The organism is Maritimibacter alexandrii (genome assembly GCF_005871115.1).
In the GTDB taxonomy this organism is placed as follows: domain Bacteria; phylum Pseudomonadota; class Alphaproteobacteria; order Rhodobacterales; family Rhodobacteraceae; genus Maritimibacter; species Maritimibacter alkaliphilus.
In genome coordinates, this window is sequence record NZ_SWKQ01000011.1 from 390,321 (window position 1) to 444,606 (window position 54,286).

At 64.9% G+C, this 54,286-nt stretch carries 62 protein-coding genes (2 of these 62 only partly in view); 40 read left to right on the plus strand and 22 right to left on the minus strand.

Going from position 1 to position 54,286, the window contains the following annotated elements:
• Both FCT00_RS09980 and FCT00_RS09985 read left to right on the plus strand, forming a co-directional pair.
• On the plus strand, positions 1-581 hold the 3' portion of the coding sequence (locus FCT00_RS09980) for a type III pantothenate kinase (RefSeq protein ID WP_138422877.1). The gene continues 199 nt to the left of window position 1, outside the view; 581 of the gene's 780 nt are visible here — the last part of the coding sequence; its start codon lies off the left edge, out of view; the stop codon is at positions 579-581.
• Entirely contained in the window at positions 578-2,242 is a 1,665-nt protein-coding gene (locus tag FCT00_RS09985; protein WP_138422879.1) for a ribonuclease J, read from the plus strand. The genes FCT00_RS09980 and FCT00_RS09985 overlap by 4 nt, the downstream gene beginning before the upstream one ends.
• 151 nt (positions 2,243-2,393) lie before the next feature.
• Here the strand turns inward: FCT00_RS09985 and FCT00_RS09990 are convergent, their stop codons facing one another.
• The 3 genes from FCT00_RS09990 to FCT00_RS10000 all read right to left on the minus strand — a co-directional run bounded on the left by FCT00_RS09990 (position 2,394) and on the right by FCT00_RS10000 (position 4,919).
• Positions 2,394-2,777 carry a hypothetical protein gene (locus tag FCT00_RS09990; protein WP_138422880.1) on the minus strand — a complete coding sequence of 128 codons (384 nt, stop codon included), beginning with the start codon at positions 2,775-2,777 and terminating at the stop codon, positions 2,394-2,396.
• Between the two features lie 73 nt (positions 2,778-2,850).
• Positions 2,851-3,411: an HD domain-containing protein gene (locus tag FCT00_RS09995; protein WP_138422881.1), complete on the minus strand. Its 561-nt coding sequence runs from the start codon at positions 3,409-3,411 to the stop codon at positions 2,851-2,853.
• A gap of 83 nt (positions 3,412-3,494) precedes the next feature.
• Positions 3,495-4,919 (minus strand): DEAD/DEAH box helicase, encoded by a 1,425-nt coding sequence (locus tag FCT00_RS10000; RefSeq protein ID WP_138422882.1) that lies wholly within the window; start codon positions 4,917-4,919, stop codon positions 3,495-3,497.
• Positions 4,920-5,116: 197 nt separating this feature from the next.
• Between FCT00_RS10000 and FCT00_RS10005 the strand changes: the two genes are divergently transcribed.
• Positions 5,117-5,536: an OsmC family protein gene (locus FCT00_RS10005; RefSeq protein WP_138422884.1), complete on the plus strand. Its 420-nt coding sequence runs from the start codon at positions 5,117-5,119 to the stop codon at positions 5,534-5,536.
• 9 nt (positions 5,537-5,545) lie between these two features.
• On the opposite strand, the gene FCT00_RS10010 is transcribed toward FCT00_RS10005, so the two are convergent.
• Positions 5,546-5,977: a hypothetical protein gene (locus FCT00_RS10010; RefSeq protein WP_138422885.1), complete on the minus strand. Its 432-nt coding sequence runs from the start codon at positions 5,975-5,977 to the stop codon at positions 5,546-5,548.
• Positions 5,978-6,068: 91 nt separating this feature from the next.
• Positions 6,069-6,560 (minus strand): DUF6869 domain-containing protein, encoded by a 492-nt coding sequence (locus tag FCT00_RS10015; RefSeq protein ID WP_138422886.1) that lies wholly within the window; start codon positions 6,558-6,560, stop codon positions 6,069-6,071.
• A gap of 94 nt (positions 6,561-6,654) precedes the next feature.
• Between FCT00_RS10015 and FCT00_RS10020 the strand changes: the two genes are divergently transcribed.
• Positions 6,655-7,089, plus strand: coding sequence for a GNAT family N-acetyltransferase (locus FCT00_RS10020; RefSeq protein WP_138422888.1), 435 nt, complete (start codon positions 6,655-6,657; stop codon positions 7,087-7,089).
• Here the strand turns inward: FCT00_RS10020 and FCT00_RS10025 are convergent.
• Both FCT00_RS10025 and FCT00_RS10030 read right to left on the minus strand, forming a co-directional pair.
• Positions 7,086-7,691, minus strand: a complete 606-nt coding sequence (locus FCT00_RS10025; RefSeq protein ID WP_138422890.1) for a hypothetical protein — start codon at positions 7,689-7,691, stop codon at positions 7,086-7,088. The genes FCT00_RS10020 and FCT00_RS10025 overlap by 4 nt on opposite strands.
• Before the next feature lie 48 nt (positions 7,692-7,739).
• Positions 7,740-9,353 (minus strand): peptide chain release factor 3, encoded by a 1,614-nt coding sequence (locus FCT00_RS10030; RefSeq protein WP_008327969.1) that lies wholly within the window; start codon positions 9,351-9,353, stop codon positions 7,740-7,742.
• 206 nt (positions 9,354-9,559) lie between these two features.
• Here FCT00_RS10030 and FCT00_RS10035 point away from each other — a divergent pair, with 206 nt between their 5' ends.
• From FCT00_RS10035 to FCT00_RS10045, 3 genes are all read left to right on the plus strand, one after another.
• Positions 9,560-10,192, plus strand: coding sequence for a hypothetical protein (locus FCT00_RS10035; RefSeq protein ID WP_138422892.1), 633 nt, complete (start codon positions 9,560-9,562; stop codon positions 10,190-10,192).
• A gap of 53 nt (positions 10,193-10,245) precedes the next feature.
• A complete protein-coding gene (locus FCT00_RS10040; RefSeq protein WP_138422893.1) occupies positions 10,246-10,509 on the plus strand; it encodes a DUF7218 family protein in 264 nt (87 codons plus the stop codon).
• Between the two features lie 146 nt (positions 10,510-10,655).
• Positions 10,656-11,273: a HupA family protein gene (locus FCT00_RS10045; RefSeq protein WP_138422895.1), complete on the plus strand. Its 618-nt coding sequence runs from the start codon at positions 10,656-10,658 to the stop codon at positions 11,271-11,273.
• Positions 11,274-11,330: 57 nt separating this feature from the next.
• Here FCT00_RS10045 and FCT00_RS10050 read toward each other — a convergent pair whose 3' ends face one another.
• Positions 11,331-12,350, minus strand: a complete 1,020-nt coding sequence (locus FCT00_RS10050) for a Hint domain-containing protein (RefSeq protein ID WP_138422896.1) — start codon at positions 12,348-12,350, stop codon at positions 11,331-11,333.
• A 254-nt stretch (positions 12,351-12,604) separates the two neighbouring features.
• On the opposite strand from FCT00_RS10050, the gene FCT00_RS10055 reads away from it, so the two are divergent.
• From FCT00_RS10055 to FCT00_RS10085, 7 genes are all read left to right on the plus strand, one after another.
• The gene (locus FCT00_RS10055) at positions 12,605-13,384 is read left to right on the plus strand and encodes an SDR family oxidoreductase (RefSeq protein ID WP_138422897.1); all 780 of its coding nucleotides are present in this window, start codon (positions 12,605-12,607) and stop codon (positions 13,382-13,384) included.
• 88 nt (positions 13,385-13,472) lie between these two features.
• Entirely contained in the window at positions 13,473-14,597 is a 1,125-nt protein-coding gene (locus FCT00_RS10060) for an ABC transporter ATP-binding protein (RefSeq protein WP_138422898.1), read from the plus strand.
• Positions 14,598-14,718: 121 nt separating this feature from the next.
• Positions 14,719-14,934 (plus strand): twin-arginine translocase TatA/TatE family subunit, encoded by a 216-nt coding sequence (locus FCT00_RS10065; RefSeq protein ID WP_008328002.1) that lies wholly within the window; start codon positions 14,719-14,721, stop codon positions 14,932-14,934.
• 35 nt (positions 14,935-14,969) lie between these two features.
• Positions 14,970-15,713, plus strand: a complete 744-nt coding sequence (gene tatB, locus FCT00_RS10070) for a Sec-independent protein translocase protein TatB (RefSeq protein WP_138422900.1) — start codon at positions 14,970-14,972, stop codon at positions 15,711-15,713.
• On the plus strand, positions 15,710-16,633 hold the full coding sequence (gene tatC / locus FCT00_RS10075; RefSeq protein WP_138422901.1) for a twin-arginine translocase subunit TatC: 924 nt from the start codon (positions 15,710-15,712) through the stop codon (positions 16,631-16,633). The genes tatB and tatC overlap by 4 nt, the downstream gene beginning before the upstream one ends.
• A complete protein-coding gene (locus FCT00_RS10080; RefSeq protein ID WP_138422903.1) occupies positions 16,633-17,475 on the plus strand; it encodes an ATP-binding protein in 843 nt (280 codons plus the stop codon). Before tatC ends, FCT00_RS10080 begins: the two co-directional genes overlap by 1 nt.
• Before the next feature lie 111 nt (positions 17,476-17,586).
• Positions 17,587-18,591: a fatty acid desaturase gene (locus FCT00_RS10085; protein WP_008328009.1), complete on the plus strand. Its 1,005-nt coding sequence runs from the start codon at positions 17,587-17,589 to the stop codon at positions 18,589-18,591.
• Between the two features lie 158 nt (positions 18,592-18,749).
• Here the strand turns inward: FCT00_RS10085 and serS are convergent, their stop codons facing one another.
• Entirely contained in the window at positions 18,750-20,042 is a 1,293-nt protein-coding gene (gene serS, locus FCT00_RS10090) for a serine--tRNA ligase (RefSeq protein ID WP_138422904.1), read from the minus strand.
• 317 nt (positions 20,043-20,359) lie between these two features.
• Here serS and FCT00_RS10095 point away from each other — a divergent pair, with 317 nt between their 5' ends.
• From FCT00_RS10095 to FCT00_RS10105, 3 genes are all read left to right on the plus strand, one after another.
• Entirely contained in the window at positions 20,360-21,481 is a 1,122-nt protein-coding gene (locus FCT00_RS10095) for a GNAT family N-acetyltransferase (RefSeq protein ID WP_138422906.1), read from the plus strand.
• Between the two features lie 90 nt (positions 21,482-21,571).
• Entirely contained in the window at positions 21,572-22,696 is a 1,125-nt protein-coding gene (locus tag FCT00_RS10100; RefSeq protein WP_138422908.1) for a cobalamin-independent methionine synthase II family protein, read from the plus strand.
• A 7-nt stretch (positions 22,697-22,703) separates the two neighbouring features.
• A complete protein-coding gene (locus tag FCT00_RS10105) occupies positions 22,704-23,621 on the plus strand; it encodes a PDDEXK-like family protein (RefSeq protein WP_171042957.1) in 918 nt (305 codons plus the stop codon).
• A gap of 21 nt (positions 23,622-23,642) precedes the next feature.
• Here the strand turns inward: FCT00_RS10105 and FCT00_RS10110 are convergent, their stop codons facing one another.
• Positions 23,643-24,434 carry a TIGR00266 family protein gene (locus tag FCT00_RS10110; RefSeq protein ID WP_008328018.1) on the minus strand — a complete coding sequence of 264 codons (792 nt, stop codon included), beginning with the start codon at positions 24,432-24,434 and terminating at the stop codon, positions 23,643-23,645.
• A 295-nt stretch (positions 24,435-24,729) separates the two neighbouring features.
• Here FCT00_RS10110 and yajC point away from each other — a divergent pair, with 295 nt between their 5' ends.
• The 11 genes from yajC to FCT00_RS10165 all read left to right on the plus strand — a co-directional run bounded on the left by yajC (position 24,730) and on the right by FCT00_RS10165 (position 32,704).
• Entirely contained in the window at positions 24,730-25,023 is a 294-nt protein-coding gene (gene yajC / locus FCT00_RS10115) for a preprotein translocase subunit YajC (RefSeq protein WP_040885374.1), read from the plus strand.
• Between the two features lie 45 nt (positions 25,024-25,068).
• Positions 25,069-26,736 carry a protein translocase subunit SecD gene (gene secD / locus FCT00_RS10120; RefSeq protein WP_138422910.1) on the plus strand — a complete coding sequence of 556 codons (1,668 nt, stop codon included), beginning with the start codon at positions 25,069-25,071 and terminating at the stop codon, positions 26,734-26,736.
• A gap of 1 nt (position 26,737) precedes the next feature.
• Complete coding sequence (gene secF / locus FCT00_RS10125; RefSeq protein ID WP_008328021.1) at positions 26,738-27,706, plus strand: protein translocase subunit SecF; 969 nt, start codon at positions 26,738-26,740, stop codon at positions 27,704-27,706.
• Between the two features lies 1 nt (position 27,707).
• Positions 27,708-28,451 (plus strand): TSUP family transporter, encoded by a 744-nt coding sequence (locus tag FCT00_RS10130; protein WP_138422911.1) that lies wholly within the window; start codon positions 27,708-27,710, stop codon positions 28,449-28,451.
• Between the two features lie 101 nt (positions 28,452-28,552).
• Complete coding sequence (locus FCT00_RS10135) at positions 28,553-28,906, plus strand: Mth938-like domain-containing protein (RefSeq protein ID WP_138422913.1); 354 nt, start codon at positions 28,553-28,555, stop codon at positions 28,904-28,906.
• The gene (gene ccmA / locus FCT00_RS10140; protein ID WP_138422915.1) at positions 28,906-29,529 is read left to right on the plus strand and encodes a heme ABC exporter ATP-binding protein CcmA; all 624 of its coding nucleotides are present in this window, start codon (positions 28,906-28,908) and stop codon (positions 29,527-29,529) included. Before FCT00_RS10135 ends, ccmA begins: the two co-directional genes overlap by 1 nt.
• The gene (gene ccmB / locus FCT00_RS10145) at positions 29,526-30,182 is read left to right on the plus strand and encodes a heme exporter protein CcmB (protein ID WP_138422916.1); all 657 of its coding nucleotides are present in this window, start codon (positions 29,526-29,528) and stop codon (positions 30,180-30,182) included. Before ccmA ends, ccmB begins: the two co-directional genes overlap by 4 nt.
• 52 nt (positions 30,183-30,234) lie before the next feature.
• Complete coding sequence (locus tag FCT00_RS10150) at positions 30,235-31,008, plus strand: heme ABC transporter permease (protein ID WP_138422917.1); 774 nt, start codon at positions 30,235-30,237, stop codon at positions 31,006-31,008.
• The gene (gene ccmD, locus FCT00_RS10155) at positions 31,001-31,153 is read left to right on the plus strand and encodes a heme exporter protein CcmD (protein ID WP_138422919.1); all 153 of its coding nucleotides are present in this window, start codon (positions 31,001-31,003) and stop codon (positions 31,151-31,153) included. Before FCT00_RS10150 ends, ccmD begins: the two co-directional genes overlap by 8 nt.
• 1 nt (position 31,154) lies before the next feature.
• Positions 31,155-31,676 carry a DsbE family thiol:disulfide interchange protein gene (locus tag FCT00_RS10160; protein WP_138422920.1) on the plus strand — a complete coding sequence of 174 codons (522 nt, stop codon included), beginning with the start codon at positions 31,155-31,157 and terminating at the stop codon, positions 31,674-31,676.
• A gap of 176 nt (positions 31,677-31,852) precedes the next feature.
• Positions 31,853-32,704, plus strand: coding sequence for an SMP-30/gluconolactonase/LRE family protein (locus FCT00_RS10165; protein WP_138422922.1), 852 nt, complete (start codon positions 31,853-31,855; stop codon positions 32,702-32,704).
• A gap of 105 nt (positions 32,705-32,809) precedes the next feature.
• On the opposite strand, the gene trpE is transcribed toward FCT00_RS10165, so the two are convergent.
• The 5 genes from trpE to FCT00_RS10190 form a co-directional block, all read right to left on the minus strand.
• Positions 32,810-34,318, minus strand: coding sequence for an anthranilate synthase component I (gene trpE, locus FCT00_RS10170; protein ID WP_138422923.1), 1,509 nt, complete (start codon positions 34,316-34,318; stop codon positions 32,810-32,812).
• A gap of 8 nt (positions 34,319-34,326) precedes the next feature.
• Positions 34,327-36,168 carry a peptidyl-prolyl cis-trans isomerase gene (locus tag FCT00_RS10175; protein ID WP_138422925.1) on the minus strand — a complete coding sequence of 614 codons (1,842 nt, stop codon included), beginning with the start codon at positions 36,166-36,168 and terminating at the stop codon, positions 34,327-34,329.
• A 226-nt stretch (positions 36,169-36,394) separates the two neighbouring features.
• The gene (locus FCT00_RS10180; protein WP_138422927.1) at positions 36,395-37,564 is read right to left on the minus strand and encodes an aminotransferase; all 1,170 of its coding nucleotides are present in this window, start codon (positions 37,562-37,564) and stop codon (positions 36,395-36,397) included.
• Positions 37,561-38,580, minus strand: a complete 1,020-nt coding sequence (trpD, locus tag FCT00_RS10185) for an anthranilate phosphoribosyltransferase (protein WP_138422928.1) — start codon at positions 38,578-38,580, stop codon at positions 37,561-37,563. Before trpD ends, FCT00_RS10180 begins: the two co-directional genes overlap by 4 nt.
• Positions 38,577-39,158 carry an anthranilate synthase component II gene (locus FCT00_RS10190; RefSeq protein WP_138422930.1) on the minus strand — a complete coding sequence of 194 codons (582 nt, stop codon included), beginning with the start codon at positions 39,156-39,158 and terminating at the stop codon, positions 38,577-38,579. The genes trpD and FCT00_RS10190 overlap by 4 nt, the downstream gene beginning before the upstream one ends.
• 143 nt (positions 39,159-39,301) lie before the next feature.
• On the opposite strand from FCT00_RS10190, the gene FCT00_RS10195 reads away from it, so the two are divergent.
• Positions 39,302-40,687, plus strand: a complete 1,386-nt coding sequence (locus tag FCT00_RS10195; RefSeq protein WP_171042958.1) for a divergent polysaccharide deacetylase family protein — start codon at positions 39,302-39,304, stop codon at positions 40,685-40,687.
• Between the two features lie 171 nt (positions 40,688-40,858).
• Here FCT00_RS10195 and FCT00_RS10200 read toward each other — a convergent pair whose 3' ends face one another.
• Positions 40,859-42,145: an O-acetylhomoserine aminocarboxypropyltransferase/cysteine synthase family protein gene (locus FCT00_RS10200; protein ID WP_138422933.1), complete on the minus strand. Its 1,287-nt coding sequence runs from the start codon at positions 42,143-42,145 to the stop codon at positions 40,859-40,861.
• 111 nt (positions 42,146-42,256) lie between these two features.
• Here FCT00_RS10200 and FCT00_RS10205 point away from each other — a divergent pair, with 111 nt between their 5' ends.
• A complete protein-coding gene (locus FCT00_RS10205; RefSeq protein WP_138422935.1) occupies positions 42,257-42,670 on the plus strand; it encodes a VOC family protein in 414 nt (137 codons plus the stop codon).
• Positions 42,671-42,678: 8 nt separating this feature from the next.
• Here the strand turns inward: FCT00_RS10205 and FCT00_RS10210 are convergent, their stop codons facing one another.
• Entirely contained in the window at positions 42,679-43,194 is a 516-nt protein-coding gene (locus FCT00_RS10210; RefSeq protein WP_138422937.1) for a DUF2239 family protein, read from the minus strand.
• A gap of 60 nt (positions 43,195-43,254) precedes the next feature.
• Here FCT00_RS10210 and FCT00_RS10215 point away from each other — a divergent pair, with 60 nt between their 5' ends.
• Positions 43,255-43,590 (plus strand): hypothetical protein, encoded by a 336-nt coding sequence (locus FCT00_RS10215; RefSeq protein ID WP_138422939.1) that lies wholly within the window; start codon positions 43,255-43,257, stop codon positions 43,588-43,590.
• Positions 43,591-43,593: 3 nt separating this feature from the next.
• Here the strand turns inward: FCT00_RS10215 and FCT00_RS10220 are convergent, their stop codons facing one another.
• Positions 43,594-44,607 (minus strand): hypothetical protein, encoded by a 1,014-nt coding sequence (locus FCT00_RS10220; protein WP_138422941.1) that lies wholly within the window; start codon positions 44,605-44,607, stop codon positions 43,594-43,596.
• Positions 44,608-44,732: 125 nt separating this feature from the next.
• Here FCT00_RS10220 and FCT00_RS10225 point away from each other — a divergent pair, with 125 nt between their 5' ends.
• Positions 44,733-45,137: a hypothetical protein gene (locus FCT00_RS10225; protein ID WP_008328067.1), complete on the plus strand. Its 405-nt coding sequence runs from the start codon at positions 44,733-44,735 to the stop codon at positions 45,135-45,137.
• Here the strand turns inward: FCT00_RS10225 and FCT00_RS10230 are convergent.
• From FCT00_RS10230 to FCT00_RS10245, 4 genes are all read right to left on the minus strand, one after another.
• Positions 45,134-45,631: a flavin reductase family protein gene (locus FCT00_RS10230; protein ID WP_008328069.1), complete on the minus strand. Its 498-nt coding sequence runs from the start codon at positions 45,629-45,631 to the stop codon at positions 45,134-45,136. The two genes, FCT00_RS10225 and FCT00_RS10230, sit on opposite strands and share 4 nt — an antisense overlap.
• A 62-nt stretch (positions 45,632-45,693) precedes the next feature.
• Positions 45,694-46,755, minus strand: a complete 1,062-nt coding sequence (locus FCT00_RS10235; protein ID WP_138422943.1) for a YeeE/YedE family protein — start codon at positions 46,753-46,755, stop codon at positions 45,694-45,696.
• Between the two features lie 122 nt (positions 46,756-46,877).
• Entirely contained in the window at positions 46,878-47,237 is a 360-nt protein-coding gene (locus FCT00_RS10240; protein WP_040884281.1) for an ArsR/SmtB family transcription factor, read from the minus strand.
• An 84-nt stretch (positions 47,238-47,321) separates the two neighbouring features.
• The gene (locus FCT00_RS10245) at positions 47,322-47,696 is read right to left on the minus strand and encodes a thioredoxin family protein (protein WP_138422945.1); all 375 of its coding nucleotides are present in this window, start codon (positions 47,694-47,696) and stop codon (positions 47,322-47,324) included.
• 89 nt (positions 47,697-47,785) lie between these two features.
• Between FCT00_RS10245 and FCT00_RS10250 the strand changes: the two genes are divergently transcribed.
• From FCT00_RS10250 to soxC, 8 genes are all read left to right on the plus strand, one after another.
• A complete protein-coding gene (locus FCT00_RS10250; RefSeq protein WP_008328077.1) occupies positions 47,786-48,526 on the plus strand; it encodes a cytochrome c biogenesis CcdA family protein in 741 nt (246 codons plus the stop codon).
• 14 nt (positions 48,527-48,540) lie between these two features.
• Complete coding sequence (locus tag FCT00_RS10255) at positions 48,541-49,128, plus strand: thioredoxin family protein (protein WP_138422946.1); 588 nt, start codon at positions 48,541-48,543, stop codon at positions 49,126-49,128.
• Between the two features lie 133 nt (positions 49,129-49,261).
• The gene (gene soxX, locus FCT00_RS10260) at positions 49,262-49,741 is read left to right on the plus strand and encodes a sulfur oxidation c-type cytochrome SoxX (RefSeq protein ID WP_040884283.1); all 480 of its coding nucleotides are present in this window, start codon (positions 49,262-49,264) and stop codon (positions 49,739-49,741) included.
• A 34-nt stretch (positions 49,742-49,775) separates the two neighbouring features.
• Positions 49,776-50,192, plus strand: a complete 417-nt coding sequence (gene soxY / locus FCT00_RS10265) for a thiosulfate oxidation carrier protein SoxY (RefSeq protein ID WP_138422948.1) — start codon at positions 49,776-49,778, stop codon at positions 50,190-50,192.
• Positions 50,193-50,216: 24 nt separating this feature from the next.
• A complete protein-coding gene (gene soxZ, locus FCT00_RS10270; protein ID WP_040884285.1) occupies positions 50,217-50,546 on the plus strand; it encodes a thiosulfate oxidation carrier complex protein SoxZ in 330 nt (109 codons plus the stop codon).
• Positions 50,547-50,571: 25 nt separating this feature from the next.
• Entirely contained in the window at positions 50,572-51,423 is an 852-nt protein-coding gene (gene soxA, locus FCT00_RS10275; protein WP_138422950.1) for a sulfur oxidation c-type cytochrome SoxA, read from the plus strand.
• A gap of 107 nt (positions 51,424-51,530) precedes the next feature.
• On the plus strand, positions 51,531-53,228 hold the full coding sequence (gene soxB / locus FCT00_RS10280; RefSeq protein ID WP_138422952.1) for a thiosulfohydrolase SoxB: 1,698 nt from the start codon (positions 51,531-51,533) through the stop codon (positions 53,226-53,228).
• Positions 53,229-53,247: 19 nt separating this feature from the next.
• On the plus strand, positions 53,248-54,286 hold the 5' portion of the coding sequence (gene soxC, locus FCT00_RS10285; protein WP_138422953.1) for a sulfite dehydrogenase. 239 nt of this gene lie beyond the right edge of the window; only the first 1,039 of its 1,278 coding nucleotides appear in the window; its start codon is at positions 53,248-53,250; its stop codon lies beyond the right edge, outside the window.

Here is a 54,286-nt window from a genome sequence, read left to right on the forward strand (position 1 = left end):
GCGTGGTGTTCAACCTGCGCGTCTTCACCGACCGCTTCTTCAATCTGCGCCCGCTTGTGGTGGGGCGGCCAGACTGCCTGCTGCCCATCGACGTGCGGGTGGATGCGGGCACGCAGGTCGGCCCCGACCGTCTGGTCAACACCGTGGCAGGTTACACCCAGTATGGCGGCGACCTCATCATCGTGGATTTCGGCACCGCGACGACCTTCGACGTGGCCGACAGCGACGGGGCCTATATCGGCGGCGTCATCGCGCCGGGCGTGAACCTGTCGCTCGAGGCGCTGCACATGGCCGCCGCCGCGCTGCCGCACGTGGACATCACGCACCCCGACAAGGTCATCGGCACCAACACGGTGGCCTGTATGCAATCGGGGATCTTCTGGGGCTATGTCGGCCTCATCAAGGAAATCTCCAGCAGGATCATGGAAGAACGCGACCGCGAGATGAAGGTGATCGGCACCGGGGGCCTCGCCCCTCTGTTCCAGTCCCACGCGCCCGTGTTCGACCGGTTCGAGGACAACCTGACCATGCATGGTCTCAAGGTGATCTACGAACACAACAGAGAGCAGGGTACCCTATGAGCAAGAACCGTTTGATCTACCTGCCCCTCGGCGGCGCGGGCGAGATCGGGATGAACGCCTATGTCTACGGCTACGGCGCGCCGGGCAAGGAGCGCCTGATCCTCGTGGACCTCGGCGTCACCTTCCCGGATATGGAGACGACGCCGGGCGTCGACCTCATCATGGCGGACGTGTCTTGGCTGGTCGAGAATCGCGACCGGCTGGAGGCGATCTTCATCACCCATGCGCATGAAGATCACGTGGGCGCCATCGGGCGGCTGTGGTCGGAACTGCGCGTGCCGGTCTATGCGCGCGCCTTCACCGCGCATCACGCACGGCGCAAGATGGAGGAGGCGGGGCAGGACCCGGACGAGGTCATCACCGCCGGGGCCTATCCCGAAAAGATCGAGGTCGGGCCGTTTAAGGTGGCCTTCGTGCCGATCAGCCATTCGATCCCCGAAAGCGCGGGGCTGGTGATCGACACGCCTGCGGGACGGATCGCGCATTCCGGCGACTTCAAGATCGACCTCGAACCGGGCGTCGGCGAAGCCTTCGACGAGGCGATCTGGCGCGAGGCGACGGGGGGCCGCGTGCGGGCCTTCATGTGCGACTCGACCAACGTGTTCTCGCCCAAACCCGGCCGGTCCGAGGCCGAGCTTGGCCCCGAAATCACCAAGCTGGTGGCGGATGCGCCGCATATGGTGGTGGCGACGACCTTTGCCTCCAACGTGGCGCGGGTGAAGACGCTCGCAGAGGCCGGGCAGGCCGCTGGCCGGTCGGTCTGTCTTCTGGGCCGTGCCATGCGGCGTATGATCGAAGCCTCGGTCGACACCGGCGTGCTTACGGATTTCCCCAAGACGGTCACGCCGGAAGACGCCCGCGACATCCCGCGCGAGAGCCTGATGCTGATCGTGACCGGGTCTCAGGGCGAGCGGCGGGCGGCCACCGCGCAGCTGTCGCGCGGCAAGTATCTGGGGCTGGAGATGAAAGAGGGCGACACGTTTCTGTTTTCCTCCAAGACCATTCCAGGGAACGAACGCGGCGTGATCCGCATTCTGAACGCCTTTTCCGAAATGGGCGTGGATATCGTGGCGGATGACGACCGCTATCACGTTTCGGGCCACGCCAACCGCCCCGATCTGGAGCGGATGCACCGGATCGTGGGGGCCGAGACCGTGGTGCCGATGCACGGCGAACACCGTCATCTGCGCGAACACGCGAAACTCGCCAAGGCGAACGGGTTCCAGTCGATCGTGGCGGTGAACGGCGCGATGGTCGATCTGACCGGGGCCGCGCCCCATGTGGTCGAACATATCGAGGCGGACCGGGTGTATCTGGACGGCAAGGTCATCATCGGTGCGCTGGACGGGATCGTGCGCGACCGCATCCGCATGGCGTTGAACGGTCACGTCATCGTCAACGCGATCATCGAGGACGACGCGGCCCTCGGCGATCCGTGGGTCGAGGTCATGGGTCTGCCCGAAGTCGGCGAGAGCCGTGCGCCGCTGGTCGATGTGCTGGAAGAGGATCTGGGTCAGTTCCTGGGTCGTGCGGGCCGCAAGACGCTGGCGGATGACGACAAGCTGGAAGAAGAGCTGCGCCGCATCGCGCGCAAGGTGACGCAGGACGAGATCGGCAAGAAGGCCGAGGTCACGGTCGTCATCTCGCGTCTGGAAGAGTAGGGTCGGCACGCGGTGCGGGGCCAGGGCCCCGCGCAGGTTTTGCGCCGCCCCGCCTGCGGCGGGCCGTCGCGGTAGGGGGCCAGCCCCCTTGGCCTCATTTGCAGGCAAATGAGGCCCACCCCCGAGGTTTCTTGAAACAGAGAACAGGGACTTAGCGCGCGGCGCAGACGGTGACGCGTTTGCCCGTCCAGCAGCCGCCCGCGCCCATGGTCAGGTCGTCGCCGAGGTAGCCTTGGGCATGGGTGGCGCCGGGGGTGCCGTTCCAGTGGGCCTGAGCGGTGCCGTCGCCCGCCGGGCTGACTTCGGCGAAGTAGTCGCCCAGATAGATGTCACGGTCAGTGTTGATCCAGAAGCGCCCGGTGCCGTCGTTCTCCATCCAGATCGGACAGGTGCCGTTTCGCATGTCGAGATAGGTCGTGCCGTCGACGACGAGCTTGCAGGAGCCCTTGATGACATAGGGATCAGCGGTGGCGGTGGTTGCGCAGAGGGTCGTCGCCACGGCGAGGATGGCGTGCAGGGGCAGGGGGCGCGGCATGGGTGTGGTCCGGGAAATGGGTTAACGATACCCGGACTATACGCGCGGCTATGACCTTGGCGAGCGGTTTCGCTCAGGCCGCCGCTTCGAGCGCCGCGACGGTCTCGGCCAGCCTGTCGGACAGCGGGCCGGGGCGGATCTCGGTCAACCGGTCGGCCAGTTGGCGGTAGTACCAAAGCGTGCCCGTGCGTTTCGCGGTGAACCGGTCGAATACGCCGGGGCCCTGTTCGCGAAGATCGGTCAAGATGGCGGTGGCGTTGTGCAGCTTGTCGCAACTGGTGACGAGCAGCGCGTCCTCGCCCTTGGTGGCGAGCGAGGCGATGTAGCGATCCTTGCGCCACTGCCAGTCCTCCTTGTCCTGCTGGACCGAGTCGGAACAGGCGAGCACGATGTCGGCCACGCGGGCGCCATAGGTGGCGCGGATCATGTCGGCGGTGTCCTGCCCGCCCTGATCCTCGACCGCGTCGTGCAGAAGGCCCGCGATCGCCTGATCCTCGTCCCCGCCGTATTCGATGACGAGGGCCGAGACAGCCATGAGGTGAGAGATATAGGGGATGCCCGAGCCTTTGCGGGTCTGCGTGCGGTGCAGACGCGCGGCGAGGCTCAGAGCGTTTTCAAAACGATCTGTCAGCATGGGTTTTCCAATGATGTTGGGAGATGAGCGTTGCGCTCACCTTCAACATGGGGCCGTGCCGGGCAGGGGTCAACCCCTGCGCGTCAGGACCGACGTTCTTCGAAGCTCTTGGCGATGAAGTCGGGCAGGTGGTCGCCCATGCCTGTCGGGGCCTCGTCGCGGCGACCGCCACGGCCCGAGGGCTTCCCGCGCGAACGGGTGTCGGACCGGGATTTGGATGCGTCTTCCGACTTGGCGGGTGCTTCGTCGCGGGCCGGTTTTTCGTCACGGGCCGGTTTGTCTTCGCGCGCGGGCTTGTCCGACGGCTTCGACCGCGCGGATTTCTTCTCAGGCTTCGGGGTCTCTTCCACCGGAGCGTCGCCCAGCGGGCTTTCGATGCGCGGGATTTCCTTTTCGATCAGGCGTTCCACTGCGTCGAGGTTCTTTTCGTCGCGCGGCTCGCAGATCATCACGGCCTTGCCCTTGCGCCCGGCGCGGCCCGTGCGGCCGATCCGGTGAACGTAGTCCTCGGCATGGCCCGGCACGTCGAAGTTGAACACGTGGCTGACGGCGGGCACGTCGAGGCCGCGGGCGGCCACGTCGGAGGCGACGAGGAAGCGCAGGGTGCCGTCGCGAAAGCCCTGCAAGGTCTCCATTCGCTTGGACTGGTCCAAATCGCCGTGGATCTGGGCCGCGTCATAGCCGTATTTCTTGAGGCTCTTGGCCACCACGTCCACGTCCATCTTGCGGTTGCAGAAGATGATGGCGTTGGTGCAGGCCTCGCCCTCGCGGTCGATCAGCGCGCGCAGAAGCCTACGCTTTTCGGTGGCCGCGCGGTCGCGGCGCGAGGCTTTGAACTTGCAGACTTCCTGCGCGATGTTCTCGCCGGTGGTCGCCTGACGCGCCACTTCGACGCGGGCCGGGTTGGACAGGAAGGTGTTGGTGATGCGCTCGATCTCGGAGGCCATGGTAGCGGAGAAAAACAGCGTCTGGCGGGTGAAGGGCACGAGGCCGAAGATGCGTTCGATGTCGGGGATGAACCCCATGTCGAGCATCCGGTCGGCTTCATCCACCACCATGACCTGCACTCCGGTCAAAAGCAGCTTGCCACGCTCGAAATGGTCGAGCAGGCGGCCGGGCGTGGCGATCAGCACGTCGACGCCGCGGTCGATCAGCTGGTCCTGTTCCTTGAAGCTCACGCCGCCGATCAGCAGCGCCTTGGTCAGCTTCACGTGCTTGGCGTAGGTGTCGAAGTTTTCGGCGACCTGCGCGGCGAGTTCCCGCGTCGGGCACAGCACCAGTGACCGGGGCATACGCGCACGGGCGCGGCCACGGGCCAGCATGGCAATCATCGGCAGGGTGAACGAGGCGGTCTTGCCCGTCCCGGTCTGGGCGATCCCCAGCACGTCGCGCCCTTCGAGCGCGGGCGGAATGGCGCCGGCCTGAATCGGGGTGGGGGTCTCATAACCCGCCTCTTCGACGGCTTTGAGAACTTTCGGGCTAAGGTTCAGATCGGAGAATTTTGTCAATGACGGGTCCTTCGCGTGAGTTGGCGGCTGTCTGGCCGCTTCACTCCGCGCGGCCCGCCCGACCGGATTGCCGGGCATCCTTTGGGCGGTTCTCTACGCGTCCGCGCATGAAAGGTCAAGAAAGGCTCGTGTCGGGAACAGCCGCGCGTGCGATCACGTTGGTTCAGGATGACAAAAGAGGAAAAAGGAAGACAGCCATGATCAAGAAACACGGATTCGCAGAGTGGAGCGGCGGGCTTCAGGACGGCACCGGCACGGTTTCGACGCAAAGCGGCGTGCTGAACGCGGTGCAATACGGCTTCAACAAACGCTTCGGGGATGAGCCGGGCACCAACCCCGAGGAACTGATCGGCGCGGCCCATGCCGCCTGTTTCTCGATGGCCCTGTCCAACATTCTGGGCGAGAGCGACATCGTGCCCGACAAGATCGAAACGACGTCGACCATTCACCTCGACATGAGCGATGGGCCGAAGGTCGTGAAGGCGCATCTGGATGTGAAGATCAAGGCGCCGGGCGACAAGGACAAGGTGATGGAGGCCGCGAAAAAGGCCGAGCAGGGCTGCCCGATCAGTCAGCTTCTGGATTGTGAAATCACGATGGATGCCGAGATCGAGTGATCTCGCGCCTCACAGGTCGGCGATCCGTGCCCCGCGCAGGATCGCCGCCTGCCACGTCTCGGGGTCTTCGACGAGTTCGAGCGCGCCGATGACGGAAATGCGCTGGCCTTCTTCGATCAGCACGTCCTCGTCCAACTGGATCTGGAGCGATGCGCCATGGTCGGGCTGGCCGCAGAACGGGCAGTCGCCCATATCCGACACCAACAGCAGATCGCGGCCGGCGACGCCCGGAAACATCGGCACGGCATAGCCGGTGATGTGGAATTCCTGCGCGCCGTTGCGGATGGCGTTCGGATAGGTCTTTTTGACAGTATAGCTCGTGTCCGAAATGATCTCGTCCACCTCGATGGCGGCCAGCAGCGCCCAAGGGTCGTCATTGGCCCAAAGCGGCGTGGTCGGAACGGCGAAGGGTGCGAGAGCGAGCAGGCTGGTGGAGCGCATGTGGGCCTCAGGAAAGGTCTGTTGCCAGCACCTTAGGGTGGCGCGGTCCTGGGGCAACGCCGAATTTCCGGGCGGGCGGCTTTCCGCCGGGTCAGGTGAGCCCGACCGCCGGGGGCAGGTCGTCGTTGTCGAGGGCTTCGGGCTCGGCTGCCACCGCGCGGATGCGGGCCTTCAGCATCGCGGGCCCGCCGCCTTCGGCCCAGAGTATCGACAGGGCCAGCCGGAACCGTGGCGCGCGGTTTGCGCGGTCGTCGATTTCGGTCAGGAGGTCGGTGCCATGACTGTCCATCAGTTCCTGCAATGGGCCTGCCGCCACGATCTCGAGATCCTCGGGGTCGTCGCAGGCCGCAAGCACCGCGCAGATCGCATCGAGCGCGAGGTCCGGTTTTCGCTGGATCAGGGCTTCGAGCAGAAGATCGGTCCAGTAGTCGGGGTGAGCGTCGAAAGCCTCGGTTTCATAGGTCGCGCGTAGGAAATCGAGGTAGCGCGCACCGAACCGGTCGAGCGGCAGGTCGCCGTCGGGAAGGCTGTCGTCGGTCACGCCGAGGGCGTCGGCGATGAAATGGCGGTCAATGGCTGTCATCTGTGCAGGCCTACGTGATTGAGGGCGACAAGGCGAGAGGTGGATTTGCGAACGCGCCTGTCCGAAGTAACGTCGGGCAAAGTACGGAGGTTGCATGGGCGACGATATAGACGTGCGCCGGCTGGGGCCGGTCGATATCGAGGCGATCCTTTCCAGCGACGCCTTCGATCATCCGGCCCGGCCGGATCAGACCCGCGCCTTTCTGGACGCGCCCGAAACCGCGATCATCGGCGCCCTCGACGGCGACCGGATGATCGGGTTCGCCAGCGCGACGGTGCTTTTGCACCCCGACAAGCCGCCGATGCTGTTCGTGAACGAGGTCGGGGTGAACGAAGGGTTCCGCAAAAGGGGCATCGCCACGCGGCTGGTCGAAGCATTGATCGACTGGGCGCGCGCCTATGGGTGCGAGGGCATCTGGCTCGCCACGGAAGAGGACAACGCCGCGGCGCGCGCGCTCTACCGCAAACTGGACGCGCGCGAGACGACGGGGGTCGTGGTGTTCGACTGGGACGGCGCGCTGGAGCGTTAGGGGGCCGACAGGCTTGGATGAAGCGCGGGGATGTATCCGCCCGCAAGCGCGGCGACCGTGGGGGCGGGGGTCAGCGCGGTGACCTCGCAGTGCGGGCGCGTGGCGCGGTCGCGGTAGCCGCCGGGGGTGAAGCGCCGGATGGAACCGCCCTGCACGATCCACGGCGCGCCCTCATGCCGGATGAAGGCCCCGTCGGGCAGGGTGCCTGCCTGCGCGACATGGGTGACCTGCGTGCGGTCACGCCGGACCCGCGCCTGGTGCAAAGCCCGGTCGATCTGCGGTGCACGGTCGATGCCCGACGCCCTGCGGAACGCGTCGAAGGCGTCGCGGCGGCAGTAGCCGCACGGCCGATGCCCGGCGGCGAGCGCCACCGCTTCGTCCAGAAAGAACAGGGGCGTCCAGGCGTTCTGCGGCTGCGGCCCGTGATAGCGTCCGCGCGGGTGCTCCAACGTGCAGATGATCCACGCGTGGTGCGACCAGCGCCGTGCGCCCAGCCTCCCGGTGTCGTCGAAGGTGAGGATACCCCGGTTCCCCGTGAAGCTGCCCCGCGCCGGGTCGGCGACGATCCTGCCGTCCGGCATCACACGGTTCTGAAGCGCCACGTTCCCTCCGGCCTTGGTGTCCAAGTCTCCCGGCACCGCGCGGGGAGGTCACTCCCCATGCAATTCCTTCGTCGCGGTCAGGGTCAACTCGGGATAGTCCCGTTCGACCCGGTCGATGTCCCATTGCAGGCGCGTCAGGAAGACCGGGTCGCCGTCGTTGTCATACCCGATGTGCTGCTTGTTCGCCTCGACCAGCTTGTCCTGTGCGGCCTTGGGGCCAGAGAACCAGCGGGCGGATTTGAACTGCGTCGCTTCGAAGCGGACGGGGATGCCGTATTCCAGCTCGATCCGGCTTGCGAGCACCTCGAACTGAAGCTGGCCGACGACGCCGACGATGAAGCCGGAGCCGATCATCGGTTTGAACACCTTGGCCGCGCCTTCTTCCGCGAACTGCATCAGCGCCTTTTCGAGGTGCTTGGCTTTCATCGGGTCGGTCGCCCGGACGCCTTGCAGCAATTCCGGCGCAAAGGACGGGATGCCGGTGACGCGCAGCGCCTCACCCTCGGTCAGGGTATCCCCGATGCGCAGCTGCCCGTGGTTCGGGATACCGATGATGTCGCCCGCCCAAGCCTCTTCCGCCAACTCGCGGTCGGAGGCCAAGAACATCACCGGGTTCGAAATCGCCATCGGTTTCTTGGACCGCACATGCATCAGCTTCATGCCGCGCTTGAAATGGCCCGAGGCCATGCGCACGAAGGCCACGCGGTCGCGGTGCTTGGCGTCCATGTTCGCCTGCACCTTGAAGACGAAGCCCGCGACCTTGTCCTCCTCGGGGGCGATCTGGCGCGGCTCGGCGGATTGCGGCTGCGGCTCGGGGCCATATTCCGCGATCCCGTCCATCAGTTCCTTGACCCCGAACGAGTTGATGGCGGAGCCGAACCAGATCGGCGTCATCTGACCCGCCATCACTTCGGCCGGGTCCATCGCGGGCAAGAGTTCGCGCGCCATCTCGACCTCTTCGCGCAACTTCTCGAGCAGATGAGCGGGGACGAGTTCGGCGAGTTTCGGATCGTCCAACCCGTCTATCTTGATCGACTCGGCCACCTTGTTGCGGTCGGCCCGGTCCATCAGCTCCAGCCGGTTGTGCAGCATGTCGTAACAGCCCAGAAAATCGCGGCCCACACCGATGGGCCACGAGGCGGGCGTCACGTGGATCGCCAGCATTTCCTGAATTTCGTCGATGATCTCGAACGTGTCGCGGCTTTCGCGGTCCATCTTGTTACAGAAGGTCAGGATCGGCAGGTCGCGCATCCGGCAGACCTCGAACAGCTTCTGGGTCTGGCTTTCCACGCCCTTGGCCCCGTCTATCACCATGACGGCAGCGTCAACGGCGGTCAGCGTGCGATAGGTGTCCTCGGAAAAGTCCGAGTGGCCGGGGGTGTCGACCAGATTGAAGCGGAACTTGCCGAAGTCGAACGACATCGCCGAGGCGGACACCGAAATGCCCCGGTCCTTTTCCATCTGCATGAAGTCCGAGCGCGTGCGCCGCGCCTCGCCCTTGGCGCGCACCTGTCCGGCCATCTGGATCGCGCCACCGTAAAGCAGGAACTTCTCGGTCAGCGTCGTCTTGCCCGCATCGGGGTGCGAGATAATGGCGAAGGTGCGCCGCCGAGCGATTTCGGCGGGCAGGTTCGGGCGGTTGGGTGTGGCGGCGTCCAGCATGGGGCGGGATATATCCTTGGCCCCTCGCGCAAACAATGGGCCTTTCAGCGCGTCATGCGCCGGGCGACGTCCGCGTTTTTTGTACCGATTGTTTCAAATGCCGCACCAATTCCGCATTTCAGCCAGATTCCCCCACTAGTTCGTACACAGCGAAACGAAAGAAACGAACAATTTCGTTCGACAAGAGCAGAACTAAAGAGGCAGTCATGGAACGCATCATTCGTGCAGGCGCGCTTGTGGTCCTGATCGCGGGGGCTTCGGGGTGCACCGCGACCAAACAGGCGCTCGAGCTTTACGACCGGGCGACCGAATTCAACCGGATCGAAGACCTGAACGACTCGCTCGGCGCCAGCGCGGCGGCCGACATCGCGGCACGCTCCGGCACGGCGATCTACACCGGGCAGACCGGCTTCGGCGGCATGGTCGACGACACGAACAACGTGGTCATCAGCGCCCCGATTTCCCTGACCGCCGATTTCGACCGGCTCACGGTCGAGGGCGAGATCACCGACATGATGGTCAGCGAATTGACCGACACCGAAATCGCGGACCTGAGGGCGGGGCGGGCCAAGATCAGCACGATCCTCAAATCGGGCAAGGCCGCGACCGGGACGATCGAACTGGCGGGCACCATCGGCGGGGCCGACATCGTCGTCGAAACCTCCGGCACGGCCCAGACCAGCAGCGATGCCTATGACGTGTCCGGCGACGTCGCCGGGACGTTCCGCGGCTCGGACGCGCAGGGCATCGCGCTGGACGAAACCGAAAGCTTCCGCGTGACCAAGAACGGCACGGCGCTGCAACGCTCGATCTTTCAGGCCGAACTCGAAGCCGAGTGACGCCGGGAACGCGGCGCGGGTTCAGGCGTTCTTCTGTGAAAAGGAAAGTGCCCATGACCCGCGATCACGGACCCAGCATCAAGGACGACGAAACCTATCAGGCCCTGCGCGACGACGGCGCGAGCAAGGAAAAGGCGGCCCGTATCGCCAATGCCCGTGCGAACGACGACATGCATCCGTCGAAGAAGGGCGGCGAGGCTGCGGCATACGAGGACTGGACGAAAGACGAGCTGTATGACCGGGCGAAAGAGATCGGCATCGACGGCCGTTCCGACATGACCAAGGCCGAATTGATCCGTGCGCTCCGGCGTCACTAGGCCAGCCCCCATATCTTGCGTTTCCGACGCAGGAAAAACCCAAATGCCACGACCTGTGGCCATTTGATCCATCCCTGTCGTTTTGGATTGACCGGTTCGCGTGCTCGGCTAGCGTTACGTCAATTCAACAACCAGAAGGGGACATCATGAAACTCATTCGTACTGCATTCCTCATGGGCACGGCGGCTGTCGCCCTGTCCGGCTGTGCCGCGCTTTCGGTGCTGACTCAGGCGCAGAACTTCGCCGAGGTGAAAGACCAGGTCGACGCGCTGTCCACCACCACGACCATGCCGACCAGCGGGTTCGCCGTTTACGAAGGCAACACCGTGATCGGTGCCGATTACGGCTCCAACGACAACGTCGTGCTTCTGGGCGACGCCGAACTGACCGCGACCTTCACGTCGACGGGCGGCACGATGGTCGGCACGCTCGACAACTTCTCGGGCCTCGTGCTGACCGACGCACAGCGCACCCAAGTCGAGAACGGCAACGTACCGGACGACATCATAAGCGCGGCCAAGAGCGCCTCGGGCGATGTCGCGATCACGGGTGGTGTCATCGCAGGCTCGGCCGTCGCCGCGAACTCGTCGGGAACCGTGCGCATGGACGGCAGCGATTTCGCCGTGTCCGGCAACGTGATCGGGGAATTCCGGGGCACTGACGCCGCGGCCGTTCAGCTGACCGAAGGCGCCACCTTCAACATGACCCGCGACGGGGTGAACCCGACGACCGGCTCCACGATCGAGGTCGATGCGGTTCAGTAAGGCCGCTCGACACGACGGGAAACGAAACGGCGGCCCATCGGGGTCGCCGTTCTTCGTTCAGTTCGACGAGATCCGCCGCAACACCTCGACCGCGTCGCCGCGTCTGAGCAGGTCTTTCTCGCGCAATTCGAAGGCGTCGAGCGCGGCCTGTTTCGGCGGCAGCGCCGACAGACGCTCGGCCACCGCATCGGGCAGGGTGGCGCGCGTCACGGTGTCGGCGAACAAGCTCTCGGACGCGATCCCTTCGGCATAGATGATCTCGTGCTGGTCGAAGAGCACCTGAACGTAATCCACGAACCCGCCCGGCGTCTGCGTCACGGTCGTGCCGTTGACCAGCAACCCGGCCTTCACCAGAAGCTCGCGCTGACCCACGCCAAGCGCCGAGATACGCTGGTAGATGAACAGACGGTGGTTCGGGCTGACGATCAGGTCGTTCACGTTATGGAGCGCCCCGGCGGCAATGCGGATCGGGGCGAAAGCCCCTTCGGCCCGCACGGTCTGCATCCCGACCCAACGCACCTCCTGCGCGCCGGAATCGCGGGTCAGCACGCGGTCGCCGGGCTTCAGATCCTCGACCGCAACCTGCCGCCCGTTGGCCATGGTGATATGCGTGCCGCGCGTAAAGGAAACGGTGGCGGCCTCGGCCAGACGCTGCCGCCCGTTTTCGCGGTCGATGGTGACGAGCGTGTAGGGCGTGCGCGGGGCGAGCGGGGCGAGCGGGTGCAGATAGACCTCGGCGATCGTGCCGCTTTCCCCCTCGACTTCGACGAGGATCAGCGCCTCGACCGTTTCGCCGTCGGGCGACATATAGGTCACGAGACTGTCGATGAAGACGGACGCTCCGGGGGTGCCGACCGAGGTGGCTTCGCCCAGCGTGCAGGGCCCGTCCCCGGCCATCGCCAGCGACAGGTGAACGGGTGCGGCATCCGCCGCAAGTTCGTAGGAATCGTCGGGAACGAGGTCCGCGGCATCGGTCAGCGCGTCGCCCTCGTTGACCCCGTGGGTCACACGGAACGCGCGTGACGGATAGACCATCAATTGCCGGACCGGCAGGTGATCGTAGAGGTCTTTCGACATGGCAGCTTCCCCGGCGGGCAATTCGCCCCCGCAACATTCCTGGCGCGCCCCCACCGCCAGACTTGAAGTTAGGGCCGAGAGACAGCTTTGGTCAACAAATCCTTGTTTTCGCACCGCTTTGGCCTTGAAAGGCAGGTGTATTGTCGCTGTTTGGGAAACAGATGTCGCAACGCAGCGGATTTGGCGCGGTGCCGTGGGCATGGGCGAATCGCGCGCGCGGTGCTAGCCAAAGCCTCAAACAGACGGAGGGTCACATGGATTTCGGTATCAAGGGTAAACGGGCGCTGGTCTGCGCGAGTTCCAAGGGTCTCGGGCGCGGCTGCGCCGAGGCGCTGGCCGGTGAGGGCGTGAACCTCGTCATCAACAGCCGCACCGCCGACGTGCTGGAGCGGACGGCGCAGGAGATTCGCGATCAGTACGGGGTCGAGGTGATCGCCGTGGCGGCCGACATCACGACCGAGGAAGGCCGGGCCAAGGTGCTGGAGGCCGCCGGGCAGATCGACATTCTCGTCAACAACGCGGGCGGCCCACCGCCGGGTGTCTGGACCGACTGGGACCGCGACGATTTCATCAAGGCCCTGGATGCCAACATGCTGACGCCCATCGCGCTCATCAAGGCGCTGGTGCCGGCGATGATGGAGCGGGGCTGGGGCCGGGTGGTCAACATCACCTCGCGCGCCGTGCGTGCGCCGCTGGCACCGCTCGGCCTTTCCAACTCGGCGCGCGCGGGCTTGACCGGGTATGTCGCCGGAACTTCGCGCCAGATCGCCAAGTCCGGCGTGACGATGAACAACCTTCTGCCCGGGATGCACGACACCGACCGGGTGAAGTCGCTGGACGAAAACGCCGCCAAGGCGCAGGGCATCAGCTTCGACGAGGCGCGCGCCAAGCGGATTGCGGGCAGCGTCATGGGGCGCGACGGCACGCAGGACGAATTCGGTGCGGCCTGTGCGTTCCTGTGCTCGACGCAGGCCGCCTTCATCACCGGCCAGAACCTGCTTGCCGATGGCGGCGAGGTGAACCTCACGATGTGAGGACGCCCTGCGACCAGTGGCCGCCCCTTTCACCGGGGACGGTGCGCTTGCCGCTGGCCGCGCCGCCTGCTATCTGCCTGTAAGTCCGATGGTTTTCATCGGATATAAGAGGCTCACTTTGACCGAGGCACCCCGGCTCGAAATCACCAGCATCACCCGCCGGTTCGGCGGGCGTCCGGTCGTGGACGACGTGTCGCTCACGGTGATGCCGGGGCAGGTGACATGCCTTCTGGGGCCGTCGGGCTGCGGCAAGTCCACCACGCTCAGGATCATCGCCGGGGTCGAACGCGCCGACGAGGGCGAGATCAGGATGGACGGCAAGCTGATCGCGGGGGGCGGCGTTCTCGTCCCGCCCGAAGCGCGCGGCACCGGGCTCATGTTTCAGGATTTCGCCCTGTTTCCGCATCTGTCGGTCGGCGACAACGTGGCCTTCGGCCTGTCGGGGACGCGGACCGAGAAGCGTCTCAGGGTGCGGGAACTGCTCGAAAAGGTCGGGCTGCACCGCTACGTCGACAATTTCCCGCATGAACTGTCGGGCGGCGAGCAGCAGCGCGTTGCACTTGCCCGCGCGCTGGCTCCGCGTCCCAAGATCATGCTGATGGACGAGCCGTTCTCGGGCCTCGACAACCGCCTGCGCGACGGGATTCGCGACGAAACGCTTGCGGTTCTGAAGGACGAGGGGACGGCGGTTCTGCTGGTCACTCACGAGCCGGAAGAGGCGATGCGCATGGCCGACGAGATCGCGCTCATGCGCCGGGGCCGGATCGTGCAGCGCGGCGCGCCCTACAACATCTACAACGCGCCGGTCGACCGCGAGGCGGCGGCGTTCTTCTCGGACGTGAACGTCATCAAGGGCGTGGTGAAGGGCGCTTTGACCCACACCGCGTTCGGCCAGTTCCTCGCCCCCGGTTACCCGGACGGGGCCGAGGTCGAGATCGTGATCCGGCCCCAGCACCTGAGAATCGACTTCGACCGGGGCGGGCAGGGACCTGCGCCCACCCCGGACCACGGCGTCTGGGCCCCCGCCACGGTCGCGCGCGCGCGGTTCGTCGGCACCGAATCCATCGTCGATTTCGTGATGGAGGATGCCTCGACCCTCAAGGCGACCGTTCCGAACGTGTTCCTGCCGAAACCGGGCACGACGCTCTGGGTCGCGATCCGCCGGGATCGCTGTTTCGTGTTCCCGGCAGGCGGCAAATCCGCGCAGCGGTAACGATCCCGTGCATTTTATTGCTCATGCGGCCCCTTTGGGGGTTTGATCTTTTCGGGCAAACCAATAAATACGGTGAACGCAAGGGGCGCGGGAGATGAGCGCCCCGAAAGGGAGACTTCCAATGCTGAACAACATCGGGCTTCCGGGCCTCATCCTGATCGCGGTCGTGGTGCTCGTGCTTTTCGGTCGCGGCAAGATCTCGTCGCTGATGGGCGAAGTGGGCAAAGGCATCACCTCGTTCAAGAAAGGCATCGACGACGGCAAGGCCGAGATCGAGAACGAGAAAGCTGACAGCGCGCGCGACGTGACGCCCGAGGGCGAGAAAGACAAGGCCTGAGCCTCATTCTTCCCGTCTGACAAAGGGCACAGTCCATGCTCGACATCGGTATGACCGAGCTCTTGCTCATCGGCATCGTCGCGCTGATCGTGGTGGGGCCGAAAGACCTCCCCGGCATGTTTCGCACGCTAGGCCGTTTCACCGCCAAGGCACGCGCCTTGGGGCGCGAATTCACGCGCGCGATGAACGACGCGGCGGACCAGTCCGGGATGAAAGAAGCGGCCGACGGGCTAAAGGCCGCGGCCAATCCCAAGAAATTCGGAATGGACAAGCTGACCGAGGCGGCCTCGAATTTCGAGAAATGGGACCCGATGAAGCCTTCGGGCAAGGCGAAAGACGACAGCCCCAAGATCGTTGACCCTGAGCGTGAGGCCGACGTGGCCAAGATCCGCGAAGCGACGCGCAAGGCGGGTCAGGCCAAACTCGACGCCGAAAAGGCCGCGAAAGAGGCCGAGGCGGAGGGCGAGGCGAAGCCGGCCGCGAAGAAAGCCCCGGCCAAGAAACCCGCCGCCAAGACGACGACCGCGCGCAAGACTACCAAGGCCGCGCCCGCCACGTCGCCGGCTGCGAAGAAGCCGGCCGCGAAAAAACCTGCGGCCAAAACGGCCACCGCGAAATCCGCGACGACGGCCAAGAGCACGACATCCAAGACCCCGGCGAAAAAGCCCACCGCGAAATCGACGCCTGCGAAAACTCCGGCCACGAAGCCCGCGGCCAAGGCCCCGGCGAAAAAGACGACGCCGCGCAAAGCACCCGCCAAGAAGGCTGCCTCTGAATGAGCGACACCGACGAGATGGAGGCCAGCTCGGCCCCGCTGATCGAGCATCTGGCCGAACTGCGCACCCGTCTGATCTATTCCGTCCTCGCCTTCATCGTGGCGATGGTGATCTGCTTCACCGTCTGGAACCCGGTGTTCAACTTCCTGACGCAACCGCTGTGCGAAGCGCAGTCTGCTGCCGGGGACGACTGCGGCCTGATCCTCATCAAGCTGCAAGAGGGCTTCTTCCTCGCCGTGTCGATCTCGCTTTTGGGCGGGCTCGTCCTGTCCTTCCCGATCATCTCCTACCAGATGTGGCGCTTCGTGGCGCCGGGCCTTTACAAGAACGAAAAATCGGCCTTCCTGCCGTTCCTGTTCGCCTCTCCCGTCATGTTCTTCCTCGGCGCGGCCTTCGCGTTCTACGTGGTCACGCCGCTGGCTTTCGACTTCTTCTTGGGGTTCCAGCAGGACGGCACGCTCACGAGCGATGGCGACATCACCAACACGACGGCAGGCGTCGCCTTTCAGGGGTCGGCGCAGGAATACCTCAAGCTCACGATCAAGTTCATCGTCGCCTTCGGGCTGTGCTTCCAGCTTCCCGTGCTGCTTACGCTGATGGGCAAGGCGGGGCTGGTATCGTCCAAGGGCCTGCGCTCGATGCGCAAATATGCGGTGGTCGGCATTCTGGTGCTCGCCGCCCTCGTCACCCCGCCGGACGTCATCACGCAGGTGATCCTGTTCGTCGTGGTTTACGGCCTTTACGAAATTTCGATCCAGCTCGTGAAGCGGGTCGAAAAGCAGCGTAAGGAAAAGCTTCAGGCCGAAGGTCTGTGGTTCGAGGATGACGAGGAAGAGGCGGACGACCCGCTCATCGCCGAGTTCGACGAAGAAGACGGCACGGTCAAGACCGACGACGACCCCGGCGCGGTCAACAAGGACTGATGACGGACGAGGCGCTCACCCGCATCGCCGAGGCGTTGGAACGGATCGCGCCGGCCCCGCTGGCCGCGCCCGATTTCGACGGGGCCGATGCCTTCGTCTGGCACACCGACCCGGATCGGCTGGTCCCCGTCGCGCGGGTCAACCGCGTCGACATAGCCCTTCTGATCGGGGTCGACCGCGCCCGCGACACGCTTCTCGCCAATACGCAGCAGTTCGCGCGCGGCCTGCCTGCGAACAATGCGCTTCTCTGGGGCGCGCGCGGTATGGGAAAAACGTCTCTCGTCAAAGCGGTGCATGCCACAGTCAATGTGGACAACCCGGTGAAGATCGTCGAGTTGCAACGCGAGGATCTGCCGAGCGTCGGCCGCCTGCTTGCCCATCTTCGCAGCAGCGATCACCGCTTCATCCTGTTTTGCGACGACCTGTCGTTCAGCCATGACGACGAGCATTACAAAAGCCTCAAGGCGGTGCTCGACGGCGGGATCGAGGGGCGGCCCGAGAATGTGGTGCTCTACGCCACCTCGAACCGCCGCCACCTGATGCCCCGCGACATGATCGAAAACGAACGCTCCACCGCGATCAGCCCGTCCGAGGCGACCGAGGAGAAGGTGTCGCTCTCGGACCGCTTCGGTCTCTGGCTGGGCTTCCACCCCTGTTCGCAGGACGAATACCTCGCCATGATCCGTGGCTATTGCGATGCACACGGCGTGACTATCGACGACGACGATCTGCGCGCGCAGGCGATCGAATGGCAGGCGACGCGCGGCGGCCGCTCGGGCCGCGTCGCTTGGCAGTTCTTTCTCGATCTGGCCGGGCGGGTGGGCGTCAAACTGCCACAGTGATCGTTTACTCACCACCTGTGCCTTGCAAATCGTGAACCGAAATATAACCTCTGGCGTAATGGGTTAGACCGCAGCCACTGCCAGCGGTCTTAATGACTTTGGGGAATCATCATGGATGATCTGACCGTCCGACAGGCGTCCCGCGCCTATAACGAGAAGAACGACGCGCTTGCGTTCTTCAGCCTCGGCACGAACTTTCTGGTCTACTTCGGCTCGCTCTATCTGGCGATTCAGGCCGCGAACCTCGGCCTGTGGTGGCTCTACGCCCCGCTGGTGGTCGTCGTGGCCGTGTCGTCGGGGCGGCTTTACGTGCTCGAACACGATTTCGGCCATCTCAGCTTCTTCTCGAAGAAACGCTGGAACGTGCTGGCGGGCCATGCCGTGTCGCCGTTCACCTTGGCCGAATTCTACACGATGCAATACAACCACGATGAGCATCACCGCCAGATCGGCAACCTCGAACACCGCGAGGCGGGCGAGATTTTCACCATGACGGTGCGTGAGTGGAACGAGGCGGGATTCTGGAAGCGGCTGTACTACCGCCTCTACCGCAACCCCTTCGTGCTGATCCCGCTTGGTGCCTTCTACACCTACTTCCTCGTCTGGCGGTTCCCGAAAAACACCATGAAGGTCGCGCCGAAATCGGTGCTGATCCACAATATCGTGCTGTTCGCGTGGTGGGGCCTCGTCTACCTGCTCGCGGGTTGGACCGGCGTGCTCACGATCTGGCTGTCGGTGTTCATCGCCGGGTGTCTTGGCGTGTTCCTCGTCTATCTCCAGCACAATTTCGAGGATACCTATTGGGATCGCCGCCCCGACCTCAGCTTCGATCAAGCCGCGCTTCAAGGCGCATCCTGCCTGTCCTTCGGGACGTGGTTCGATGAGGCCGTGGCGAACATCACCAAGCACGACATCCACCACCTGAACGCCTCGATCCCCTGCTACAAGCTGCGGCAGGCGCACCGGGAGCTCGAAGACATCTTCCCGCTACGCCGGATTTCCTTCCGCGAGGCGCTGCATGCCTTCACGCTGAAGCTCTGGGACGAAGAGACCGATCAACTCGTCCCGTTCCCCAAGGAACGGCAGATGGCGGTTGCGGCGACCCCAGCGGAATAGACCAGACCCCACAAAGAAAAAGCGGCGTCCCTCGGGGCGCCGCTTCTCGTTTCAGGGCAGGTCACGCCCCTTCTCTGGTCCGAAAATACCTCGGAGGGGGTTCTGGGGGAGGCTGGCCTCCCCCAACGGATCGGATTTCGCGGCAGCGAAATTCGAAATCAGGCCAGCGCGCCCTCGGCGGTGATCCGGGTCTTGCCGCCAAGGTAAGGATGCAGCACGCCCGGCAGCGTGACCGAGCCATCCGCTTCCTGCCCGTTCTCCAGCACCGCGATCAGGCAGCGCCCGACGGCCAGACCCGAACCATTCAGCGTATGCACGTATTCGGGTTTGGCCCCCGCTTCGGGCCGGAACCGCGCGTTCATCCGCCGCGCCTGAAAATCGCCCGTTGTCGAGACCGAGGAAATCTCGCGATAGGTGTTCTGACCCGGCAGCCAGACCTCGATGTCGTGCGTGCGCCGGGCACCGAAGCCGATGTCGCCGGTGCAGAGCTTCACGGTGCGGTAGGGCAGGCCAAGGCGTTCAAGAATATCCTCGGCGCAGCGCGTCATGCGCTCGTGCTCGGCCTCGCTGTCCTCCGGCTTCGTCACCGACACCATCTCGACCTTCTCGAATTGGTGCTGACGCAACATCCCCGCCGTGTCTTTGCCCGCGCTGCCCGCTTCCGAGCGGAAGCACTGCGTATGCGCCACGTAGCGGCGCGGCAGGTAATCGGCGGAAATCGTCGCGCCGTTCACGATGTTGGTCAGCGTCACCTCGGCGGTCGGGATCAGCCACCAGCCGTTCGTGGTCTTGTAGCTGTCCTCACCGAATTTGGGCAGTTGCCCGGTGCCATACATCATCTCTTCACGCACGAGGACGGGCGTGATCGTCTCGGTCAGCCCGTTCTCGTCCACATGCGTGTCGATCATGAATTGCGCCAGCGCCCGGTGCAGCCGTGCCACCGCGCCCGACAGCACCACGAAGCGCGAGCCGGAGAGTTTGGCGGCGGTCTCGAAATCGAGCCCGTCCTGAACGGCGGCAAGGTCATAGTGCTCCTTGGGTGTGAAGTCGAAGACGCGCGGGGTGCCCCAACGCCGAATCTCCACGTTGTCGTCCTCGTCCGCCCCGTTCGGCACGTCGTCGGCGATGACGTTGGGCAGGGTCATGAGAAGCTGGGTCAACTCCTCGTCCTTCGCCTTGGCTTCGTCGTTCAGCGCCGCGATATGCTTTTTCTTTTCCGCCACTTCCGCGCGCAGGCGTTCGAATTCCGCCTCGTCGCCGGAGGCTTTCGCGGCCCCGATCGCCTTGGCCGCCTTGTTGGCCTCGGCCTGTTCGGTCTCGGCTTTCAGGATCGCGGCCCGGCGCGCCTCGTCGATGGCCAGAACCTCGGCCGACACGCCGGACAACCCGCGACGCGCCATGGCGGCGTCGAAAGCTTCGGGATTGTCGCGGATGGTGCGAATGTCGTGCATCTTGGGCGGTCCTTGTCTGCGTTCGGCGTGGTTATGCCCGAAGCCGTGGCGGGACGCAAAGGGCGAAAGCACCGCTGGGAGGGGGGTAGTGGCCGCGCCTCGGAGATGTGCCCCAAGGTGTCGCGCCGAACACCGCTCGCCGGGATGCGGGATCGCGGCGGGCCGGGTGAGAGCGGGCTCGATCGCCACGTGCGCACCGGGATACCCCCGGCCTTTAGGGTGTGCCCATGTTCACCTTAATTTTTCCATGGAAAGGTCCGGTCCGGCGTGCATATGTGCGCGGGTCCGGTAACGAAGCCCCGACGAAAGCGCAGTAAATGGTATCCGAGCAGGTTCACATCGTCACCCAATCCGAGGTCACGCCCGAAGCGTGGGACGGCGTCCTGTCAGCGCCGTGGCGCAGCCCGAAGCTGCTCTTCGCCTGGGCCAAGGCGATGGCGGCGCATTACAGCCGGATCGGCGCGCTCACGGTCGTGGTGGTCGGGCCGCTCAGTGAACCCAAGGCGCTGCTCGCCATGACGGTCGACAAGGGCTTCGTGCAGCGGCATCACTTCGTCGCGAATGACGATGGCGGCCTTCCGGTCCCGCGTCGAGATGACAGCGTTCTTCCGGCACTCGCCAAGGGCCTCATCGGGCTCGGGAAACCGGCCGATCTGGGCTATTACCCCATCGAAGACCCGTTCATCGGCGAGGTGCAGAAGGCAGCACAGGGCAAGGCCAAGGTCGTGGTGCGGACCAAGGTCATTCCGGCGGCCCCCTGGCTCGACCTCGATGAAAGCTGGTCCGAACCCACCAACAACCTGCGCCGCAACATGCGGCAGTCGATCCGGCGCAACGAGCGGCGGATGCGGGAACTGGGCGAGGTGACCGTCGATTTCCTCGAACCCGCGACCGGGGCGGTCGACGGTCTGCTGGACACGGCGGTCGCGGTCGAGGCGAAAAGCTGGAAGGAACGCACCGGCACGGCCCTGACCCACGACCATCGGCAACAGGCCTTTTTCCGGGACTATGCCAAGGTGGTGGCGGGCGAGGGGCGTCTGCACGTCGCCTTCCTCCGGCTCGACGGCAAGGCGATCGCCATGAGCATCGGCGAGATCCGCGACAACGTCTTCTGGGCCTACAAGATCGGATATGACGAAGCCGTTGCCAAATACGGCCCCGGTGCGCTCATGCAATACTACCTGATCGGGCATCTCGCGGGCCGTGGCATCCAGCGGATCGAGATGCAGGGGCACCTTCTGGAATACAAGAAGAACTGGACCGACAAGGCCATCGATACCGTCGCCGTGCGCATCTATCCATATAATCCGCGCGGGGTCGCCGCGATGGGATACGACGCCATGCGACAGTTCGCGAAACGGCGCGAGGCGCGGCAGGAGGCGGCGGCGCGAGCGTCGAAATCCGCGGCGGCGAAGGCGGACGCGGACCGGGACGCCTAGAGGGGCGCGCCCGGCGCGTATCCGGTTGTTTTTCCCCCGTCGCGGTGGTCTGGTGTGTCGGCACGATCAGAACAGGGACGGAGCCAGACCATGACCATCGAAACCACCCATGTCGGAAGCCTGCCGCGTGGTGACGCGCTGTCGGCGCTGCTCATCGCCAAGGACAAGGGCGAGGCATACGATGCCGAGGCATTCGAGGCGACGGTGGAAGAGGCCATTCGCGACGCGATCCGCCATCAGCGCGCGGCGGGCGTTTCGATCGTGTCGGACGGCGAGTTGGGCAAAGTCGGCTATTCGACCTACATGCAGGAACGCCTGTCGGGCTTCGGCGGCCACATCGACCGCAAACCGGCCAAGGATCTGGCGGCGCACCCGAATCTGGCCAAGAAACTCAGCGCCATAATGGGGTCGCAGGAATTCACGCGGGCGTCCTGCATCGGTGAAGTGAAGCTGGTGAACCTGCAACCTGCGCTGGATGACATCCGGCGGTTCAAAGAGGCGCTGGGGGCCGAGGCCGACACGGGCCGCGCCTTCATGAACGCCGCCTCGCCGGGGCTCATCACCGCGTTTCAGGTGAACAAGTATTACCCGTCGCACGAGGCCTATTTGGCCGATCTGGCCGCCGCCATGCGACCCGAATACGAGGCTATTCTGGATGCGGGCTTCGACATCCAGTTCGACTGCCCCGACCTCGCCATGTCGGCCCACACCGGGTATCAGGATATGGATCAGGAGGAATTCGTGAAAGTGGCCGCCGCCAATGTCGAGGCGCTGAACGCCGCGACGGAAGGCTTGCCCAAGGACCGGATGCGGATGCACCTGTGCTGGGGCAACTACGAAGGGCCGCATGACCATGATATTCCACTGGAAAAAGTGATCGACGTGGTGCTGTCGGCGAACCCCTCGACCATCCTGTTCGAAAGCGCGAACCCCTGCCACGAACACGAATGGACCGTCTGGCGCGACGCCGATATTCCCGACGACAAGGTGCTTGCGCCGGGCGTGATCGACACCTGTTCCAACTACGTCGAACACCCCGAGCTGGTGGCGCAGCGTCTTGGCCGGTTCATCGACATCGTGGGCGAAGACCGCGTGATCGCCTCCACCGACTGCGGCTTCGGCACCTTCGCAGGCTACGGCAAGATCGACCCGGAGGTGACGTGGAAGAAGCTGCGGAACTTGCGGAAGGGCGCGGATCTGGCGTCGGCGGGGTGAGCACCCGTTGCCTCCCATTGTGCCAATAGTTGTATTCAACGAACGCGATTTCGACCTTCTCTTCATCGAAGAGGTCGCTTTCAGTGGTGCGTTCAGAAAAGAATTGGCCCGAAAACTTGCGTTAGGAGATAGCGAAATCACCTCTATCGAGCATTCGGTTCATGAAAATTTCGGTGGCTTGGCATGGGGCGAGACCGACATCTTAGTGCGCTTCGCAAATGGCTCCATTCTCTTGATCGAAAACAAGGTTTCCGCGCGGTTTCAACCCGAACAGGCAGCGAGATATCGCGCCCGGGCGTCGGTCCATTCCGAGCGTGGATTTGAAGCCAGGACGGCTCTTATCGCGCCGGAGCCGTACTTGGCCGGTGTTGAACCGAGCGAATGGGATTATGTCTGTTCTTACGAAGAAATCGCGAGCTTCATTTCGGACACTGACCCGCGTTCGGACTGGAAGCGATCACTCTTGGAAAACGCCGGGAGTAGGGCCGCTCGCGTCAAAGCGCTCGCTGGCAGTTCTGCGGCACGAAAAGCTGCGTCAGCCGAACTGGCTGCGTTCAAGGCCGATTGGCTCGCGATGATCAGGCGCGATGCCGCGTGGAAAGCAAATCCCCAATCCGGATCCACCGACGAGTTTTCGTATCGTCCAGCTTCGAACCCCTACGGCCTTTCTGTGTGGCACCATCCCATGTCGGGTTACTTGTCGATCCAGAACTTAGAGAAGATCGTCTCTTTGAGGCTGGATGACTTGGCCGCCTCACTACCAGAAGGGTTCAAGATAACGCGCCACCCTAGCTCGGTGTATCTCGATGCGATCGTACCAAGCATCGACATGTCCTCCACTCTCTCTCAAGAACTCGATCAGGTCCTAGATGGAATGGAGACCGCGCGACGGGCATTGGACCTAGTAGAATCCGCCTCGATTTAGAAGAGTGTCAGCACTCCACCCTCACCGATCCCCGAACATATCCCCCAATCCGCCCAGCACCGAGCCTTCGCCCTTCTTGTTGCCGAGGCCCGGACCGGCGGCGCGTAGGACGCGGTCGGCGAGGCGGGAGAACGGCAAGGACTGGAGATAGACGGTGCCCGGCCCGCGCAGGGTGGCGAGGAAGATGCCTTCGCCGCCGAAGATCATCGACTTGAGGTTGCCGGCGCGTTCGATGTCGTAGTTCACGCTGCCGGTCATGGCCGCCAGACACCCGGTATCGACCCGCAGAACCTCGCCCGGGGCCAGCTCGCGTTTGATGACGGTGCCGCCGACGTGGATGAAGGCCATCCCGTCGCCGTTCAGGCGCTGGAGGATGAAGCCTTCGCCGCCGAAAAAGCCCGCGCCCAGCTTGCGTTGAAACGCGATGTCGGTCGTGGTGCCAAAGGCCGCGCAGAGGAAGGCGTCTTTCTGGCAGATGAGTTCGCCCCCCATCTCGGCCATGTCCACCGGGATGATCTTGCCGGGATAGGGTGCCGCGAAGGCCACGCGTTTCTTGCCCTGACCGTTGTTGGTGAAGTGGGTCATGAAGATCGACTCGCCGGTCAGCACGCGTTTGCCCACGTTCAGAAGCGAATCCATGATGCCGCCCGAGGGGCGCGCGCCGTCGCCCATGCGGGTCTCAAACCCGATGCCGTCGTCCATGTAGTTCATGGCGCCCGCCTCGGCGATGACGGTCTCGGCCGGGTCGAGTTCCACTTCGACGATCTGCATGTCGTCACCGAAAATTTCATAATCAACTTCATGGCATTGCATCGGGCGTCTCCCTTGGAAATCTGGTGGTCTGGAATTGGCGAAAGCCTAGCCGGGACGGTGTGACGATGCCAGACGGAATGGGCCTGTCGCCGCCGACGGCCCGGTCACGGTTCGGGCCTTTGCGCCCGCCCGCCCATTGCTTGCCATCACCCGGACGCCCATATAGGGTCCGCGCCAGCCAAAAGGGGCCGAACGGTCCCGCCTATGACAGGGCCGATCCGCCCAACAGACAAGGGACCAATCTATGCTCGTTTCGCCCGCATTCGCGCAGGCCGCCGCCCCCGCCGGGGGCCTCATGAACTCCATGCTCATCCCGATGGTGCTGGTGTTCGGCATCATGTATTTCTTCCTGATCCGCCCGCAGCAGAAGAAGGTGAAGGAAGACCAGAAGATGCGCGAGGCGCTGCGCCGGGGCGATCAGGTGGTCACGCAGGGCGGGATCATCGGCAAGGTGTCGAAGGTCAAGGAAGGCGAAGAGGTCGAGGTCGAGATCGCCGAGGGCGTCAAGGTTCGCGTGACCAAGGCCGCGATCCTTCAGGTCGTGTCCAAGACCGAACCGGCGGCCGAACCGAAAAGCGCCAAGAGCTGATCGCGCTGAAACCACACGCAACATGACCGGCAGGGCAGGGGCCAGATGCTGAATATCTCCATCTTCAAGCGGGTCGTCATCATCCTCGTGGTGGTGACGGGGCTGGCCTATGCCATGCCGAACCTGTTCTATCCGCGGGTCGAGACCCATAACGACGCGGTCACGGCCATCGAACAGGCGGGCGGCGAAGCGTCGCCGGAACTCGCCGCAGATCGCAGCGCCTGGCCGGGTTGGCTGCCGTCGAACCTCGTCAATCTCGGTCTGGACCTTCGGGGCGGGGCGCATCTTTTGGCCGAAGTGCAGGTCGAGGATGTCTACAAGCAGCGGATGGATTCGATCTGGCAGGAGGTGTTCCCGGTCCTGCGCGACGCGCGCGACATCGTGGGCACCATCCGCCGGGTGCCGACCGAGGACGGGACGCTTCGGGTCAAGATCGGGGATACCACGCATATCGACGATGCCGCCCAGCTCGTGCGCGCGCTGGCGACGCCGGTCGTGACGATCACCGGCACCGGGTCGACCAACTTCACGGTCGATGTCGAGGGCGACGAGATCGTCGTGGCCTTGTCCGAGGCCGAGAAACTGGCCACCGACGACCGCACCATCCAGCAATCGCTGGAGATCATTCGCCGCCGGGTGGACGAGGTCGGCACGCGCGAGCCGACGATCCAGCGGCAGGGCGAGGATCGCATCCTCATTCAGGTGCCGGGTCTGGGGTCCGCCGACGAGCTCAAGGCGCTGATCGGTACCACCGCGCAGCTCACCTTCCAGCCGGTCGTCAGCCGCACGACGAACCCCGATCAGGCTCCGGGGCCGAACAATGTGCTTTATCCGTCGGTGGACGAAGAGGGCGTTTACTACGTGCTCGAAGACGTGCCGGTCGTGACCGGCGAAGACCTCGTCGATGCGCAGCCGAGTTTCGACACCAACGGGCGGCCCGCCGTCAACTTCCGGTTCAATCCCCATGGCGCGCGCCTGTTCGGTGACTATACCGCCGAGAACGTGGGCAGCCCCTTCGCCATCGTGCTGGACAGCGAGGTCATTTCGGCCCCGCGCATCAACGAACACATTCCGGGCGGCTCCGGCATCATCACCGGGAATTTCACGGTCGAGGAATCGACCAATCTTGCCGTGCTCCTGCGCGCCGGCGCCTTGCCCGCCGAGATGACGTTTCTCGAAGAACGGACCATCGGGCCGGAACTGGGCGCTGACAGCATCGCGGCGGGTGAGATCGCCTCGCTCGTCGCGTTCGCGGGTGTCCTCGTCTTCATGGCGCTGAGTTACGGATGGTTCGGCATGATCGCCAACGTGGCGCTCATCCTGAACGTCGCCATGCTCTTCGGCCTGCTCTCCGCCATCGGCGCGACGCTGACGTTGCCGGGCATCGCCGGGATCGTGTTGACCATCGGTATGGCGGTCGACGCGAACGTGCTGGTGTTCGAGCGGATCCGCGAGGAGCTCAAGAACAAGCGCGGGCCTGCGCGTGCCATCGACCTCGGGTATGAAAAGGCGCTGTCGGCCATCATCGACGCCAACATCACCACGTTCCTGACCGCGGGCATCCTGTTCATCATGGGCTCCGGTCCGGTTCGCGGCTTCGCCGTCACCCTTGGCCTCGGCCTGATCACATCGGTCTTCACCGCGATCTTCGTGACGCGCCTGATGGTCGTGATCTGGTTCGAACGCCGTCGTCCGAAAACGCTGGAGGTCTGAGATGCGTTTGTCTCTGGTTCCGAAGGAAACGAATGTCGATTTCTTCTCGCGCTCGTGGCTCTCGCTCGGGCTGTCCGGCGCGCTCATGGTCATATCCATCGTGGCCTTTCTGGTCTTCGGTCTGAACTTCGGCATCGATTTCCGGGGCGGCACGTCGATCCGCACGCAAAGCACCGAGGCCGTCGATGTCGGCGCCTATCGCGACGCCATCGCTCCGCTGGGGCTTGGCGATGTCGCGATTTCCGAGGTGTTCGATCCGTCTTTCGGGCCGGACGAGAACGTCGCGATGGTGCGTATCCAGTCGCAGGACGGGGACGAGGCGATTTCGGTCGAGACCATTCAGGCGGTCGAAGACGCGCTGACGGCCTACGATCCGAACATCACCTTTCCCAGCGTGGAAAGCGTGGGGCCGAAGGTGTCGGGCGAATTGATCTGGACCGCCATCGAAGCGGTGGCCGCCGCCATGGCGACGGTGCTGATCTATATCTGGCTCAGGTTCGAGTGGCAGTTCTCGCTGGGCGCGGTCGCCGCGCTCATCCATGACGTGACGCTGACCATCGGGGTGTTTTCGCTGTTCCAGATCCAATTCGGCCTGCCGATTATCGCGGCCTTGCTGACCATCGTCGGCTATTCGCTGAACGATACGGTGGTCGTCTTCGACCGGGTGCGCGAGAATCTGCGGCGCTTCAAGAAGCTCGATCTGAAGGAAGTGCTGAACCTGTCGATCAACGAAACCCTGAGCCGGACGATGATGACCTCGGTCACGACGCTGATCGCGCTGATCGCGCTTTTCGTGCTGGGCGGCGACGTGATCCGCAACTTCGTCTTCGCGATGATCTGGGGTGTCGTGGTCGGCACCTATTCCTCGGTCTTCGTGGCCTCGGCCATCCTGCTCCGCCTAGGGGTAAAGCGGGACTGGACCAAGCCCGACGCCGAAGCGGGCACGCAGTTCGGCAACTCCGAGACCTGAGGTGATCGAACAGGCGCTGGCCACACCGGGTCTCGTGTGGCTGGCGGTGACGTTCGTGTTCGCGGGTGTCGTGCGCGGGTTCTCGGGCTTCGGCACGGCGCTGATCTTCATGCCTGTGGGCGCGATCTTCCTCCCGGTGTCGACCGCCATCGTCGTCGTGACGATCACGGGCGTCGTGACCTGGGTGCTGATCGTGCCGCGCGCGCTTCGCGAGGCGGACAAGGCCGAGGTCGGCGTTCTGGCCCTTGCAGCCGTGGCGGCCGCACCCCTCGGCGTCTGGATGCTGACATGGCTCGACCGCGAGGTCTTGCGCTGGACCGTCGCGGTGGTGGCGACTGTGACGCTTGCGGCGCTCGTTTCCGGCTGGCGTTTCGGCGGGCGGGTGCGCTGGCCCGGTCTGGGCGCCATCGGCGCGGCCGCCGGTGTGCTGGGTGGCACCACAGGGCTGACCGGGCCGCCGGTGATCCTGTTTTATCTCGCCGGCCCCTCGGGCGCGGCCAAGGTGCGCGCCAACACGATCCTGTTTCTGGCCTGTCTCGACATCGGCATCATCGTGAACCTGCTGGCGCGTGGGCTGGTCGGCTGGGCCGAGGTCACGCTGGCCGCGGTGCTGGCGGTGCCCTATGCGCTCGGCATCGCGCTTGGGCAATGGGCGTTTCGTCCCGAGGCCGAGCGCGGCTTCCGCGCCGTCGCCTATGGCGTGATCGGGCTGGCCATCGTCACCGGCCTGCCGCTCTTCGACTGATCGGGCGTTTTTCAGCGGTGCGTGCAGGGTTCGGGGCATCGGTTCTCGCCTCGCCTGCGGTGGGTCTTTTCCCGGCTGCGCGAACGGGTTAGGAAACGGCCATGCAGATGCACGAAATCACATATGGTCAGGCCATGCCGGTCGAAAGCTACGGGCCGGGGTTCTTCCGGGTCGCGGGCGACGTGATCCGGGGGCCGATGTTGGCCACGGGAAAGCGCGCGGTGAGCTGGGGCGGGTTGGACGATGTCGACGCGCTCCTCGCGCTCGCCACCGATGTCGACGTGCTGTTTCTGGGCATGGGGCCGGAGATGGCCTTTGCGCCAAAGGACATGCAAAGCGCCCTCGAAGCCGCCGGGATCGGGGTCGAGGCGATGGCCACCCCAGCCGCCTGCCGGACCTACAACATCACGCTGTCCGAAGGCCGACGCGTGGCGCTTGCGGTGTTGCCCGTCTGATGGAGCTTGTCGTCCGCGACCTCACGGTGGCGCGCGGCGGCGTGCCGGTGCTGGAGGGGCTGGGCTTCACGCTCGGGGCGGGCGAGGTGCTGGTCCTGCGCGGGCCGAACGGGTCGGGCAAGACCACGCTTCTACGCACACTGGCCGGATTGCAGCCCGCCGTCGCCGGCGAGGTCAGCCTGCCGCCCGAAGCGATTGCCTATGGTGCCCATGCGGATGGGTTGAAGGCGCAGCTTTCGGTGGCCGAGAACCTTGCCTTCTGGGCCAGCGTCTATGCCACCGGCGATATCGAGGATGCCCTGACCCGGATGAACCTTCTGGGGCTGCGCGACCGGCCTGCCGCGAACCTGTCTGCGGGGCAGAAACGGCGGCTGGGTTTGGCGCGGCTTCTCGTCACCGGGCGGCCGATCTGGCTTCTGGATGAACCGACGGTGTCGCTCGACACCGCTTCGGTCGCGCTTTTCGCGACCTGTGTGCGCGCGCATGTTGCGGGCGGCGGGGCGGCCCTGATCGCGACGCATATCGATCTGGGGCTGGAGGCCGGGATTTTCGACGTGACGCCGTTCAAGGCCGATCCGACCCGCGCGGCGGAACCCGGTTCGTTCGACGAGGCGTTCCTGTGATCGCGCTTCTCATCCGCGATCTGCGCCTGTCGGTGCGGGCGGGGGGCGGATTCGGCCTTGGCCTTGCGTTCTTCCTGATCGTGACGGTGCTTGTCCCCTTCGGCGTGGGGCCGGAGGCCGAGATCCTCGGCCGGATCGCGCCGGGTATCCTGTGGGTCGGCGCTCTGCTTGCCTGCCTTCTGTCGCTCGACCGGATCTTCCAGCTTGATTTCGAGGACGGATCGCTCGACCTGCTCGCCACCGCGCCGCTGCCGATGGAGGGGGCGGTGGTGATGAAGGCGGTCGCGCACTGGCTGGTGACGGGACTGCCCCTGACGCTGGCCGCGCCTGTTTTCGGCGGGCTGATGTCGATGCCCGAGGGCGGGGCGTGGTGGATGTTCGTCACGCTTCTGATCGGAACCCCGGCACTCAGCATGATCGGGGCCTTCGGCGCGGCGCTGACCGTGGGTCTGAAACGGGGCGGGCTGCTCCTGTCTCTGCTCGTCCTGCCGCTCTATGTGCCCACCCTGATCTTCGGGGCCGAGGCGGCGGCGCGCGGGATCGGCGGCTTCGACGCCTCGACACCGCTTCTGATGGTCGCGGGGATCACGGCGGGGAGCATCGCGCTCCTCCCGTTCGCGGCGGCTGCGGCATTGCGTATCAATCTGCGGTGAGGGACACGGGTTTTTCTTGCCCGATTGGCCCATGACACATAGGACAATTCGCATGGATAACGTGCGCACGAAACAGGCGAGAGACGGGTGGAACTGGCTTTGGGCCTGGGCCAACCCGGTCAAGTTCATGGCCCTGTCCGGCAAGGCGCTGCCTTGGGTGATCGGGCTGACGATCCTCACGCTGGCGGTCGGGCTGATCTGGGGCTTTTTCTTCACGCCCGAGGCGGTGAATTTCGGCTCGTCGGTCAAGATCATCTATGTCCACGTGCCAAGCGCGATGATGGCGATCAATATCTGGGTGATGATGCTTGTGGCCTCGCTCATCTGGCTGATCCGCCGCCATCACGTCAGCGCGCTGGCCGCCAAGGCCGCCGCCCTCGTGGGGGTCGTGATGACGATCATCGCGCTTCTCACCGGGGCGATCTGGGGCGAACCGATGTGGGGCACCTATTGGGCGTGGGATCCGCGCCTGACCTCGTTCCTCGTCCTTTTCCTGTTCTACCTCGGCTACATGGCGCTCTGGGCCGCGATCGAAGACCCGGACACCGCCGCTGACCTGACCAGCGTTCTGGCCATCGTCGGCAGCGTCTTCGCGCTTCTCAGCCGCTATGCGGTGAACTTCTGGAACCAGGGCCTGCATCAGGGGGCGTCCCTGTCGCTCGACAAGGAAGAGAACGTCTCGGACGTCTATTGGCAGCCGCTGGTGATCTGTCTGACGGGTTTCGTTCTGTTGTTCATCGCGCTTCTCTTGGTGCGCACACGGACCGAGGTGCGCAAGCGGCGCATTCATGCGCTGGAGATGCGGGAAAGGATGCAGGATGCCTGATCTGGGAAAATACGCGGGCGCGATCCTGACCTCATGGGGTGCGACGATCCTGCTCGTGGCGCTGGTGATCGCGGTCAGCTGGTGGCAGTCCGCACGCGTGAAAAAGAAGCTCGAAGCCGCCGAGGCGCGGCGCAAGGGAGCCTGACATGAAACCCCTCATGATCCTGCCGCCGGTGGTCTTCGCCGGGCTGGCGCTGATGTTCTACTTCGGCATGAACCGGGGCGACGATCAGTTGGCATCCACCCGCGAAGGCGGGCCGGTGCCCGCGCTGACGGTGGCCGAGTTCCCCGGTGAGCCCGGCTTCACGGTCGGAGAGCTGGCCGATGGCGAGGTGAAGCTGGTGAACTTCTGGGCCAGTTGGTGCGCGCCGTGCCGGGCTGAGCACGAATACCTCATGGCCTTCGCCGAGGAAGGCATCCCGATCTACGGCATCAACTACAAGGACGAGCCCGCGAACGGGCGGAAGTTTCTGGATGACCTCGGCAATCCCTTTACCGCGGTCGTATCGGACGAAAGCGGGCGCACCGGGATCGACTGGGGCCTTTACGGTGTGCCGGAAACCTTCGTGGTCGATGGCGACGGAGTGATCGTCAAACGCTTCGCCGGGCCGATCACCGGGGCGATCCCCGACACGGTCATCCGCCCCGCGATCGACGCCGCGCGCTAGGCTTCGCCGCACGATCCGGTGGCGGGCTGTCTGCCGCCTCCAACCTCTCCCCAATGATGTTTCCACTCCGTGGTCCGCGCGGTGACGAAGGCGGATTGCCGCCGTCTATATCTGATATTGGTAGGCAGGCGCCCACGATGGGCGCAGCGTGAGCGCGGAGATCACGGGAGGATTCCATGAAGTATGTCATTGCAACCATCGGTATCGGATGCGCGGGCGCGGCCATGGCCGCGAGCCACGGGGGCGGCTGGACGCTCGAGGGGTTCGAAACGCCTGAGTCGGCCTATTACGAGGCAGGGTCGGACCAGATCGTCGTGTCGAACATCGCGACCTTCGGGCCGGACGGGCAGATGGACGGGTATCTGTCGCTGGTCACGCCAGACGGTGAAATGAAGCAGAAGGACTGGGTCACGGGGCTGATGGACCCCAAGGGCATGGCCTCGATGGACGGCAAGCTCTACGTCGCGGATGCGATGGGGCTGCATGTCGTGGATATCGCGAGCGGCACGGTGGACGAGACCATCACGCTCGAAGGCGCGATGTTTCCCAACGATGTGGCGATCGGGCCGGATGGCGCGGTCTATGTCACCGATATGTTCGGCGGGGCGGTCTTTCGCGTGATGGACGGAAGCGCCGAAGCCTTCGTCCCCGCAGGCTCCATGGACCTGCCCAACGGAATCTGGGCGCAGGAGGACCGGCTGATCGTCGGTTCGATGGGGAAGGAATGGCTGATGGATCAGGGCCGGATCGAGGGGAAGGGGCAGCTTTACGCCGTGACCTACGACAGCGCCGACGTCACCACGCTGCCGGGCGCCGAGGAAACCGGGGCCATCGACGGGATCGTGGAGATCGGCGGCAAGCTGATCTATTCGGATAACCCGACGGGCGAGATCGTCGCCTATGACGGGGCGGGGCTGGAAACGCTGACCACGACCGAGGCCGGGGCGGGCGACATCGGCATGATGGGCCAGATGGTGCTGGTGCCGTTCTTGCAGGGCGGCAAGATCATGGCGGTGCCCGTGGAGTGAGTTTTCGACCGGGCTTGCGCCCGGTCGACTCGCTGGAGGGGGCTGCCTGCCCCCTCCAGACCTCCCCCGGGGATATTTCGGGACCGGAAAGACGGGCGGGCGGTGTCAGCTGTTGCCGCCGCGGGTGAAGAGGCCAGCCTCGGCCGCCGCGCGGGCGATGGCTTTGGACTTGTTCACGGTTTCCTGAAACTCGGCCTCCGGGTCGCTGTCGTAGACCACGCCGCCGCCGGATTGAATGTAGAGCTTGCGGTCCTTCAGGACGGCGGTGCGCAGCGCGATGCACATATCCATGTCGCCCATCGCCGAGAAATAGCCCACGCCGCCGCCGTAGACGCCGCGCTTTTCCGGCTCGAGCTCGTCGATGATTTCCATCGCGCGCACTTTCGGCGCGCCGGAGACGGTGCCCGCGGGCATCCCGGCAAGGAAGGCCGAGAGCGCGTCGTGGTCTTCGCTGAGTTCGCCCACCACGTTCGAGACGATGTGCATCACGTGGCTGTAGCGTTCGACGATGAATTCCTCGGTCGGGCGGACGGTGCCGATCTTGGCGACCCGGCCCACGTCGTTGCGCCCCAGATCGAGCAGCATGAGGTGTTCGGCCAGTTCCTTTTGATCGGCGAGCAGGTCTTCCTCCAGCGCCTTGTCTTCTTCCGGCGTGGCGCCGCGGGGCCGGGTGCCTGCGATCGGGCGGATCGTCACCTCGCGCCCGAAGACGCGGACGAGGATTTCGGGGCTGGCGCCGATGACCTGAAAGCCACCGAAGTTGAAGAAGAACATGAAGGGCGAGGGGTTCATGCGGCGAAGCGAGCGGTAGAGCGCGAAGGGGGGCAGGGGGAAATCCTGCGTCCAGCGCTGCGAGGGGACGACCTGAAAGATGTCGCCTGCGCGGATGTATTCCTTCGCCGTCTCGACCGCCGCGAGGTATTCGTCATGGGCGAAGTTCGACACAGGCTCGCCGATGTCCGCGGTCTCACCCAGATCGTGTGACGTTGCGGGCTGGCGTTCGAGGTCGCGCAGCGCGTCCTGCACCCGTTCGGCGGCCTGCGCATAGGCGGCGCGCGCCGACAGGCCCGACGACTGGAACACCGGCGAGACGAGGATCACTTCGCCCTTCACACCGTCCAGAACCGCCACGACCGAGGGGCGGATCATCACCGCATCGGGCAGGCCGATGGGGTCGGGGTTCACGTTCGGCAGGTGTTCGACCAGCCGGATCATGTCGTAGCCCAAATAGCCGAAGAGGCCCGCCGAGGCGGCGGGCAGGTCATCGGGTAGGTCGATCTTGCTTTCGGCCAGCACGGCGCGCAGCGAAGTCAGGGGATCGTCGGCCACGTCCTGAAACGCATCGGGGTCGAAACGGGCCTGACGGTTGATCCGGGCCTTGGTCCCGTCGCACTGCCACACGAGGTCCGGCTTCATCCCGATGATCGAATAGCGCCCGCGCACTTCGCCGCCCGTCACCGATTCCAGCATGAAGCTGTCGGTGCGCGCCTCGGTCAGCTTCAGCATGAGCGAGACGGGGGTGTCGAGGTCGGCGGCGAGGCGGGTATAGACGATCTGGTTCGCGCCAGCGTTCCAGCCGGCCTCGAAGGCGTCGAAGGACGGGGTCAGGGCCATCGGTCAGCTCACGGGAAGTTGGCGTGGACGGCGTTGATCATCGCCTGATCCAGCGTGACGCCCGCATCCGATTCCAGTGCGGCGGCGAAAGCGTCCTGCACGTCGGCGGCGATCTGCTGCGACACGCGGGCACCGAAGGTGGTTTTGATTTCCTGTGCCTCGGCGCTGTCCTGATCGGGCGCGTTGACGTCGGTGAGGCCGAGGACCACGACCTGACCATCGCCCGAGACGACCTGCCACGTGCCTTCTTCCATCTCGAAGGCGGTTTCGATCATCGTGGAGGGCGTGCCCTGAATGAAGCTGGTGCGTGCGATGTCCTCTTCCAGAACCTCGGTCAGACCGACGGTGGAGGGGGCTTCGGCGCCGCTTTCGAATTGCGGGATAAGGGCTTCGGCGCGGGCCACCAGCGCCTCGGTCAGCGTCTGCGCTTCCCAGCCCGCCACGACCGCGTCGCGCACCTCGTCGAGCGGCTGGAGCGCGGGCGGCGTGATCTCGTCGAGCCGCAGCGCGAAGACCGAGCCGTCTTCCAGTTCCGTGACCTCGGGGAAGTCGCTTTCGCTGGCCTCGGAAGCCGCTTCGCGGAACGGGGCGTAGGCGGCGATGCCGTCCTGGTTCCCGTCGAAATAGCCGATGGTGTCGACGGTGATGAGGCCTTCGGCCGCGAGTTCCTCGAGCGTCGCGCCCCCGGCCATCATCTCGTCGATCTCGGTCGCGCGGGTGCGCACAAGGCGGCGCGCGGCATCGGCCGCATATTCCTCGAACAACTGATCGCGCACCTCTTCGAAGCTGGTTTCCTGCGCCGAAAGGATCGCGTTCATGCGGAACAGGGCGGGGCCGAGGTCGGTTTCGATGGGGCCGACGACGCCGGGCGCGTCGAGGGCGAAAATCGGGTCGCCCGCCTGACCGAGGGCGCGGCGGGTCACGTCGCCCATATCCACGTCGGACAGCGAAAGGCCGCGCGCCTGAACCTCCTGGTCGAAGGTCGTCTCACCCGCTTCGATCCGGTCCGCGGCGGCCTGCGCCTCATCCGCCGAGCCGAACACGAGGCGTTCGACGAGGCGGCGTTCGGGCACCTGAAATTCGTCGATGCGCTGGTCATAGAGGGCCTGAAGCTGGGTGTCGTCCATCGGAATCTCGTCCAGCACGTCTTCGGGCTTGAGCCAGCCATAGGTGATCTGGCGGGTTTCCGGCGTGGTGAAATCGTCCGGGTTCGCCTCGTAATAGGCTTCGAGATCGGCTTCGGTCGGTTCCGGCAGCGGCTCTTCGAGGGCCGAGCGGGTCACCGGGGCCCATGTGAAGTCGCGGGTTTCGCGCGCCCAGCCGAACAGCGTGTCGGTGTAGACATCGGGCATTTCCAGATCGCTGGTCACGGCGCCGGCAAGGATGGTGCGGGCCACTTCGAGCCGCAGAGTCTCTTCGAACTCGCGGGCGGTCAGGCCGGATTGTTCGAGGACGAAATCGTAGGTGTCGCGGTCGAACTGGCCGTTCGGGCCCTGGAACGCCTGGATCTCGGTCACGCGGGAGGCGAGGTTCTGGTCGCCCACCGACAGCCCCAGACGGTCGGTTTCGTTCTCGACCGCCGTGATCGCGATCACGCGCGACAGAACGCGCTGGTCGAGACCGATTTCCTGCGCCTCGGCCATGGTGAGGTTCTGGCTGGTCTGCTGCTGCCAGCCCTGAAATTCGGCGTTGAGTTCGCGGAAGTAGGCGGAGGCGTCGATTTCGGTGTCGCCGACCTTGCCGATCGACTGTCCTGAACCGCCGAAATTGACCGAGCCGAAGCCGATCAGTCCGACCATGACGAGCGCCATGATGATCCAGACGAAAAAGCGCGAAATGTTCGAGAACATGCCCGTTTGCCTCCGGTTGGGTCAGTGGGTTGTAACGGCGCGATTGGGGAATGCCAACAGGGGTTTTGGGCGTTTGGATGGCCTTGCGAAATCGGGCGGGCTGGCGCCCGCGCAGGATTTGCGCCATCCCGGCTTTCGCCGGGCCGTCGCGGTGGAACGCGGCCGGGGGCCGCGTCCGGAGGGCCAGCCCTCCGGACCTCCCGAGGTATTTGGAGACCGAAGAAGATCAGGACAGGGTTACGAGGCGATCCATGAGGGTCGCGATCCCGGTGGTGTCGATGTTCGCGAAGGCGATGCGCAGGTGCGCGGCGCCTGACGCGTCGCCTTCGGGCGTGAACATCGAGCCGGGGAGGGCGAGGACGGCGATGTCATCGACCATACGGCGGGCGAGGGTGCCGCTGGGCTCGTCGAACGGGTGACGGACATAGGCGAAATAGGCCCCCGCGCCGGAGAGGTGCCAGTCCGGCAGTTTTGCAAAGCCTTCTTCGATCGCGCCGCGCCGTGCGAGTATTTCCGCACGTTCGCCGGCGAGCCACTGGTCGAGGTTCATCAGGCCCCAGAGGGCGGCGTGCTGGCCGAGCTGGCTGGGGCAGATCGCGACTGTGTCGAGGAATTTCTCGACCGAGACGAGGCGTTCGGGGCTGGCCACGAGCGCGCCGACGCGGTGTCCGGTCAGGCGGTAGGCCTTGGAAAAGGAGTAGAGCTGGATCAGCGTGTCCGACCATGCCGGGTCGGAGAAGAGGTCGTGCGGCGCGGAGGGGCGGCTGTCGAAGTCACGGTAGGTTTCATCGAGGATCAGGGCCAGGCCGTTGGCACGGGCGAGGTCGGCGAAGGCATGGACGAGGTCGGCCGGGTATTCGACGCCCGCCGGGTTGTTCGGCGTGACCAGCACGATGGCGCGGGTGCGGTCGGTGAGGCGCGCCTCGGCCTCGGCCACGGTGGGGAGAAGCTCGTCGCCCGTCGGCAGCGGCACGGTCCGCACGCCGGACAGGGAGAGCCACATCTGGTGGTTGAAATACCACGGGGTCGGCAGGATCACCTCGTCGCCGGGACCGGCGAGGGTCGAAAGTGCCGCGCAGAACGCCTGATTGCAGCCCTGCGTGATCGCGACGTTGCCGGGCGTGATCGGGCCGCCGTAGGCCTGCGAAAAGCGGGCGGCGAGGGCTTCGCGCAGGGAGGGCAGGCCCAGCACGGGGCCGTAGACATGGGCCGCGGGCAGGGTGAGGGCCACATCCGCCATCGCTTCGCGCAGGGCGAGGGGCGGCGGGTCGACGGGGGCGGCCTGACTGACGTTCAGGAGCGGCAGATCAGGCGAAAACGTCTTGTCCGCGATCCATCGCTTCGCCTCGACCACCGGCGAGGGGCGGGTCGCGGCCATGTTCGGGTTCAGGATCATGCGGCTTTCTGGGTGACGGCGGCGAGGGCTTCGATCTTGGCCTTGGCGGCACCGGAATCGATGGACTCGCGTGCGATTTCAACGCCTTCCGGTAGGTTCGCCGCCTCGTCCGCGACCACGAGACCTGCGGCGGCGTTCAGAAGCACCGCGTCGCGATAGGCGCCTTCCGCCCCGGCCAGAAGTGCGGCGAAGGCCTTGCCGTTCTCCTCGGGCGTGCCGCCGAGGATGTCTTCGAACGGGTGAACGGGGAGGCCCGCGTCTTCGGGATGCACCTCTCGCTCTGTGATCGAGCCGTCATCGAGGGCCGCGAGCCAGGACACGCCCGCGATCGACAGCTCATCGGTGCCGTCGCCGCCGTGGACGAGCCACGCCTTCTCGGAGCCCAGCGCTTGCAGCACCTCGGCCATCGGACGGATCATCGCCTTGGAAAACGCGCCGGTCAGTTGCCGGGTGACGCCCGCCGGGTTGGTGAGCGGTCCGAGGATGTTGAACATGGTGCGGGTGCCGAGCTCGGCGCGGATCGGGCCGACATGGGCCATGGCCGGGTGATGCAGGGGGGCCATCATGAAGGCGATGCCGGTTTCGGCCAGCGCCGCCTCGACCACCTTGGGGCCGACCATGACGTTCACGCCCATCGCGCCGAGCGCGTCGGCGGACCCGGATTTCGACGACAGGTTGCGGTTGCCGTGCTTGGCCACCGGCACGCCCGCGCCCGCGACCACGAAGGCGGTGGCGGTCGAAATGTTCAGCGTGCCCTTGCCGTCGCCCCCGGTGCCGACGATGTCGATGGCGCCTTCGGGCGCGCGCACCTTGTTCATCTTGGCGCGCATCACGGCGGCGGCGGCGGCGTATTCGTCGACGGTTTCGCCGCGCGTGCGCATGGCCATCAGAAGCCCGCCGATCTGGCCCGGCGTCGCCTCGCCCGTCATGATGATGTTGAAGGCCGCCTCGGCCTCGTCACGGGTCAGGGCACGCTCGGCGGCGGCCCCGATCAACGGCTTGATCGCATCGCTCATGCAGGGACTTTCACGGAATTCAGGAAGGTGCGGATCATGGCGTGGCCATGTTCGGACCGGATGCTTTCGGGGTGGAACTGGACGCCTTCGATGGGCAGGCTCTTGTGGCGCAGGCCCATGATGGTGCCGTCTTCGAGCCACGCGGTGACTTCAAGGCTGTCGGGCAGGCTGTCACGTTCCACGACGAGCGAGTGATAGCGTGTGCCCTTGAGGGGCGAGGGCAGGCCGGAAAAGACGCCTGCGCTTTCGTGATGGATCTCGCCCAACTTGCCGTGCACGATTTCGGAGTGGCGCACGACCTTGCCGCCGAAGGCCTGACCGATGGTTTGGTGGCCAAGGCAGACGCCCATCAGCGGCAGCTTCGCCTCGGCGGCGGCCAGCGTGAGCGGCAGACAGATGCCCGCCTGATCCGGGTCGCAGGGGCCGGGCGACAGGATGATCGCCTCGGGGCGCATTCCCATCGCCTCCTGCACGTTCACCGCGTCGTTGCGCACGACTTTGATCTCGGCACCCAACTCGCCGAAGTAGTGGACGAGGTTGTAGGTGAAGCTGTCGTAATTATCGATGAGCAGGATCATGGGCTTGCCTTGGGGCTTTCACTGAAGCTTGGTCGCGGTATACATGGTCAGAGCCGGGCGCGGGGGTCAAGGGCGACCGGGCGCAAGACGGATCGCACGGCTTCGGATCGTGCGCGAGACTGGAGGCGGAATTGGCGAACGGAATGGTTTCGGGGGTGTTTGCCGGCGTGGTCGTGGCGGCGGTTGGCGTTGCGACGGCGGCACTGGTCATCGAGCCGGTCGAGATGGGTGAACCGGGTCCGGTCGCCGAAGCGCCGGTCGCCAGCGAGACGCCTGAGCCTGTCGAACCTGACGAGAGCGCATCGGACGGGCAGGAACCTGAGGCGGAAACGGCCGATGCGACCGAGACGGAGCCTGCGGCGCCAGCGGTTACGGCCAGTAGTGAGACGCAGGCGCCGGAAGCGGACCCGATCATGGTCGAACCGACCTCGCGACCCAGCGAAGAAGAGATGGAGCGGGACGAGGAAGCGGCGGAAGCCGAGCCTGCCATGGACCCCGAGCTGATGGTCGAGGCCGAGCCGGAGACCGTGAGCGAGGCCGCGCCTGACCCTGCGGTGCCGGACACGCCGGACGAAGACATGGCCGAGGCCCCCGAAGCCGATGCACCGGAGGCGACGGACACCGAAGTCGCGCAACTGCCCATGGTGGTCGCGCCGTCCAACCCGACCGAGCCTGACGTGGCGATGCCGGAGACCGGCAACGACACCGTGCGCGCCGAGGGGGCGAGCGTGTTCGACCCGCCACCGCTGGAAGACGACACGCTCGAAGAACCCGCGCCCTCCGGGCCGGTCGTGACCGGCCGCCTGCCCACCATCGGGGAAAGCGCCGCCGATGAGGCCGCCGTCGATGCCGGGCCGCAACCCGCGATCCGGCGCAATGCGGTGCCTTATGACGGGATCGCGGAACTGCCTGAAATGGCCGTGCTTCTGATGGATATGGGGCCGGGGCGCGAGGACGTGGGCGACCTTGCCGTCATGCCGTTCCCGATGTCGGTCGCCGTCGATGCCTCGTCCCCCGACGCGGCCGAGGCGATTGCGTTCTACCGGGCCAACGGGGCCGAGGTGGTGCTGATCGTGCCGCTGCCCGAACTCGCCACCGCGATGGACGTGGACGTGACCTTTCAGGCCTACGATCCGCTGATGACCGACATCGTCGCGGTGATGTTCCCGCCCGAGGCCGGGTTTCAGGGGTTGGGCGACGCCGCCGCGCAGGTGGTGACGAACCTCGACGAACGGGGCCTTGGCCTCGTCACCTATCCCGAGGGGCTGAACACCGGCCACAAGGTCGCGGTGAGCGAGGAGGTGCCAGCGGGCCAGATCTTCCGCGATCTCGACGGGGACGGGCAGGCCGGTGACGTGATGCGCCGGTTTCTGGACAACGTGGCATTCCGGGCGCGCAACGACGAAGGCGTGATCGCCGTGGCGCGGGTGCGGCCCGAGTCGATTCAGGCGCTCTTGGAATGGTCATTGGGCAACCGGGCGCAATCGGTGAACTTCGCCCCGGTCTCGGCGGTACTGCTGGACGAGTGAGCATCGCCTGAAGGAGTGCGCTGACGCGCACGCATTTTCAGTTCGCGTTCAAGCCACGCGAGGCTTCGGGGGCTGTCTGCCCCCGAGCCCCCGAGGATATTTCGAGACCGGAAAGACGTATTGCGTGATGGGTTAAGAGGCGCGCCCAAGGGTCTGGGCGCGCTAGGTTTTTCACAGGGCGGCGAGGGCCTGATCGAGGTCGGCGATGATGTCGTCGGCGTCTTCGATCCCGATGGACAGGCGCACCACGTTGTTGCCGGCGCCCGCCGCCTCGCGCTGCTCGTCGGTCAGCTGGCGGTGGGTGGTCGACGCCGAGTGGATGATGAGCGAACGGGTGTCGCCGAGGTTCGCCACGTGGCTGAAAAGCTTGAGGTTCGACACCAATTTCACGCAATCCTCGTAACCGCCCTTGAGCGCCACGGTGAACAGCGCCCCGGTGCCGCGCGGGAAGATGCGCTTGCCGACCTCATGCGCGGGCGAGGATTTCAGGCCCGCATAGTTCACCTTGTCGACCTTGTCGTGCGCTTCGAGCCATTCGGCCACTTTCTGCGCGTTCTCGACATGCTTGCGCATCCTGAGCGACAGGGTTTCGATGCCCATCAGGGTGTAATGCGCGGCCTGCGGGTTCATCGTCATGCCCAGATCGCGCAGACCGATGGCGATGGAGTGGAAGGTGAAGGCCATCGCGCCCAGAGCGCCGTGGAAATTCACGCCGTGATAGGCCGGTTCGGGTTCCGAGAGCGACGGGAACTTGCCCGAGGCCGACCAGTCGAACTTGCCCGAATCCACGATAGCACCGCCGGTTACCGTGCCATTGCCGGTGAGGTATTTCGTGGTCGAATGCACCACCAGCGTCGCCCCGTGGTCGATGGGGCGGCACAGATAGGGCGTGGCCGAAGTGTTGTCGACGACCAGCGGTAGGCCCACCTTGTCGGCCACCTTCGCCACGGCCTCCAGATCGATGGGGTAGCCCACCGGGTTCGCGAGCGATTCGCAGAAGATCGCGCGGGTGTCGTCGTCGATGGCGGCCTCGATCGCCGCCGGGTCGTCGAAATCGACGAAGGTGCAGGACCAGCCGAAGCGTTTGAACACTTGCGTGAACTGCGTGTAGGTGCCGCCATAAAGGCGCGTCGAGGCGACGATGTTCTTTCCCGGCGCCATGAGCGGGTAGAGCGCCATGATCTGCGCCGCGTGACCCGACGAGGTGCAGACCCCGCCCGCGCCGCCTTCGAGCGCCACGATCCGGTCGGCAAGCGCACCGACGGTGGGGTTGGTGAGGCGGGAATAGATGTAGCCGACTTCTTCGAGGTTGAAGAGCCGCGCGGCATGGTCGGCGTCTTTGAACACATAGGATGTGGTCTGGTAGATCGGCACCTGGCGTGCGCCCGTGGCCGGGTCCGGGGCGGTGCCCGCGTGGACCTGAAGCGTGTCGAATCCGTTCATCTGTGCGTCTGACATAATGTCCTCCCGTAACTGTCCGCGACGACGCTACGGGGATTTTCCCCATCCATCAATTGCGCTAAGCCGTTGGGCAGACACATTCAATTCGCGCAATCCGAGGAGGGGCTCATGCTCACACCGTTTCATCTGGCGATCCATGTCACCGATCTGGAGGACGCGCGGGGGTTCTATGGCGGAGTTCTGGGCTGCACGGAGGGGCGCTCGACCGAGACATGGGTCGATTTCGATTTCTTCGGCCATCAGTTGAGCCTTCATCGCGGTACACCCTTCGCGACGACGAACACCGGGAAGGTGGGCGAGCACATGGTGCCGATGCCGCATCTGGGCCTCGTGCTGGCACTGGACGACTGGCGCGCGCTGGCCGACCGTCTCGAGGCGGCGGGGACCGATTGGATCATCCCGCCGTCGGTGCGGTTCGAGGGTGAGCCGGGCGAACAATGGACGATGTTCTTCCGCGATCCGGCCGGGAACCCCATCGAGATCAAGGGATATGCCGACATAGCCGGGGTTTTCGCGACCTGAGGCGCGGGTCAAGCGTTCTGCGGACCGGCCCCGGCGAGGGTGAGAGCATGGTCGCGCAGGTCGTCGGGCCAGCCGTCCATCGCGTCCGCGAATCCGCGCATGTCGCCCGCGTAGAGCGCGCGGATCGCCTCTTCGAACCGCGGCAGGTTTCCCGCGATGGCGGACAGGAACCGATAGGCGCGGTCGGGTGCGCGCGGGTCATCCGAGGGGGCCGCGTTCATGGCGTCGTCCACGATACGCCGCAGGGCGGCGGACGCGCCGCCGCGCTGGCCCGCCAGCCAGTCCCAATGGCGCGGCAGCAGCGTGATCTCGCGCGCCTTGACGCCCATCTTCGGCCTGCCGCGTGGGGCAGGTGCGGGCGTGCCTGACAGGTTCAGGTCGGTTTCCCGCCCGGTCAGGTCTGAGAACACCAGCAATCCTTCGGGATGCGGTCCGAGCGGGGCAAGGTCGGTTTCGAGCGAACCGCGCGTGCCTGATGCAAGGCGTTTTGTGCCCTGAAAGGCGGTGAAGGTTTCTTCGGTCATGTATTTACACCCGGATAAAATTATGGGACGTGAATAACATCCGGGTAAAAAGGTGGCAAGATGGCTGTGTCGAAGGATCAAAAACGAGCGGCGAAGGCGGCGTGGAGCGAGCGCAAGGCGGATTGGGCGATCTGCATCGTCCGCATCGGCGCGGCGATGTGGGTCAAGGCGGTGTCCGATGCCGCCTCACTGGAACGGCGGTTGTCGTTCATGCTGCGCACGGGCGGGGCCAACGGCGCGCCCGCCGGGATGCAGGCGGCGTTTCGTGAGGAGGGGACCGTCACGGTCGAGGTGGTCGAGCGGTTGGACGACGGCCTTTCCGACATGGCGCGCCAGACGCTTGTGAAAGACCGGATCGCGCACTGGGTGGACGAGCTGGGCGCGACCCCGTTCTAGCGGTCACCGCATCCAGAACCCTTCGCGTTTGATCTGGTTGCGGATCATCTTTTCCATCGGTGGCAGGTCGTCACGGTCGAACAACCCGCGCACCTTGTGGCCGCGCCCTTGATAGATCATGCGCAGCATAGGCTCATGGTTTTTCAGGACTTTCTTGACCTTGTTGGGGGCGGCGGCGGTCTCCAGCGCCGTGATCGTCGCGTCCGACTCGCGGGCATAGGCCAGCGGCAGGACGCGCCAGTGGCAGGTGATGTCGCCGTCCAGCCCGGCAAGCTCCGGCCCCGGACGCCCGCCCCCCATCTCATGTATGGCGAGGGGCAGGGCGATCTGGTCGAGCCAGGGATAGATCTCCTGACACACCAGCGCCTCGGGCGCGTCGTCGCGGATGGTGAGTGCGATGTCGAGGTAGCGGTCACGGAAAGCGGCGGGATCGGCCCCGAAGAACCAACCTGCGTTGAAATACAGGTATCGGCCCCAGTATTCGTCCGGTTCCGAAAGGTCGAGCGAGCTTTCGAAATCCAGCCCGAAGCGGTCGTAGAGCGATTTCCACGTATCCGTGTAACCGGGGCCATACAGTTCGATCTGCGGCCACGTGCCTTCGCGGTTCATCGAGGCCGAGGGGCGGGCGAAGTCGAAGGGCACCCGCGACAGCGGGCCGGTGACCACCGTGTCGCTGTCGAAAAAGACGAAGGGCTCGCCAGCGGGCAGGGCCGCCAGACCTTCGATCTTGTTGCCATTCGGATAGGACGCGCCGAAATGGACGCTTTGGAACGGAACGATTTCGGCGCCCTGTTCTTCGAGCGCCGCGCGCTGGTCGCCCGACAGGCGCGGGTCGTCGGGCCAGAGCGGGCCGGGCTGCGGTTCGGCCACGATCAGGCGTCCGGGGAAGTCGGGATCGTGTTTGCGCAGGGAGGCCGCGAACAAAAGCGCCTCGTATCCGACCCGTCCCGCCTGTCCGATGACCAGCACGTTGAACGGGTGCGGCGCACCGCTGCTTTTTTTCGCCGCTTTCGCCATGAACTGTCGCCTGTCTTTGCCCGGTCCCGGATTTTCTGCCACTATAGGCTCAGGCCGGACGCGGCAAAAGCGTCCATCGGGGCCGGGGCGTGAGAGACCCGAAAAACAGCGAGGGCGACAGGCAGATGAGAAAGCTCAGGACGGTGGCGCTGGCCACGGCGACGGTGGTGGCGGGCCTCGTGCCCGCGGCGGCGCAGGATGCCAAGCAGATCCTGTCGATGACCAAGGCCAATTGGGTGGCCGTGCGTGAATACGACGGGCGCGATCTCTTGTATTTCACCAACCTGCTGGCCTGGCGCTGCGGGGTCGACCGCATCCGGTTCTCGGTGAACGGCGAACGGCTGGGCGCGCTCGAACACGAGCCGTGCCATGAGGACGAGGCGTCGCCCAATGCGCTGTATTCCGAGGACATCCTGCCCTATCTCACCTATCCGCTCGGGTCGGTGCAAAGCGTGACGGTCGAGGTGTCGTTCCCGGATGGGAGCGAGGAGCGTGGCGAATATCAGCGCGGGTCCGTGCTGATCCGCTAATCCTGATGCAGGAAGTTGCCCCAGTTCCCCGCCATGAACACGCGGGGGGTGGCGGGCGTGGTCGTCACCCGGTCGACATGGCCGATGATGACGGTGTGGTCGCCCGCGTCGATCCGGTCGCGGATGTGGCATTCGAACCGGGCCGGGCAGTTTTCGATCAGCGGCACGTCCTTGTCCGAGGTGATCCAGTCGAACCCTTCGAAGGCCTCGGCGGTCCTTGTGAAGCCAAGCGCGACCTCGTCCTGATCCTCGCCCATGATATGCAGCGCGAAATTCGAGGCCGAGGCCATGGCGTCGTGACGGCGCGAGGCCTTGGCCGGGCACCACAGGATAAGCGGCGGGTCCATCGAAACGCTGGTGAAGCTGTTCACGGTGATCCCCATCGGGCCACGCGGCGTCATGCAGGTGACGACCGTGACGCCGGTCGCGAACAGGCCAAGCGCCTCGCGCATCTGCCGTTGGGTGTCCGGCGCGGGAATGAAGCTGTCGATCATATCTCACCTGCTCGCGTTCGTCGCGACCCTATGCGAGATACGAACCGGATTGAAGGCCGGTTCTATTCCGCCGGCTGAAAGCCCGAGATAAGCTGGCGCAGTCCGAACGCGGCCCCGGCCATGATGGCGAGGAAGGTGACGGGGGCGCCGACGTAGAGCACGGAAAAGCCCGACAGGCCCTGACCGATGGAACAGCCGAACGCGATCACCGCGCCGAAGCCCATCAGAACCGCCCCGCCGATCTGACGCTTGAGTTCGCGCGGGTCCTCGCAGGCCTCCCACCGGAAATGGCCCTTGAGGGCCGAGCCGATGAAGGCCCCCGCGAGCACGCCCGCCACGCTGCCCACGCCGAAATTGAGCGAAGTGCCCGAGGCGGTCATGAGGTAGAGTATCGTGTCGCCCAGAGGCGCGGAATAGGTGTGGCTTTCTACGGGGATCGCGGCGAAGCCCGTGTTGGCGATCCATTGCGTCCCGCCCCAGCCGACGACAACGGCGAGGCCGGCGACGACCGACCAGACGGCCTTCATCCGGGCCTTTCGCATCTCGGGCGAGGTGAACATCGCCACGATGACGATCAGGCCGAGCGCGATGCCGAAGGTCGGCGCGGACAGGCCGGTGAGGTGTTCGATGTAATGCGCGATCCCCGGCACGGTCTCGCCCGGATCGAGGGGGCGGACGGGGAAGGCGAGGACGCGCAGGTTGGCGAGGGGGCCGGATATGGCGACATAGGCGGCAAGCCCCATGACCAGCACGATGACGAAAGACCTGAGGTCACCGCCCCCAAGGCGGGCGAGCGCCCCGAAGCCGCAGTTTCCGGCCAGCGCCATGCCATAGCCGAACACCAGACCGCCGACGACCGAGGCCCACGGCACCCAGCCGAACTGGAGGTAACTGGCCGCGCGGGCATCGAGCAGACCCATCTGCATGAGCGCGAAGCTGCCCGCGATGGCCGTGCCGATCGCGATGCCCCACATCCGCATCCTGACCGTCGAGCCGGCATAGAGCATGTCCTCGATCGCGCCCAGCGTGCAGAAGCGCCCCAGCCGGGCGGCAAGGCCAAGCATGATGCCGCCGACCAGACCGACGAGGGCCGCGACGTTGGATTCGCCCAACAGTTCGAGCATGTGGTGCCTCCCGCGAACCGCAGTCCTCCCAGAGCCGGGGGCGGTCCCTCCCCGACGTCTTCATTCAATCGAATGTGGTGGTGAGTTTGCAAGCAAATCCGTCGCTGCGGCGCAGTGACGGGTTACTCGGCGGCCTTCGACTTGCCCTGATCGACCGAGCAGAACATGTCGTAGATGACTTCCAGAACGCGCCGGGGCCGGTCGTCGGCGAGGGAGTAATAGATCGCCTTGCCGTCACGGCGCGGTGTCACCAACCCTTCGAGCCGGAGCCGGGCGAGTTGCTGGCTCACCGCAGCCTGACGGGCCGACAGGAGTTCCTCGAGCTCGGTCACGGATTTTTCGCCGGTCACCAGATGGCACAGGATCATGAGCCGCCCTTCGTGGCTGATCGCCTTGAGAAAGGCCGAGGCGTCGCAGGCGGACGTAATCATCTTGTCCATGTCCTCGTCGGACATATCAGGTGTGATTACGGGAAGGGCCATCATCGGGTCCTGATTGTTGATCGTTTCGCTAGAAGTTAAATCCATCGGGTCTATCCATGCAAATATTAACGTTCGAGCCTGCGTTCAACCATCCGCCTGTGTTGCCGGATCGAAACCGATCTGCGCTTTCAGCATCATCCCGAGCAGGCCCCAGAAGAAATCTTCGCCCGGATAGCCCTCGATCCGGGCCAGTTCGGCACCGTCCTCGACCAGCACGAAGGTCGGCGTGAAGTTCACCGGGCGGGCGAAGTCGAACTCCGTGCGTCCCTTTTGCACATCGACCAGCTGCACGCGCACCAGCGGCGCAGCCTGTCCTTCGGGGGTCTTGGGGTAGATCTCGGACAGCTCGGCATCCCACTGGCGGCAATAGGCGCAGCCGGGCTGTTCGACCATGACGAGATCGGCCGCCAAAGCGGGCAGGGCGGCGAAGATCGCGAAAAGGGCGGCCAGAGCACGCATCGAAATTTCCGAGTTGACCAGACGATTTCAAAAAACATAATTCGTTTATGCGATTTGTTCAAGAACGGAACGGTCGCGTGGGAGGTTCTATGTTCGGTGACATTTCCTATGGCGGGGCCGCATTGGCGGGACTGGTGGCGTTCTTCACGCCCTGCATTCTGCCGATGGTGCCATTCTACCTGAGTTACATGGCCGGGATCTCGATGGCGCAGCTAACGGGCGAGGGCGACATCCAGCCCGGTGCGCAGCGTCGTCTCGTCGTCTCGGCGCTGTTCTTCGCGCTCGGCGTGACGACGATCTTCGGGCTTCTGGGCCTTGGCGCCACGGCCGCCGGGCAGGCCTTCGCCCAGTGGAAGCAGGAGTTGAGCTGGATCGCGGCTGCCGTCATCTTCGTCTTCGGCCTGCATTTCCTGCACGTCATCCGTATCCCGTTCCTGATGCGCGAGGCGCGGATGCAGTCCAAGGCGGACCCGTCCACCATCGTCGGGGCCTATGTCATGGGTCTGGCCTTCGGGTTCGGCTGGACGGCCTGCGTGGGGCCGGTGCTGGCCTCGATCCTGATGATCGCCGCGATGAAGGACAGCCTGTGGCAGGGGGGGAGCCTGCTTATCACCTTCGGCCTCGGCATGACCGCGCCTTTCGTCATCGCGGCGGTCTTCGCCAAGCCGTTCCTCGCCTTCATGGCGCGCAACCGCAAATACATGCCATACGTGGAAAAGGTCATGGGCGTCATGCTCATCCTCTTCGCCGTGCTCATCGCCACGGGATCGGTCAACACGATCTCGAACTGGCTTATCGAAACCTTCCCCGTGTTTTCGAACATGGGCTGACGGGAGATCTGACAATGCGCTTTCTGACGACCATCGCCGCCGCCGTGTTTCTGGCGCTTCCCGCCTTCGCCGCCACGATGGGCGACGACGGGCTGCACAAGGCCGAGTGGATGCACGAGACGTTCAAGGATATGTCCGAAGATCTTGCCGATGCCGAGGCCGAGGGAAAACGCCTTCTGGTGATCTGGGAGCAGCGCGGCTGCGTCTATTGCCGCAAGATGCATGAGGAGGTGTTCCCGGTTCAGGCGATCCACGACAAGCTGATGGACGACTATTACGTGATCCAGATGAACATGTTCGGCGATGTCGAGGTGACCGACTTCGACGGCGAGGCGCTGTCGGAAAAGGAAATGGCGCTGAAATGGGGGGTGATGTTCACGCCCACCATGATGTTCTTCCCGCCGGAAGCCGAGGTGGCCGAGGGCACGACCGGGCGCGAAGCGGCGGTCGTCGTGATGCCGGGGGCCTTCGGCAAGTCGACCACCGACCATCTGCTCGATTGGGTGCTGGAAGAGGGCTACAAGGGCGACGAAAACTTCCAGAAATACCATTACGAGCGTTTCAATGCCGAACAGGCCAATGGAACGGCTTTGTCGGATTAATCGAGTCTCACTTCAAAAATAATGCGCGACATCAGTGCCTTGTTAACGAAATCATTCACAAAGAAGAATTTGTGATTGGCAAGTTGTCGCAGGTGGCATACAGTCGTATTCACAAATCGTGATGGGAGGAATCATGAAGCGGACAATGATCGCGCTCGCCGCGTTCGCGATGGGGACCGGGGCGGCTTTCGCCGAAGAGACGGCTCCCGAGAACGTGTCGTTCGACGGCTACGAAGTGGCCGAGTCGCTGACCGGCGTGCCGGGCGACCCGGAAAAAGGTCGCGAAATCATGACCAACAAATCTGCGGGCAACTGCATCTCGTGCCATGCGGCCGAGGCCTATGCCGACGTGCCGTTCCACGGCGAGGTCGGGCCGGTGCTCGACGGGGCCGGGGATCGCTGGAGCGAGGCCGAGCTTCGCGGGCTGGTCGTCAATGCCAAGATGGCGTTCGACGGCACGGTGATGCCCGCGTTCTACAAGACCGACGGGTTCACACGCCTCGGCGATGCCTTCACCGGCAAAGCCTGGCCGGAAGGAGAGCCGGTGACGCCGCTTCTTACCGCGCAAGAGGTCGAAGATGTGGTCGCCTACCTGAAGACACTCACCGAGTGAGCCGGGCGGCGGACAGACTAATCAGGAGAGACACATGAAACTCACACGACGTGATGCACTGGCCTGGGGCCTCGGCGCGACTGCCGTCGCCATGCTGCCGATGCGCGCATTCGCGGCGGCGGACGACGCCATCGCGGCATTCACCGGCGGGGCCGACGTGGGCGAAGGCGACATCAGCCTCGACGCGCCGGAAATCGCCGAAAACGGCAACACGGTTCCCGTGACGGTCGCCGCTCCGGGTGCGGTCGCGATCCGCATTCTTGCGGCGGGCAACCCGACACCGGGCGTGGCCACCTTCAACTTCGGCACTGCGGCGGGCAGCCAGTCGGCCTCGACCCGCATCCGGCTCGCCGGCACGCAGGACGTCATCGCCATCGCGCAGATGGAAGACGGCAGCTTCATCCAGACCGCCAAGACCGTGAAGGTCACCATCGGCGGCTGTGGCGGCTAATCAGCGGATCAAGGAGTAAAAACAATGGCATCTGGTGTTAAACCCCGCGTCAAATCTCCCAAGACCGCTGCGGCGGGCGAAGTTGTGACGCTCAAGACCCTCATCAGTCACCCGATGGAATCGGGCCAGCGCAAGGATAGCGACGGCAACGTCATCCCGCGCTCGATCATCAACCGTTTCACCTGCGAACTGAACGGAAACATGGTCGTCGACGTGACGCTGGAACCGGCGATCTCGACCAACCCCTACTTCGAATTCGAAGCCAAGGTGGATGCGACCGGCGAGTTCAAGTTCACGTGGTACGACGACGACGGCGACGTCTACGAAGACACGCAAGCCATCGAAGTTGCCTGAAACCGGCACGCAGGGAGGAGACATAATGAAAGCGAAACTGCTTACAGGTATCGCGGCGGCTGCTCTCGCGTTCGGCGCGGGGGCGGCGATGGCCGACGAGGACGCGGAGCTGGTCATCAACGGCGAGATCGAGATCGTCACCAAGACGGCGGCACCGGCCCATCTGGACGGTGCGCTGGATGAGATCATGTCGGGCTGGCGCTTCCGGGACGACACGACTCAGGCCATGCAGATGGACGACTTCGACAACCCGGCGATGCTGGCGGTCGAAGACGCGCTTGAGATCTGGGCCACCGCCGACGGTTCCGAAGGCAAATCCTGTATGGATTGCCACGGGGCGGCCGAGGATATGGCAGGCGTCAAGCCGGTCTATCCGAAGTGGAACGAAGCCGCGGGCGAAGTCTACACGCTGCAAATGCAGGTGAACGACTGTCGCGAAAACCGCATGGGGGCCGAACCGTGGAAGGTGGACGCCTCCGACGCGCTCGCGATGGAAGGTCTGTTGTCCTCGGTCAGCCGCGGGATGCCGATGAACGTCGCGATCGACGGTCCGGCCCAGTCGACGTGGGAGCAGGGCAAAGAGCTCTACTACACCCGCACCGGCCAGCTCGACCTGTCCTGCGCGACTTGCCACGAGCAGAACTACGGCAACATGATCCGCGCCGACCACCTCAGCATGGGGATGGTCAACGGGTTCCCGACCTACCGTCTGAAGGACACCAAGCTGGTGGGCGTTCAGAGCCGGTTCAAGGGCTGCGTGCGTGACACGCGGGCGGAAACCTACAGCCCGGGTTCGCCGGAGTTCATCGCGCTGGAACTGTACGTCGCATCGCGCGCAAACGGTCTGTCGGTCGAAGGTCCGGCCGTCCGCAACTAAACCTCAGACCCCGCGCGGGCCGGTCTCGCGCGGGGTTTTGTCTACCTAGATATATTCCGTTTTTAGCATACGACTAAGGTCGCAGACGGAAGCCAACGGAGAACCCAATGATTTCTCGCCGCGATTTCCTGCAAGTGGGCATGGCCGCCAGTGCGCTGGTCGGTGCCTCGGGCTTCGGGAACTGGGCGCGCCTTGCCGCGCAGCAGACCCTGACGCAGGACCAGCTTCTCGACTTCGACACGTTCGGGAACGTCACGCTGATCCACGTCACCGACATCCACGCGCAGATGAAGCCGATCTACTTCCGCGAACCCGAGATCAACCTCGGCGTCGGTGAGAACAAGGGTCAGGTGCCGCACATCACGGGCGCCGAGTTCAAGGCCCGCTACGGCGTGGCTGATGGAAGCCCGTCGGCTTATGCCTTGACCTACAACGATTTCTCGGCGCTGGGCCGCGAGTATGGCAAGGTCGGCGGACTCGACCGCGTGGCCACCGTGGTCAAGTCGATCCGCGCTGCGCGGCCCGATGCGCTGCTGCTCGACGGCGGCGACACATGGCACGGCTCCTACACCTGCTACCAGACCGAGGGGCAGGACATGGTCAACGTGATGAACGCACTGGCCCCCGATGCGATGACGTTCCACTGGGAATTCACGCTCGGCTCGGACCGCGTGCGCGAGTTGATCGAGGGGCTGCCGTTCGCCGCGCTTGGTCAGAACATTTTCGACGCCGAGTGGGACGAGCCCGCCGAAAGCTTCGAAAGCTACAAGATGATGGAAGCGGGCGGCGTGAAGATCGGCGTGATCGGTCAGGCCTTCCCCTACATGCCCATCGCCAACCCCGGCTGGATGTTCCCCGAATACTCCTTCGGCATTCGTGACGAGCGGATGCAGGAGATGGTGGACGAAGTGCGCGCGGCGGGCGCCGAACTGGTCGTCTGCCTCAGCCACAACGGGTTCGACGTGGACAAGAAGATGGCGGGCCGGGTGCAGGGGATCGACGTGATCCTGTCGGGCCACACCCATGACGCGCTGCCGGAGCCGGTCGTCGTCGGTGACACGATCATCATCGCCTCGGGGTCGAACGGGAAATTCGTGAGCCGCGTGGACCTCGACGTGCGCGACGGGCGGATGATGGGCTTCCGGCACAAGCTGATCCCGATCTTCTCGGACGTGATCGAAGCCGACGCCGAGATGACCGCGCTGATCGACGAACAGCGCGCGCCCTATCTGGCGGACCTGGAAGAGGTGATCGGCACCACCGACACCGAGCTTTACCGGCGCGGCAACTTCAACGGCTCGTGGGACGATCTGATCTGCGATGCGCTGATTTCCGAGCGCGAGGCCGACATCGCCATGTCGCCCGGCGTGCGCTGGGGGCCGAGCCTTCTGCCCGGCGACAACATCACGCGCGAGGATATCTGGAACGTCACGTCGATGACCTACCCGAACGCCTATCGCACGGAAATGACGGGGGAATTCATCCACACGATCCTGGAGGACGTGGCGGATAACCTTTTCAACCCGGACCCCTATTACCAGCAGGGCGGCGACATGGTTCGCATCGGTGGCATGGGCTACCGCATCGACATCACCAAGCCGCAGGGCAGCCGGATCACCGAAATGACGCTTCTCAAGACCGGCGAAGCGATTGACCCCGCCAAGACCTATCAGGTCGCGGGCTGGGCAAGCGTGAACGAGGGCACCGAAGGCCCGCCGATCTGGGACGTGGTGGAAAGCCACATCAGGAAACTGGGCACCGTGACGCTCGACCCGAATACCTCGGTCGAAGTGGTGCAGGGATAAGACGCGGATAGGAGGCGAGATGTCGATGGACGATCTGAAAACCTCGCGCCGTGGGTTCCTCATGAGCAGCGCCGCCGCCGGTGGCGCGCTCCTGGCGGCCGGCACGGCGCGGGCCGAGGGGGCCGACCCCCTCATCACCGAAGTGCAGGACTGGGCGAGCGGTCTGGGCGACGGCGTGGATGCCACGCCCTATGGCATGCCGATCGAGTTTGAGGCGGACGTGGTGCGGCGCAACGTGCCGTGGCTGACCGCCGACCCGATCAGCTCGATCAACTTCACCCCGATCCACGCGCTCGACGGCACGATCACCCCGCAGGGCTGCGCGTTCGAGCGTCACCATTCGGGCGCCATCGAACTGCGCAAGGAAGACTACCGGCTGATGATAAACGGGCTGGTCGATAAGCCGCTCGTGTTTACCTATGCCGATCTCGAACGCTTCCCGCGCGAAAACCACGTCTATTTCTGCGAATGCGCGGCGAACACGGGCATGGAATGGGCGGGGGCGCAGCTCAATGGTGCGCAGTTCACCCACGGAATGATTCACAACATGGAATATTCCGGCGTGCCGCTGCGCACCCTGCTGGAAGAGGCCGGGATGGATGCCGCCGGCGATCTGTCCGACAAATGGGTCTACGTGGAAGGGGCCGATGCCTCGTCCAATGGCCGCTCGATCCCGATGGAAAAGGCGCTCGACGACGTGCTGGTGGCCTTCAAGGCCAACGGCGAGGCGCTGCGCAAGGAACACGGCTATCCCGTCCGGCTCGTGGTGCCGGGCTGGGAAGGCAACATGTGGGTCAAATGGCTGCGCCGGATCGAGATCACCGATCACGCCGTGGAAAGCCGCGAAGAGACCTCGAAATACACCGACACGCTGGCCGACGGCACGTCGCGCAAGTGGACATGGGTCATGGACGCCAAATCGGTCGTCACCAGCCCCAGCCCGCAGTCGCCGATCACCCACGGCCCCGGCCCGCTGGTCATCACCGGGCTGGCCTGGTCCGGTCACGGCGCGATCACCGGTGTCGACGTTTCCATCGACGGTGGCGCGAACTGGCAGA

Bases quoted from the DNA above. Each gene is read 5' to 3' on its own strand.
- FCT00_RS09985 (WP_138422879.1), top strand. From the start codon at position 578: ATGAGCAAGAACCGTTTGATCTACCTGCCCCTCGGCGGCGCGGGCGAG.
- FCT00_RS09990 (WP_138422880.1), bottom strand. From the start codon at position 2,777: ATGCCGCGCCCCCTGCCCCTGCACGCCATCCTCGCCGTGGCGACGACC.
- FCT00_RS09995 (WP_138422881.1), bottom strand. From the start codon at position 3,411: ATGCTGACAGATCGTTTTGAAAACGCTCTGAGCCTCGCCGCGCGTCTG.
- FCT00_RS10005 (WP_138422884.1), top strand. From the start codon at position 5,117: ATGATCAAGAAACACGGATTCGCAGAGTGGAGCGGCGGGCTTCAGGAC.
- FCT00_RS10010 (WP_138422885.1), bottom strand. From the start codon at position 5,977: ATGCGCTCCACCAGCCTGCTCGCTCTCGCACCCTTCGCCGTTCCGACC.
- FCT00_RS10015 (WP_138422886.1), bottom strand. From the start codon at position 6,560: ATGACAGCCATTGACCGCCATTTCATCGCCGACGCCCTCGGCGTGACC.
- FCT00_RS10020 (WP_138422888.1), top strand. From the start codon at position 6,655: ATGGGCGACGATATAGACGTGCGCCGGCTGGGGCCGGTCGATATCGAG.
- FCT00_RS10030 (WP_008327969.1), bottom strand. From the start codon at position 9,353: ATGCTGGACGCCGCCACACCCAACCGCCCGAACCTGCCCGCCGAAATC.
- FCT00_RS10035 (WP_138422892.1), top strand. From the start codon at position 9,560: ATGGAACGCATCATTCGTGCAGGCGCGCTTGTGGTCCTGATCGCGGGG.
- FCT00_RS10040 (WP_138422893.1), top strand. From the start codon at position 10,246: ATGACCCGCGATCACGGACCCAGCATCAAGGACGACGAAACCTATCAG.
- FCT00_RS10045 (WP_138422895.1), top strand. From the start codon at position 10,656: ATGAAACTCATTCGTACTGCATTCCTCATGGGCACGGCGGCTGTCGCC.
- FCT00_RS10050 (WP_138422896.1), bottom strand. From the start codon at position 12,350: ATGTCGAAAGACCTCTACGATCACCTGCCGGTCCGGCAATTGATGGTC.
- FCT00_RS10055 (WP_138422897.1), top strand. From the start codon at position 12,605: ATGGATTTCGGTATCAAGGGTAAACGGGCGCTGGTCTGCGCGAGTTCC.
- FCT00_RS10060 (WP_138422898.1), top strand. From the start codon at position 13,473: ATGGTTTTCATCGGATATAAGAGGCTCACTTTGACCGAGGCACCCCGG.
- FCT00_RS10065 (WP_008328002.1), top strand. From the start codon at position 14,719: ATGCTGAACAACATCGGGCTTCCGGGCCTCATCCTGATCGCGGTCGTG.
- tatB (WP_138422900.1), top strand. From the start codon at position 14,970: ATGCTCGACATCGGTATGACCGAGCTCTTGCTCATCGGCATCGTCGCG.
- tatC (WP_138422901.1), top strand. From the start codon at position 15,710: ATGAGCGACACCGACGAGATGGAGGCCAGCTCGGCCCCGCTGATCGAG.
- FCT00_RS10080 (WP_138422903.1), top strand. From the start codon at position 16,633: ATGACGGACGAGGCGCTCACCCGCATCGCCGAGGCGTTGGAACGGATC.
- FCT00_RS10085 (WP_008328009.1), top strand. From the start codon at position 17,587: ATGGATGATCTGACCGTCCGACAGGCGTCCCGCGCCTATAACGAGAAG.
- serS (WP_138422904.1), bottom strand. From the start codon at position 20,042: ATGCACGACATTCGCACCATCCGCGACAATCCCGAAGCTTTCGACGCC.
- FCT00_RS10095 (WP_138422906.1), top strand. From the start codon at position 20,360: ATGGTATCCGAGCAGGTTCACATCGTCACCCAATCCGAGGTCACGCCC.
- FCT00_RS10100 (WP_138422908.1), top strand. From the start codon at position 21,572: ATGACCATCGAAACCACCCATGTCGGAAGCCTGCCGCGTGGTGACGCG.
- FCT00_RS10110 (WP_008328018.1), bottom strand. From the start codon at position 24,434: ATGCAATGCCATGAAGTTGATTATGAAATTTTCGGTGACGACATGCAG.
- yajC (WP_040885374.1), top strand. From the start codon at position 24,730: ATGAACTCCATGCTCATCCCGATGGTGCTGGTGTTCGGCATCATGTAT.
- secD (WP_138422910.1), top strand. From the start codon at position 25,069: ATGCTGAATATCTCCATCTTCAAGCGGGTCGTCATCATCCTCGTGGTG.
- secF (WP_008328021.1), top strand. From the start codon at position 26,738: ATGCGTTTGTCTCTGGTTCCGAAGGAAACGAATGTCGATTTCTTCTCG.
- FCT00_RS10135 (WP_138422913.1), top strand. From the start codon at position 28,553: ATGCAGATGCACGAAATCACATATGGTCAGGCCATGCCGGTCGAAAGC.
- ccmA (WP_138422915.1), top strand. From the start codon at position 28,906: ATGGAGCTTGTCGTCCGCGACCTCACGGTGGCGCGCGGCGGCGTGCCG.
- FCT00_RS10150 (WP_138422917.1), top strand. From the start codon at position 30,235: ATGGATAACGTGCGCACGAAACAGGCGAGAGACGGGTGGAACTGGCTT.
- ccmD (WP_138422919.1), top strand. From the start codon at position 31,001: ATGCCTGATCTGGGAAAATACGCGGGCGCGATCCTGACCTCATGGGGT.
- FCT00_RS10160 (WP_138422920.1), top strand. From the start codon at position 31,155: ATGAAACCCCTCATGATCCTGCCGCCGGTGGTCTTCGCCGGGCTGGCG.
- FCT00_RS10165 (WP_138422922.1), top strand. From the start codon at position 31,853: ATGAAGTATGTCATTGCAACCATCGGTATCGGATGCGCGGGCGCGGCC.
- trpE (WP_138422923.1), bottom strand. From the start codon at position 34,318: ATGGCCCTGACCCCGTCCTTCGACGCCTTCGAGGCCGGCTGGAACGCT.
- FCT00_RS10175 (WP_138422925.1), bottom strand. From the start codon at position 36,168: ATGTTCTCGAACATTTCGCGCTTTTTCGTCTGGATCATCATGGCGCTC.
- FCT00_RS10180 (WP_138422927.1), bottom strand. From the start codon at position 37,564: ATGATCCTGAACCCGAACATGGCCGCGACCCGCCCCTCGCCGGTGGTC.
- trpD (WP_138422928.1), bottom strand. From the start codon at position 38,580: ATGAGCGATGCGATCAAGCCGTTGATCGGGGCCGCCGCCGAGCGTGCC.
- FCT00_RS10190 (WP_138422930.1), bottom strand. From the start codon at position 39,158: ATGATCCTGCTCATCGATAATTACGACAGCTTCACCTACAACCTCGTC.
- FCT00_RS10195 (WP_171042958.1), top strand. From the start codon at position 39,302: ATGGTTTCGGGGGTGTTTGCCGGCGTGGTCGTGGCGGCGGTTGGCGTT.
- FCT00_RS10200 (WP_138422933.1), bottom strand. From the start codon at position 42,145: ATGTCAGACGCACAGATGAACGGATTCGACACGCTTCAGGTCCACGCG.
- FCT00_RS10205 (WP_138422935.1), top strand. From the start codon at position 42,257: ATGCTCACACCGTTTCATCTGGCGATCCATGTCACCGATCTGGAGGAC.
- FCT00_RS10210 (WP_138422937.1), bottom strand. From the start codon at position 43,194: ATGACCGAAGAAACCTTCACCGCCTTTCAGGGCACAAAACGCCTTGCA.
- FCT00_RS10215 (WP_138422939.1), top strand. From the start codon at position 43,255: ATGGCTGTGTCGAAGGATCAAAAACGAGCGGCGAAGGCGGCGTGGAGC.
- FCT00_RS10220 (WP_138422941.1), bottom strand. From the start codon at position 44,607: ATGGCGAAAGCGGCGAAAAAAAGCAGCGGTGCGCCGCACCCGTTCAAC.
- FCT00_RS10225 (WP_008328067.1), top strand. From the start codon at position 44,733: ATGAGAAAGCTCAGGACGGTGGCGCTGGCCACGGCGACGGTGGTGGCG.
- FCT00_RS10230 (WP_008328069.1), bottom strand. From the start codon at position 45,631: ATGATCGACAGCTTCATTCCCGCGCCGGACACCCAACGGCAGATGCGC.
- FCT00_RS10235 (WP_138422943.1), bottom strand. From the start codon at position 46,755: ATGCTCGAACTGTTGGGCGAATCCAACGTCGCGGCCCTCGTCGGTCTG.
- FCT00_RS10240 (WP_040884281.1), bottom strand. From the start codon at position 47,237: ATGGCCCTTCCCGTAATCACACCTGATATGTCCGACGAGGACATGGAC.
- FCT00_RS10245 (WP_138422945.1), bottom strand. From the start codon at position 47,696: ATGCGTGCTCTGGCCGCCCTTTTCGCGATCTTCGCCGCCCTGCCCGCT.
- FCT00_RS10250 (WP_008328077.1), top strand. From the start codon at position 47,786: ATGTTCGGTGACATTTCCTATGGCGGGGCCGCATTGGCGGGACTGGTG.
- FCT00_RS10255 (WP_138422946.1), top strand. From the start codon at position 48,541: ATGCGCTTTCTGACGACCATCGCCGCCGCCGTGTTTCTGGCGCTTCCC.
- soxX (WP_040884283.1), top strand. From the start codon at position 49,262: ATGAAGCGGACAATGATCGCGCTCGCCGCGTTCGCGATGGGGACCGGG.
- soxY (WP_138422948.1), top strand. From the start codon at position 49,776: ATGAAACTCACACGACGTGATGCACTGGCCTGGGGCCTCGGCGCGACT.
- soxZ (WP_040884285.1), top strand. From the start codon at position 50,217: ATGGCATCTGGTGTTAAACCCCGCGTCAAATCTCCCAAGACCGCTGCG.
- soxA (WP_138422950.1), top strand. From the start codon at position 50,572: ATGAAAGCGAAACTGCTTACAGGTATCGCGGCGGCTGCTCTCGCGTTC.
- soxB (WP_138422952.1), top strand. From the start codon at position 51,531: ATGATTTCTCGCCGCGATTTCCTGCAAGTGGGCATGGCCGCCAGTGCG.